This window comes from Ancylomarina euxina, from assembly GCF_003863355.1.
Taxonomy (GTDB): Bacteria; Bacteroidota; Bacteroidia; order Bacteroidales; family Marinifilaceae; genus Ancylomarina; species Ancylomarina euxinus.
Window position 1 is genome coordinate 230685 of the sequence record NZ_QQWG01000003.1, and the last position, 57671, is coordinate 288355.

48 protein-coding genes, 7 tRNA genes and 1 other RNA gene (2 of these 56 cut by a window edge) are annotated in these 57671 nt (G+C 35.3%); 25 read left to right on the forward strand and 31 right to left on the reverse strand.

The features are described from left to right. The 8 genes from DWB61_RS04715 to DWB61_RS04745 form a co-directional block, all read right to left on the reverse strand. On the reverse strand, positions 1-151 hold the start of the coding sequence (locus DWB61_RS04715; protein WP_125029742.1) for an AMP-dependent synthetase/ligase. The gene continues 1622 nt to the left of window position 1, outside the view; only the first 151 of its 1773 coding nucleotides appear in the window; the start codon lies at positions 149-151; the stop codon falls past the left edge of the window. Between the two features lie 376 nt (positions 152-527). After that, on the reverse strand, positions 528-1505 hold the full coding sequence (gene fmt / locus DWB61_RS04720) for a methionyl-tRNA formyltransferase (RefSeq protein WP_125029743.1): 978 nt from the start codon (positions 1503-1505) through the stop codon (positions 528-530). Positions 1506-1516: 11 nt separating this feature from the next. Further along, on the reverse strand, positions 1517-1684 hold the full coding sequence (locus tag DWB61_RS17655; RefSeq protein ID WP_158614368.1) for a DUF5522 domain-containing protein: 168 nt from the start codon (positions 1682-1684) through the stop codon (positions 1517-1519). A 44-nt stretch (positions 1685-1728) separates the two neighbouring features. Further along, positions 1729-2190: a nuclear transport factor 2 family protein gene (locus DWB61_RS04725; RefSeq protein ID WP_125029744.1), complete on the reverse strand. Its 462-nt coding sequence runs from the start codon at positions 2188-2190 to the stop codon at positions 1729-1731. Then, on the reverse strand, positions 2183-3643 hold the full coding sequence (locus tag DWB61_RS04730) for an LptF/LptG family permease (RefSeq protein WP_125029745.1): 1461 nt from the start codon (positions 3641-3643) through the stop codon (positions 2183-2185). The genes DWB61_RS04725 and DWB61_RS04730 overlap by 8 nt, the downstream gene beginning before the upstream one ends. 158 nt (positions 3644-3801) lie before the next feature. Continuing rightward, on the reverse strand, positions 3802-4176 hold the full coding sequence (locus DWB61_RS04735) for an START-like domain-containing protein (protein ID WP_125029746.1): 375 nt from the start codon (positions 4174-4176) through the stop codon (positions 3802-3804). A 319-nt stretch (positions 4177-4495) separates the two neighbouring features. After that, a tRNA-Met gene (locus tag DWB61_RS04740) sits at positions 4496-4569 on the reverse strand. 186 nt (positions 4570-4755) lie between these two features. Continuing rightward, positions 4756-4829 (reverse strand) — tRNA-Met (locus DWB61_RS04745). A gap of 404 nt (positions 4830-5233) precedes the next feature. Between DWB61_RS04745 and DWB61_RS04750 the strand changes: the two genes are divergently transcribed. Next, the gene (locus DWB61_RS04750; RefSeq protein ID WP_125029747.1) at positions 5234-5740 is read left to right on the forward strand and encodes a DUF4494 domain-containing protein; all 507 of its coding nucleotides are present in this window, start codon (positions 5234-5236) and stop codon (positions 5738-5740) included. 357 nt (positions 5741-6097) lie between these two features. Then, positions 6098-7504, forward strand: coding sequence for an aspartate ammonia-lyase (aspA, locus tag DWB61_RS04755; protein WP_125029748.1), 1407 nt, complete (start codon positions 6098-6100; stop codon positions 7502-7504). A gap of 169 nt (positions 7505-7673) precedes the next feature. Here aspA and hemH read toward each other — a convergent pair whose 3' ends face one another. From hemH to DWB61_RS04775, 4 genes are all read right to left on the reverse strand, one after another. Next, entirely contained in the window at positions 7674-8687 is a 1014-nt protein-coding gene (gene hemH / locus DWB61_RS04760) for a ferrochelatase (protein ID WP_125029749.1), read from the reverse strand. 71 nt (positions 8688-8758) lie between these two features. After that, positions 8759-9658, reverse strand: coding sequence for an oxygen-dependent coproporphyrinogen oxidase (gene hemF / locus DWB61_RS04765; protein WP_125029750.1), 900 nt, complete (start codon positions 9656-9658; stop codon positions 8759-8761). 48 nt (positions 9659-9706) lie between these two features. Further along, a complete protein-coding gene (locus DWB61_RS04770; protein ID WP_156190178.1) occupies positions 9707-10006 on the reverse strand; it encodes a DUF6787 family protein in 300 nt (99 codons plus the stop codon). 261 nt (positions 10007-10267) lie between these two features. Continuing rightward, the gene (locus DWB61_RS04775) at positions 10268-11788 is read right to left on the reverse strand and encodes a peptide MFS transporter (RefSeq protein WP_125029751.1); all 1521 of its coding nucleotides are present in this window, start codon (positions 11786-11788) and stop codon (positions 10268-10270) included. Between the two features lie 225 nt (positions 11789-12013). Between DWB61_RS04775 and DWB61_RS04780 the strand changes: the two genes are divergently transcribed. Beyond that, complete coding sequence (locus tag DWB61_RS04780) at positions 12014-13525, forward strand: NAD(P)H-hydrate dehydratase (RefSeq protein WP_125029752.1); 1512 nt, start codon at positions 12014-12016, stop codon at positions 13523-13525. A gap of 49 nt (positions 13526-13574) precedes the next feature. Beyond that, complete coding sequence (locus tag DWB61_RS04785; RefSeq protein WP_125029753.1) at positions 13575-14726, forward strand: DUF4831 family protein; 1152 nt, start codon at positions 13575-13577, stop codon at positions 14724-14726. A 72-nt stretch (positions 14727-14798) separates the two neighbouring features. Here DWB61_RS04785 and DWB61_RS04790 read toward each other — a convergent pair whose 3' ends face one another. The 8 genes from DWB61_RS04790 to ffs form a co-directional block, all read right to left on the reverse strand. After that, a complete protein-coding gene (locus DWB61_RS04790) occupies positions 14799-15410 on the reverse strand; it encodes an L-threonylcarbamoyladenylate synthase (RefSeq protein ID WP_125029754.1) in 612 nt (203 codons plus the stop codon). A gap of 447 nt (positions 15411-15857) precedes the next feature. Continuing rightward, the gene (fsa, locus tag DWB61_RS04795; protein WP_125029755.1) at positions 15858-16514 is read right to left on the reverse strand and encodes a fructose-6-phosphate aldolase; all 657 of its coding nucleotides are present in this window, start codon (positions 16512-16514) and stop codon (positions 15858-15860) included. 153 nt (positions 16515-16667) lie between these two features. Then, positions 16668-16744 (reverse strand) — tRNA-Thr (locus DWB61_RS04800). Positions 16745-16789: 45 nt separating this feature from the next. Further along, positions 16790-16866 (reverse strand) — tRNA-Thr (locus tag DWB61_RS04805). Positions 16867-16911: 45 nt separating this feature from the next. Beyond that, positions 16912-16988: transfer RNA gene (locus tag DWB61_RS04810), tRNA-Thr, on the reverse strand. A 17-nt stretch (positions 16989-17005) separates the two neighbouring features. Then, positions 17006-17077: transfer RNA gene (locus DWB61_RS04815), tRNA-Thr, on the reverse strand. Between the two features lie 56 nt (positions 17078-17133). Then, positions 17134-17207, reverse strand: a tRNA-Thr gene (locus tag DWB61_RS04820). A 2-nt stretch (positions 17208-17209) separates the two neighbouring features. Next, positions 17210-17308: signal recognition particle sRNA small type (gene ffs, locus DWB61_RS04825), an RNA gene on the reverse strand. A 211-nt stretch (positions 17309-17519) separates the two neighbouring features. Between ffs and DWB61_RS04830 the strand changes: the two genes are divergently transcribed. The 5 genes from DWB61_RS04830 to DWB61_RS04850 all read left to right on the forward strand — a co-directional run bounded on the left by DWB61_RS04830 (position 17520) and on the right by DWB61_RS04850 (position 21067). After that, the gene (locus DWB61_RS04830) at positions 17520-18167 is read left to right on the forward strand and encodes a DUF4199 domain-containing protein (RefSeq protein ID WP_125029756.1); all 648 of its coding nucleotides are present in this window, start codon (positions 17520-17522) and stop codon (positions 18165-18167) included. A gap of 3 nt (positions 18168-18170) precedes the next feature. After that, positions 18171-19118, forward strand: a complete 948-nt coding sequence (locus DWB61_RS04835; protein ID WP_125029757.1) for a glycosyltransferase family 2 protein — start codon at positions 18171-18173, stop codon at positions 19116-19118. A 129-nt stretch (positions 19119-19247) separates the two neighbouring features. Beyond that, positions 19248-20021 carry a class I SAM-dependent methyltransferase gene (locus DWB61_RS04840; RefSeq protein ID WP_125029758.1) on the forward strand — a complete coding sequence of 258 codons (774 nt, stop codon included), beginning with the start codon at positions 19248-19250 and terminating at the stop codon, positions 20019-20021. 193 nt (positions 20022-20214) lie between these two features. Further along, complete coding sequence (locus tag DWB61_RS04845; protein WP_125029759.1) at positions 20215-20847, forward strand: DUF2975 domain-containing protein; 633 nt, start codon at positions 20215-20217, stop codon at positions 20845-20847. A gap of 10 nt (positions 20848-20857) precedes the next feature. Beyond that, complete coding sequence (locus tag DWB61_RS04850; protein WP_125029760.1) at positions 20858-21067, forward strand: helix-turn-helix domain-containing protein; 210 nt, start codon at positions 20858-20860, stop codon at positions 21065-21067. A gap of 475 nt (positions 21068-21542) precedes the next feature. On the opposite strand, the gene miaA is transcribed toward DWB61_RS04850, so the two are convergent. The 5 genes from miaA to DWB61_RS04875 form a co-directional block, all read right to left on the reverse strand. Then, entirely contained in the window at positions 21543-22454 is a 912-nt protein-coding gene (gene miaA, locus DWB61_RS04855) for a tRNA (adenosine(37)-N6)-dimethylallyltransferase MiaA (protein WP_125029761.1), read from the reverse strand. Between the two features lie 174 nt (positions 22455-22628). After that, on the reverse strand, positions 22629-23204 hold the full coding sequence (locus DWB61_RS04860; RefSeq protein ID WP_125029762.1) for an IS1096 element passenger TnpR family protein: 576 nt from the start codon (positions 23202-23204) through the stop codon (positions 22629-22631). Positions 23205-23245: 41 nt separating this feature from the next. Continuing rightward, positions 23246-24316, reverse strand: a complete 1071-nt coding sequence (locus DWB61_RS04865; RefSeq protein WP_125029763.1) for an acyl-CoA reductase — start codon at positions 24314-24316, stop codon at positions 23246-23248. A 105-nt stretch (positions 24317-24421) separates the two neighbouring features. Beyond that, positions 24422-24718 (reverse strand): DUF2752 domain-containing protein, encoded by a 297-nt coding sequence (locus DWB61_RS17965; protein ID WP_125029764.1) that lies wholly within the window; start codon positions 24716-24718, stop codon positions 24422-24424. A 167-nt stretch (positions 24719-24885) separates the two neighbouring features. Continuing rightward, positions 24886-25908, reverse strand: a complete 1023-nt coding sequence (locus DWB61_RS04875) for a Kelch repeat-containing protein (RefSeq protein WP_125029765.1) — start codon at positions 25906-25908, stop codon at positions 24886-24888. A 293-nt stretch (positions 25909-26201) separates the two neighbouring features. Here DWB61_RS04875 and DWB61_RS04880 point away from each other — a divergent pair, with 293 nt between their 5' ends. The 3 genes from DWB61_RS04880 to hydG all read left to right on the forward strand — a co-directional run bounded on the left by DWB61_RS04880 (position 26202) and on the right by hydG (position 30695). Then, positions 26202-27647, forward strand: coding sequence for a DUF4270 family protein (locus DWB61_RS04880; protein WP_158614369.1), 1446 nt, complete (start codon positions 26202-26204; stop codon positions 27645-27647). Between the two features lie 26 nt (positions 27648-27673). Next, entirely contained in the window at positions 27674-28963 is a 1290-nt protein-coding gene (locus DWB61_RS04885) for an OmpP1/FadL family transporter (protein ID WP_125029767.1), read from the forward strand. 292 nt (positions 28964-29255) lie between these two features. Next, positions 29256-30695, forward strand: a complete 1440-nt coding sequence (hydG, locus tag DWB61_RS04890) for a [FeFe] hydrogenase H-cluster radical SAM maturase HydG (RefSeq protein WP_125029768.1) — start codon at positions 29256-29258, stop codon at positions 30693-30695. A 72-nt stretch (positions 30696-30767) separates the two neighbouring features. On the opposite strand, the gene DWB61_RS04895 is transcribed toward hydG, so the two are convergent. Beyond that, positions 30768-34568 carry a sensor histidine kinase gene (locus DWB61_RS04895; RefSeq protein WP_125029769.1) on the reverse strand — a complete coding sequence of 1267 codons (3801 nt, stop codon included), beginning with the start codon at positions 34566-34568 and terminating at the stop codon, positions 30768-30770. A 317-nt stretch (positions 34569-34885) separates the two neighbouring features. Between DWB61_RS04895 and DWB61_RS04900 the strand changes: the two genes are divergently transcribed. Then, complete coding sequence (locus DWB61_RS04900; RefSeq protein WP_156190179.1) at positions 34886-36538, forward strand: M28 family metallopeptidase; 1653 nt, start codon at positions 34886-34888, stop codon at positions 36536-36538. 76 nt (positions 36539-36614) lie between these two features. Here DWB61_RS04900 and hydE read toward each other — a convergent pair whose 3' ends face one another. Next, on the reverse strand, positions 36615-37697 hold the full coding sequence (gene hydE / locus DWB61_RS04905; RefSeq protein WP_125029770.1) for a [FeFe] hydrogenase H-cluster radical SAM maturase HydE: 1083 nt from the start codon (positions 37695-37697) through the stop codon (positions 36615-36617). Between the two features lie 551 nt (positions 37698-38248). Here hydE and DWB61_RS04910 point away from each other — a divergent pair. From DWB61_RS04910 to DWB61_RS04950, 10 genes are all read left to right on the forward strand, one after another. Continuing rightward, positions 38249-40312, forward strand: coding sequence for an acetate--CoA ligase family protein (locus DWB61_RS04910; RefSeq protein ID WP_125029771.1), 2064 nt, complete (start codon positions 38249-38251; stop codon positions 40310-40312). Positions 40313-40469: 157 nt separating this feature from the next. Next, on the forward strand, positions 40470-40619 hold the full coding sequence (locus DWB61_RS17660) for a hypothetical protein (protein ID WP_156190180.1): 150 nt from the start codon (positions 40470-40472) through the stop codon (positions 40617-40619). Positions 40620-40716: 97 nt separating this feature from the next. After that, positions 40717-41409, forward strand: a complete 693-nt coding sequence (locus DWB61_RS04915; protein ID WP_125029772.1) for an Mpv17/PMP22 family protein — start codon at positions 40717-40719, stop codon at positions 41407-41409. 127 nt (positions 41410-41536) lie between these two features. After that, a complete protein-coding gene (gene fldA, locus DWB61_RS04920; RefSeq protein ID WP_125029773.1) occupies positions 41537-42052 on the forward strand; it encodes a flavodoxin FldA in 516 nt (171 codons plus the stop codon). 212 nt (positions 42053-42264) lie between these two features. Next, positions 42265-43581, forward strand: coding sequence for an aminotransferase class I/II-fold pyridoxal phosphate-dependent enzyme (locus tag DWB61_RS04925; RefSeq protein ID WP_125029774.1), 1317 nt, complete (start codon positions 42265-42267; stop codon positions 43579-43581). A gap of 176 nt (positions 43582-43757) precedes the next feature. Then, positions 43758-43985, forward strand: a complete 228-nt coding sequence (locus tag DWB61_RS04930; protein ID WP_125029775.1) for a 4Fe-4S dicluster domain-containing protein — start codon at positions 43758-43760, stop codon at positions 43983-43985. A gap of 44 nt (positions 43986-44029) precedes the next feature. Then, a complete protein-coding gene (locus DWB61_RS04935) occupies positions 44030-45115 on the forward strand; it encodes a 3-methyl-2-oxobutanoate dehydrogenase subunit VorB (protein ID WP_125029776.1) in 1086 nt (361 codons plus the stop codon). Positions 45116-45118: 3 nt separating this feature from the next. Next, positions 45119-45892, forward strand: a complete 774-nt coding sequence (locus tag DWB61_RS04940) for a thiamine pyrophosphate-dependent enzyme (protein ID WP_125029777.1) — start codon at positions 45119-45121, stop codon at positions 45890-45892. Positions 45893-45983: 91 nt separating this feature from the next. Next, positions 45984-46535, forward strand: coding sequence for a 2-oxoacid:acceptor oxidoreductase family protein (locus DWB61_RS04945; RefSeq protein WP_125029778.1), 552 nt, complete (start codon positions 45984-45986; stop codon positions 46533-46535). Positions 46536-46751: 216 nt separating this feature from the next. After that, positions 46752-47882 carry a hypothetical protein gene (locus DWB61_RS04950; protein WP_125029779.1) on the forward strand — a complete coding sequence of 377 codons (1131 nt, stop codon included), beginning with the start codon at positions 46752-46754 and terminating at the stop codon, positions 47880-47882. Between the two features lie 172 nt (positions 47883-48054). On the opposite strand, the gene DWB61_RS04955 is transcribed toward DWB61_RS04950, so the two are convergent. Together DWB61_RS04955 and DWB61_RS04960 are read right to left on the reverse strand one after the other, a co-directional pair. Next, positions 48055-49872: an LTA synthase family protein gene (locus DWB61_RS04955; protein ID WP_125029780.1), complete on the reverse strand. Its 1818-nt coding sequence runs from the start codon at positions 49870-49872 to the stop codon at positions 48055-48057. A 22-nt stretch (positions 49873-49894) separates the two neighbouring features. After that, on the reverse strand, positions 49895-50551 hold the full coding sequence (locus DWB61_RS04960) for a phosphatase PAP2 family protein (RefSeq protein WP_125029781.1): 657 nt from the start codon (positions 50549-50551) through the stop codon (positions 49895-49897). A 410-nt stretch (positions 50552-50961) separates the two neighbouring features. On the opposite strand from DWB61_RS04960, the gene DWB61_RS04965 reads away from it, so the two are divergent. Continuing rightward, positions 50962-52284 (forward strand): M16 family metallopeptidase, encoded by a 1323-nt coding sequence (locus tag DWB61_RS04965; RefSeq protein WP_125029782.1) that lies wholly within the window; start codon positions 50962-50964, stop codon positions 52282-52284. A gap of 86 nt (positions 52285-52370) precedes the next feature. Next, positions 52371-54434: an insulinase family protein gene (locus tag DWB61_RS04970; RefSeq protein ID WP_125029783.1), complete on the forward strand. Its 2064-nt coding sequence runs from the start codon at positions 52371-52373 to the stop codon at positions 54432-54434. Between the two features lie 342 nt (positions 54435-54776). Here the strand turns inward: DWB61_RS04970 and aqpZ are convergent, their stop codons facing one another. Together aqpZ and DWB61_RS04980 are read right to left on the reverse strand one after the other, a co-directional pair. Further along, entirely contained in the window at positions 54777-55466 is a 690-nt protein-coding gene (gene aqpZ / locus DWB61_RS04975) for an aquaporin Z (protein WP_125029784.1), read from the reverse strand. A gap of 66 nt (positions 55467-55532) precedes the next feature. Then, positions 55533-57671, reverse strand: partial view of a TonB-dependent receptor gene (locus DWB61_RS04980; RefSeq protein ID WP_125029785.1) — the 3' portion only. The gene runs 270 nt beyond the window's last position; the window shows 2139 of its 2409 coding nt (coding positions 271-2409); its start codon lies off the right edge, out of view; the stop codon is at positions 55533-55535.

A 57671-nucleotide genomic window follows, 5' to 3' on the forward strand; every position in this document is an offset into this window, starting at 1 on the left:
GAAAAGCATAGGCTAATAGATTTGCATTACGGATATAGTCATGTGTACTATAACTAATCCATTCTCCATCTTCTTTTTTTACAAATGCTGACTCTTTCTCAGAGAAATGCTTTTGATAATTATCTAATAAATCGAATATGCGCGTTACCATAAGCCTTAATTATGTGTTAAACTGACTTTAGTTGGCGTAAGCCTATATAAATGTTATAATGATAAAAGGGGAAATCTATTATCCTGTAGAGGGATCTAGATTTTAAATGTAGCGAGATTCAACTGCACAAATCGGGAAAATGGTTTCGCTATAAATTGAGGATTTTTTTTATCCTTATTAAAAGTTAAGCAAAACTTTTTTGAAATGGAAAAATATTTTTAAGTGGTGTATTATACTTATAGAAAGGAGTTTGTTCACTATTCTTGGACTGCAGAAGTGAATCAACGATGACCTGACTTTATATGATATCGTATTGCAAAAAAAAAGAGCTTACCTCTTTTTGAGATAAGCTCTGTATATCAGATACTTTTATTTATTAGTCTATTAAAAGCTTGTAATTATGGATTTGCTGAAATCCTCTTAGGAAATCTCCAATTTCCATTCTCTTTTTTCCTGCCATTTGAATGGTTGTTAGGTTTAAGAAACCACCATCAACAGCGACTTTTAGGTACGTTTTTTTATCACTTAGAAGTGAGCCTATAGCATGTGAGTGAGATTCAATCTCTTTATTTGCAGTATAAACTTTGACAGGAACCTTTTTGCCATTAGTATCATATAATTCTGTCCAGGCAGCAGGATAGGGACTAAGACCTCTAATGTGGTTGTGAATATTTTCAATTGATGCAGACCAATTAATCTTACAATCATCCTTAAATATTTTTGGAGCAACTTTCAATGTTTCACCTTCTGTTACCAAATCATCTTGAGGAATTTGTGGATAGTCATTAGCTTCAATTGCTCTAACTGTTTTAACAACTAATTTGGAGCCAATTTCCATTAGATTATCATGAAGGATTTCAAGATTATCATTTTCCCCTATGTTGATTTTTTCTTGGAAGATGACATTCCCCGTATCAATCTCTTTTTGTAAAAGGAAGGTTGATACCCCAGACTCCTTATCTCCATTCATGATTGCCCAATTGATAGGGGCTGCTCCACGATAGTGAGGAAGTAAAGATGCGTGTAAGTTTAGTGTACCATATTTTGGCATATTCCAGACTACTTCGGGTAACATCTTGAATGCAACCACAACTTGTAAGTCAGCATTCAAAGCTTTTAGTTCAGCAAGGAATGTTTCATTTCTGAACTTCTCAGGCTGGAGAATTGTTAAACCTTTTTCGAGGGCATATTTCTTGACAGCTGATTCCTGTATTTTTTGTCCTCTACCAGCAGGCTTGTCAGGATTTGTGATAACTCCTACAACATTGCAACCAGCTTCAATTAAAGCATCAAGAGGAGCTACTGCAAACTCAGGAGTTCCCATATAAATAAGTCGTAAGCTATTTTTAGTCATATCGAGTTTTTTTATTCTTTTAATGTACGATTACCTTTGGTGTGCTTTGGAAAATATGGACAATGTTTACATCCATTTCCACAACAGTAGCCTCTTTCACTTAGGTATTTATGTGTTAAAATGCGATAGCCATCGGGGCTCATATAATAGTCGATATCTAGTTTTAAATCGTCGAACATGGTATGAAGTAATTTGAATAAATTAATCTTCTAGAAAAGAATTCTTATTGGATTTCCAGAAATTGTTTCATCTTCTCGTTTTTAATTGTAATGGAAAGCTGATAATGTGAAATTTTCCAATTCCCATCTTTTAAACTTAGAACACCTGAGGCTCTACAAACGCCCATCCAAGTATTTAGTAATTCATTGAACCAAGCCGTTTTTCCATCCTCTGAAAAGTAGATTTTTCTATCAAATGCTTTAAAGTCCCATGCTTTACCTTTCTTAAAATAAGGTTCACAAAAACTAAAGAATTCTGTTTTTGTCCACCTTTCTGAGGCATCAGTACCGATATAAATTGCATTATCGTCCATAGCTGAAAAATAAGCATCGAGATTAGCATTAGTGGCTGCTAGATGCCAATTATCAAGAAGTGTATGTATTTCTTTAGGTTCAGTTATTGTTTTATTCCGACATGCTACTAAAGAGAATGTTAATAAAATAATGAATGAAATTTGCTTAAGCATCTTTTTTCGAAAAAAGTTTAGTTGGATTAAGTCTTTTAAAGAAGTTGATATAAACATCAATATTAAGGATGCCTGAATCAGTTGTTGCCTTATAGGTAAGAACAATACCTAATGGAAGAATGACTATTGATGAAATCCACATCCCCATAAATGGGGATAAAACAAGTTCTCTAGCTGCTCGTTCACCTGTCATCGAAATGATATAGTAAATGATAAAGAAAAGAACAGATACGATAACAGGCATTCCCAAACCACCTTTCCTAATGATGGCACCCAGAGGTGCTCCGATAAAGAAAAAGATAATACAAGCAAAAGATAAGGTGAATTTACGATGCCATTCGTTCACGTGTTTCTGAATCCATTTTTGCTTTGCACTTTGTATGCCTATATTTCTCGAAATACGATCTTTAGATTTGCGACTATAACTAAGGGCATTTCCAACTGATGTTAGTTTATCACTTAAGTCTAGTTGTTGGTATAAAGAATCGGCATTCCAAATTTTAGCGTTTAAAAGGACTTGACGTGTTGAATCTTTACGTGAAGCTTTGCTTTCTTTTTTGAAATATTGGTAGCTTGATAGTTGATCAGCCAATCTATCTTTTTCCTCTTGCAACTCATCTTCAAGGGTATCTCTTTGATTAGATAGTTGCTTTAAATTTAGCATTCGGTACGAATTTCTAAAACGTTCCTCATCGGTTCTTTTTAGTTCATTACCTGGAAGGCTAATTGTGGTTTTATATAAATCAAATTTGACTTTTTGTGATGGATGCTTATCACGATCTTTACGTTTATTTGCCTTCACCTCTTTATACATGTTGCCACTGTAGAGCGTTAAGTCCATAAACAACTTATCGGCACTTGTTGACATGATTCCAGAGTCAGCAATAGTAACTTGAGTATTTCCCTGATTATCTCTATGGTCATAAATCAATAGGTCATGAATCATACCTGTTTCCTTATTGATTTGACCAACCTTAATTCCAAAGCCAGGTAGGTCGCTTGTGAAGATCCCTTCTTTTAAAACCAATTCAGGATTTTGATGTTGAATATCGTAAAGTAGAGCGCTGGTTTTAAGCGATGCGACAGGCATAACATAGTTTGAGAAGTAAAAGGCTCCCAGACCAATAAATATGACTAAGATAATGAGAGGGCGCATAATTCGTTGCAGGGATATACCTGCTGCTTTCATGGCAATTAATTCGTAGTTTTCACCCATATTACCAAAGGACATGATTGAGGCCAATAGAATGGCAAGGGGGAGTGCCATTGGGACGAGAGTCGCGGAAACGTAAAACATGAATTCCACAATAACAGTCCAATCTAAACCTTTTCCTACAAATTCATCGATGTAGCGCCATAGAAATTGCATGAGTAAAACAAACATGCAAATAAAGAAGGTGAATGTTAAGGGACCTAAAAAGCTTTTTAGTATAAAGGAGTGTAGTCGTTTCATGGATCTGGTATTCAAGAATAAGTATCAAACAAGGTTGATTAACTTAATACAAGCTCATATTATAATGCAAAAAAAAGACCAGTAGAAAATGAATCTGGTCTTATTGCTTACAAAAATAAAGTATTTTATCAGGAATATGTGTTTTTGAGTGTTAAAAATTATGCACCCAATACATGTTTCAGTTCCGAGATTTGAGAGTCCCAGAGCTCCATGTTTTCATCAATTTCATCTTCATCTGCGAAATCAGTAATAATTAATGACAAGTCATTAGTTAAGGCATCAATTTCAAATCGAAATTCGAAATAAGAATCGTCATCCTCGCTATCTAGCCAATGAAATCTCACAACCTGATTCTCTTTTTTATGAATCAATTCAGCTTTTTGTTCAGACCCTTCCCATTCGAAAGTGTAAATTTTCCCTTTTTGATTAACATTATCTGCAAACCATTCGGATAAACCACTCGAAGTACTTAAGCGTTCAAATAATACTTTTTGTGAGGCACGAATGACGTATTCTAAATCGTATTTAATCATGTTTTTTGTTTTCTTGTCAATTTGAAATATTCCTTGTCTTTTATTCTATATATAACTGATTTATATATAGAATATTTAAAATTCATTCTAATATTTGCGATCAAAAATAGTAAATAATATTTAACTAAATTATATTTTAATTTTTATTATAAATATTGTTCCGTAATTGAAGTTCAGGGGCTATTTTTGGCATTATTCGTATAAGATATACAAAAAATAATTATTATCGGTAGTCTGTTGTTGTTTTATAGAGTAATTTGAAAAGATTCTGAAAAGATTAATAGCAAAAAAAAAGGCTTAGAAAAATCTAAGCCTTTAGTAGCGAGAGGCGGGGTTGAACCGCCGACCTCATGATTATGAATCATGCGCTCTAACCAACTGAGCTACCTCGCCGTTTCTCAATTGCGATGCAAATATAGCGTCTATTTTCAATTTTAAAAATCTTTTTTTTGATTTTTTGAAATTAAGATGAGATGTTGATTGAAACATCTTAAGATACAGGCTTTTGAAAGGAAATATATTTTTAGCTTGAAGTAAAGGGATAAAAAAAAGGCTTAGAGAAATCTAAGCCTTTTTAAGTAGCGAGAGGCGGGGTTGAACCGCCGACCTCATGATTATGAATCATGCGCTCTAACCAACTGAGCTACCTCGCCGTTTCTCAATTGCGATGCAAATATAAAGGCATTTCTCAATAAAAAAAAGGATGATCATGAATTTTAATTAAAAAGATTTTTTCTGAGAATAGGTCTCTTTGTCTATTAGAGAGTTAGCGTTTTATTTTTTTTCAAAAAAAATATCCTAACTCATGTTTTTTTCTGGAAAAGTATGAGAATGCTAGTGTTTAGAGTATTTTGAGCTAATCTTTTTTGCTGATATGGTGTAATGAAATAATAGAATAAGATATTTGAAATGACATCTTTCTTCAAAAATTCCGATTGCGAAGGCAATAATTTATGACAGGATTAAACGAGTGTATTTGCTGCGATAATATTATCTTTGTCTGCCTTTCAAGAAATGAGAGATTATTGAATTTTTAATCAGATAAAAACACAATACTATGACTAATAATTGGTTTGAATGTAAAGTGAAGTACGTTAAAATTGATGAAAACGGGAAAGAGAAAAAAGTGACAGAGCCTTATTTGGTAGATGCTGTTTCTTTTACTGAAGCAGAAGCTCGTATTCATACGGAATTGGAGAAAATGATTCATAGTGATTTTATTGTGACTAATATAAGCAAGTCAAATATTAGTGAGTTGTTTCCAAATGAGAATGGTGATCGATGGTTTAAGGCCAAGACGAGTTTCGTTATGGTTGATGAGGAATCTGGTAAGGAGAAGAAGTCGAATAATTATATGTTGGTTGAGGCGAATAATGTAAAAGATGCCTATGAATACCTTACGGAAGGTTTGAGTGACATGATTGTTCCATTTGAAATTCCATCAGTTTCTGAAAGTCCAATTATGGATGTATTTCCTTTCTTTAAAGATGAACTGAATGAAGAAATTCCTGAAAACTTGAAACCAATTTCGGAATTTGAAGATGTTTCTTCTGATTTCGAATAAAGACATTATAAATTGAATTGAACAAGGAGCTGATTTTAAAATCAGCTCTTTTTTGTTCTACAATAATCTCGACTTGGATATGCATCGTATTTTTACGGAAACGATTGTTTTCTGTTGAAAAACATTTTTGATTTCTTAGTTTATGTGAATTATCTTTGAATGAGTTATGTGTTTAAGTTTAAGAATATCAGATGGGTATGTCAGGCTGTATGTGTTGTTTCTGTTGATTGTTAAATTGCAAATAAAAAGTGGACAAAATCTGATTGAAGCTTTACATTTGTTGCATAAAATTATCTAAAAAACTACGCCAAATATTAGCATTTATAAAGTGATAATATTTTGCTAAAGCATTACAATATGAAGACAAGAATAGAGCACGATTTACTTGGTTACAAAGAAGTTCCATCTGAAGCATATTATGGAATTCAAACTTTAAGAGCAGTTGAAAATTTTGATATTTGCGGTGTTAAACTTAGCGCATATCCAAAATATATTAAAGCTCTTGCCATGGTTAAGTGGGCAGCTTCAAAAGCTAATAACGAATTAGGTTTATTAAATGATGAGCTTAATGACGCTATAACAAAAGCTTGTGAAGAGATTATTGATGGAAAACTTATTGAAGAGTTTCCAGTTGATATGATTCAAGGTGGTGCAGGTACATCGACCAATATGAATGCTAATGAGGTAATTGCTAACCGTGCATTAGAGATCATGGGATTTGAAAAAGGAGACTACGATCATTGTCATCCTAATAATCATGTTAACCTTTCTCAATCGACTAATGATGCATACCCAACTGGTATAAAGATTGGTCTTATTCTTAAGAATGAAGCTTTAGTAGCTAATTTGATAGAGTTAATTGCATCTTTCAGAGCTAAGGGCGAAGAGTTTAAGGATGTTTTGAAAATGGGGCGTACTCAATTACAAGATGCTGTACCAATGACTTTAGGACAAGAGTTTGAAGCTTGGGCTGTAAACCTTGAAGAGGAGATTTTGCGTCTTAACGAAAACGCGAAATTATTCTTAGAAGTGAATATGGGTGCTACTGCTATCGGAACAGGTATTAACTCAGAGCCTGATTATCCTGAAAAATGTATCAAGCACTTACGTGATATCACAAAGATGGATATTGTATTGGCAGGCAATCTTATTGAGGCAACTCCAGATACAGGATCATATGTGATGTATTCCTCAGCAATCAAACGTTTAGCGATCAAGCTTTCTAAGATATGTAATGACCTTCGTTTGCTTTCTTCAGGACCTCGTTGTGGATTCAATGAGATTAATCTTCCTAAGATGCAGCCAGGTTCTTCAATCATGCCAGGTAAAGTAAATCCTGTAATTCCAGAGGTTGTTAATCAAATAGCTTACAAAGTGATTGGTAATGATCTAACTGTAACTTTTGCTGCAGAAGCGGGTCAATTACAGTTGAACGTGATGGAGCCAGTAATGGTTCGTGCTATGTTGGAATCGATGGAGATGTTAGAAAACGGAATGTCTACATTAAGGGAACGTTGCATCGATGGTATCACTGCTAATGTTGAGCACTGTAAAGAGATGGTTTTAAACAGTATTGGAATTGTAACTGCAGTAAACCCAACTTTAGGTTATGAAGCATCTTCTAGAATTGCTAAACGTGCATTGGCTGAAAACAGAAGTGTTTATGAATTGATTCTTGAAGAAGGACTATTGACTAAAGAGAAGCTTGATGAGATTCTTGCTCCTGAGCGTATGATTAAGCCTCAGAAATTTATCAAGGCATAATTCTCAGAATTACTAGATATAGGAAGAGCCATCTTTAGGGATGGCTCTTTTTTTTATATGTATTATTAAAAAAACAATTTTATAAAAGTAATTCACAGAATTACCGTAGTTGTCATCATTAAATATTAAAGCGTTTTCATTCTGAAAATTATGGCATTATGAGGATTCTTTATTGATTAATCACAAGTTTTTTGATTGTTTTAATCCAGGCTGGATTATCGTTTAAGCTTTCAACCAATACGAGTTTTTTGCCTCCATTCTCTTTGAATAGTTCAGTAAATTCGCCTCCAATTTCTATGGTTGTTTCTAAGCAATCGGCAACAAAGGCGGGGCTAAATACCATGATGTTTTTCTTGCCTTCTTTTGCTAGTTTCACCATTAACTTATCGGCAAATGGCTCTAGCCAATCCTTATCTAATCTTGACTGAAAGGCAACCGTATATTTTCCTTGAGGAATATTCAGTTCCTGAGCAATCAGCCTTGCATTTTCGTAGCAAGTTGCTTTGTAGCAATAGTAATCTGTTTCTCGCTTAAATTTCTTATCGCAATCGCAAGTTTTACAATTTCGATGAGGATGTACTTTATTTATTTGTCTGATGGGTAAGCCATGGAATGAAAACACAAAATGTTCGAAATCATCGATGTTATGCTTACGTGCATTATCTGCAATGATATTAATATAATCAGGATCTTCGAAAAACTGATTGATGATATTAACCTCTGGAATTACCTCCCAGGATTTCATTAATTCCATAACTCTTTCGATAGTAGAGCCAGTAGAAGATGAAGCATATTGAGGATACATTGGGAACACGATTAAGCGCTCTGGCATCTCTGCTTTGATTTTATTTAAAACGCCAGAAAGTGAAGGCTCGTTATAGCGCATTCCTAATTCAACCTTATAGTCATCGCCTAATTCGTCTTGCAGCATTTTTTTTACACTTTCTCCATATATCATCAAAGGAGAACCTTCAGGTGTCCATAGCTCCTTATATATTTTAGATGAAGATTTTGCTCTAAATGGGATAATGATGAGGTTGACTAATATTTTTCGCAGAAGCCAGGGAATATCAATAACTCGTTTATCATTTAAAAACTCCTTTAAGTATGAACGCACATCTTTAACACTTGGACTTTTTGGGGTACCAAGGTTGATGAGAAGGATAGTTGTTTTTTTATTCATATTGAATTATGGGTTGATCTATTGTGAAGATATTTAAAAATGAGCCAATGAGCAACATTCATGATTATTCTCTATAAATATTGTAGCCAATTAGTTCCTTTCTTTAGTTGGCTGATGGTATTTGCTTCTGGAGAATTCGCCTTAATTTCATATTGATAGGTCCATTTTACTTCAGGAGGCATACTCACTAATATTGATTCGGCACGTCCGTTGGTGTCTATACCAAAGCGAGTTCCTTTGTCTTGCAGAAGATTAAACTCAACATATCGTCCACGACGATGGAGTTGCCAGTCTTTTTCTTGTTCAGAGTATGGTGAATTGGCCTTCTTTTTCATGATTGCTGCATATAGAGGTGCAAAGAGTTGGCCAATTTCAATTACGAAACTGAATAGTTCATCTTTTGTTAGTCCTTCTGATTCATTTAAGTGATCAAAGAAGATGCCACCTATACCTCTTGTTTCGTCCCTGTGGCTTAAATAGAAATAATCATCAGCCCATGTTTTGAATTTTTGATAGAATTCAGGATGGTATTTATCACAAACCAATTTAAGTGCTTGATGGAAATCAGCAGCTTCCTTTTTGTCGATATAGATTGGAGTTAAGTCAATTCCTCCACCAAACCAATAAGTGCCATCTTTAAGCTCAAAATAGCGGATATTCATATGTACGATTGGAACATGAGGATTTTCTGGATGCATGATAAGTGAGACACCTGTGGCAAAAAACTCATCACTCTTAACTTTGAGCTTAGTCTTTATTTTATCTGGTAAGGAGCCATGAACGGCAGAGAAGTTAACACCACCTTTTTCTATAATCTGAGCTTTGGCTATAACGCGACTTCGCCCCCCACCGCCACCTTCTCGTTGCCAAATATCTTCTTTAAACCTGGCGTTACCATCGGTACTTTCAATGGTTTGAGTGATTGTATCCTGGAGTGCTTTAAATTGATCAGCTATTTGTTCTTTAGTCATTTGAACGATTTATTCAGTTGTTTTATTCTACTTTTCTGTTGCCTTTGATTATTTCTTTTTACTGAAACGAAATCGACTAAGCATTTTCTTTTCAAAAGCCCAAAAGAATTTGAATTGCCCAAGAATTGAACCTACAATAATGAGTAGAACCTGGTAGGACGGCGTAATGATTAAAATACTCATTGGGATTTTTATCCAAAGACTTGTTGTAGTATCAATACCTAGATATTCAAATATGGGACGACGTACCATTACTGAAAGAGATCCGGTTACTGAAAAGGTAAGGAGTATAAGAATCAGCTGAAAGTTGTTTTCAATCTGCCATCTATTTTTGAGTTTTTGAATCATTGTTTGATGTGTAAATTCGTTAATCCCGATTCTCGGGACAGGTTGTGTGAATTAGTGAATTTTGTTTTAGCTATTTCGTTAAAAAATAAGAGCTTTTATTTTCCATTTCCACCGATTCAATAGATTCTCAAAGATAGAATAAAATACCTCTTTGTCTTAAAATATTATTTTAGAATATTATTGTTATTTTTTATAAGAGTATAGAGCAAAAAAAAAGGATGCCCCATAGGACATCCTTTTGATATATGATTTGATGTTTTCTTATTGAGAAACTCTTTCTAACCATTTAACCATTACAAGCATGATGATCATTGAAATTGAACATGCTATAACAAATACTGTCCAAGTTAACCAGATAGGTACACCTGCATATAGTAAACCACCAAATATTAATAGTTGGTTACCAAGACCAGTGGCACCTAACCAAAGACCTTGCATTAGACCTTGAAGGTGAGGAGGAGCTACTTTTGATACGAATGAAATTCCAAGTGGACTAATAAATAGTTCAGCAACGGTAAGTACAAAGTAAGTTCCTATCAAAAGGAAAGGGGTAACTTTCTCTAATTCAGGAAGACCACCCATTTCTTTAACTGCAGACAATAAAGGTAAATCTGTAGATCCTAATGCCATAACAACAAAACCTAAGGCAGCGATAAACATACCGATTGCAATTTTCTTAGGAGTTGAAGGCTCGATACCACGGTTACGTAACCATCCAAAAATACCAACAACTATAGGAGTTAAGAACACCACGAAGAATGGATTCATCGATTGGAAAATTTCAGGTGTTAAGTCCCAAGAGCCAAGTTTTAAAAGCGTATAGTCTCTTGCAAAATATGTAAGAGAATATCCATTTTGATGGAAAGAGAACCAGAAGAAAATAACAACACCAAATACAGCTAATAAAGCATAAATTCGTTGCTTAACTTCTTTAACATCCATTTCAACAACTGTATTATCAGCTTTTGCTTGCGCAGCTTTAAGAGCAGGATCTGGGAAATTAACTTTATTTTTAAGGTAGATTACTAATGAGATCAACATTGCAAGAATTGCAACTCCAAATGCATAGTGGAAACCTTCGTTAAATACATTTAAGTAATCGTTACTGAAAGCTGTAAAATCTGTTATAGCATCTGTACTGATAGTTGCGTTATTTGCTAAAGTTGTAAAACGCTCAGCTGCAGTTTCAGATAAAGTACCTCCTAAATGCTGATGACAAAGTTCAGGCAAAGTTGCATTGTAGTTATAACCTGCACGTTCCAACCACCAGCTTCTAATAGAAGGGGCAATCATTGGCGCAAAGATACCTCCAACGTTGATAAACATATAGAATAATGAGAAACCAGAGTCTCTTACTTTATCATATTTAGGATTATCGTACATCTGACCTACTAAAGCCTGAAGGTTACCCTTGAAAAGACCATTACCAAATGCGATTACAGCTAAACCTACACAAGTTGCAGTTAAGTATAGAGTTAAGCTTGGTACTGGAGTTGGAGTTGGAATAGCTAAAAGTAAATAACCAAACGCCATCATTAATAAACCAGCAAGGATGGTTCCTTTATAGTTCTTGGTTTTATCAGCAATTAAACCTCCTACAATAGCTAAGAAATAAATTGAGGCATAAAATGTAGAATAGATAATACCCGAAGAAGTTTCATCTAAACCAAATTTTGCTTGTAAGAATAATACCAAAATAGCCATCATGGTATAGAATCCAAATCTTTCGCCCATATTAGCTAAGGCGGCAGGAATCAGACCTTTAGGATGTCCTTTAAACATAAGTTGTTTGTTTTAATTATTAATAGTTTTTACTTATTTTCTGAGATGGACAAATATATAAAAATATTATAAGGCAAAGCTGTATTTAGGCTTTTATGATATTATTTAAATCGTTTCCGTAATATGCAATCTTTAAAGTTTTTATCTTTGATAGAGAGATTATAATTTCCATTATAGAGCTAGATAGTTTATGATATTGATTAGCTCATCCAAATTATTTGAAAAATGAAAATATTTCACTCGAAACAAATCCCTGAAATTGATGCTTATACAATCAAGAATGAACCTGTTGCGTCAATTGATTTGATGGAGCGAGCTTCATTAAAACTTTGTGAGTGGTTAATTGAGCGATATCATCAAGAGCAAAGTTTCAAAATATTTGTTGGACCAGGTAATAATGGAGGTGACGGTTTAGCTCTTGCAAGACTGTTATCAGAGGCGAATTTTCAGGTGGAGGTCTATCTTGTTAAAATAACTAGGCATTTATCTGCAGATTGTCAGATGAATCTTGATCGACTAAAAATTCAAAACTCAAGCTCAATTTCTGAGATTTCAAGTCTTGTTGATTTACCTATATTTTCTAAAGGAACCATCGTAATCGACGCTTTGTTTGGATCTGGCTTGTCAAGACCCTTGGATGACTTAGTAAAAGACATCGTAAAAACGATTAATGATGCAGATGTTGAAGTTATATCCATTGATATTCCATCCGGTTTATTTGGTGAAGATAATTCTTCAAATGATTTGAATAATTGTGTTCATGCTGATTATACGCTTAGTTTCGAATTCCCAAAATTGTCTTTTCTTTTTCCCGAGAATGCAGAATGTGTAGGGATATGGGAGACTTTACCTATCGGTTTACATCCAGCAGTTATTGAAGAAATGGAAAGTCCTTATCAGCTCATTGATGAAAATTACATTAGAAGTTTATTAAAGACTCGTCTGCGATTTAGTCACAAAGGAACATATGGTCATGGCTTGTTAATCAGTGGGAGTTATGGTAAAATGGGGGCTGCCATTTTAGCTTCTAAAGCTTGCTTGCGTTCAGGAATCGGTCTGCTTAGCACACATATTCCGCGTTTGGGTTATGATATTTTGCAGACAGCAGTTCCCGAGTCTATGGTGAGTATTGATCGGTCTGATATAATTTTTACAGAGTATCCAAATCTTGAAAATTTTGATGCGATAGGTATTGGGCCTGGGATTGATATAAAATGTAATTCGATAAGGGCACTGGAAGAGTTGCTTGAGGAGTGTGATAAGCCTTTAGTTTTAGATGCGGATGCCTTGAATATTATTGGAGCGAATCAGGAAATGAAGAAGTATTTACCTAAAGGAACTATTCTGACTCCTCATATAAAAGAGTTTGAACGATTGTTTGGCGAATGCAAAGGACCTTTTGATAGAAATGAGAAACAGCGTAATTTTTCTAAGAAACAATCAGTGGTGATGGTGTTAAAGGGTGCTTTTACTGCAATAACTGATGAGAATGGACGTTGTTATTTTAATCCTACAGGAAATCCGGGTATGGCGACCGCAGGAAGTGGCGATGTACTTACTGGAATAATATTATCTTTGTTAGCACAAGGCTACTCTTCTCTTCATGCAGCACTTGTAGGCGTATTTATACATGGATTAGCAGGAGATTTGGCCGCTGATGAGTATGGCGAAGACGCTTTAATAGCCAGTGATATTATTTCGTTTTTACCTCAGGCCTGGAAGAGAATAAAATCTTAAGTTATATCGTTTATTTTTGTCTTTAAGTATAATTCATAATAAAAAGAAGATGTTTAGACTATTTGTAAAAATAATGTTGGTTGCTGTTTGTTGCTTTCAGTTTATATCTGCAGAAGCTCAGAAGCGAAAAGCCGATTTAGATGTGCCATCAACCGTTGTTTATGCTCTGCCACAAACCGTTTTGGATGTTGATGTTTTTGTTGAAAAGAAAATTCTTAAGGTTGGTCCATTTGCTAGTTTTTCGGAAAAATATATTGGTGTTACACCTAAAATAAATTCTGATGCTGTAAAATGGAATGTGAAATCCGTAAGTGTATCTGAAAAAGGTGAAGTCGATCCTCAGAACTTTTATAAGCTGACAAGTGTTGGGAATTATCAGCCAAATTTAATTCAATTGACCCCGGATGGTTTAATTAAAGGCTTCAATATGACTTCCTCGGATACAGAAAAGGAGATGGTCTATGCTTCTGTAAAGCAAGAGATCGATGTTGAGATTGAGTATGGTAAATTCTCTATTGATCCAAATTTGTTGATAAAGAAGGATACGGTTTATAAGGTTGTGGAAACAGATACTGCATTTATAAAAGTGCCAGAGTTGAAAGAAGAAGCGTTTGCAAAATCGATTGAAGATAAGGCTAAAGAGGCAGCTCATCAGTTATTCAAGTTGAGAAAGCGCCGTTTTAAGATTCTAACTGCAAATTATGAAGTTTTGCCTCCTGATGGAAAAGCTTATGAGATAATCATTAAGGAGTTGGATAAGTTAGAGAAAGAATATTTGGCCTTATTCCTAGGTAAGGAAGTAAGTGTTATAGAACGTGGCCACTTTGTTTATAAACCTTCTGCTGCTGATAAGGGTGGTGTCATTTTTCGTATTTCACCTGAAAAGGGGCTTGTTGATGTTAGCGACTTAAAGGCAGTACCTGTTCGAGTTGAGTTTAAAAATTTAGGAGTAACCTCTGAATTGCCCATTTTACCACAGGATCCTGATGTTTTAGCTAATACACTTATTCATTATAGAATTCCAGGTCAGGCAGAGGTTATGATATCGAAAGGAAAAGATATTTTGTATGAAGAAAAACATATTATTGCTCAATTTGGTAAAGTGATGACTTTGCCTTCACAAGTTTTAGTACATGAGGGGTACAGTATTGAGTTTTATCCAGAGTCAGGAGCTATTAAACGTATTTCCATGCAGAAATAAGTTAAGATACTATATGAAACAAGAAGAGGGAAAAGCTAATACTTTTCCCTCTTCTTGTTTGTATACGTTAGTTTATAAAATCAATTCTCCTATGCCTTCACGAATGATTTCGAAATCATCGTTTGTACAGTCAACAATAGTCGACGCGACATTTCTTCCAAAATGACCATCAATAACCAAATCAACATCTTTCTGGTATTTTTCGTGAATCAATTCGGGATCTGTTGTGTATTCAATTACTTGGTCAGGATCATGAATTGATGTGGTCATAATTGGATTTCCAAGCTCTTCGACGATGCCCAGTGGTATAAAATGATTGGGTACTCTAATGCCGACACTCTTCTTTTTACTTTTAAATAACTTTGGAAGATTACTACTTGCGGGAAGAATAAAAGTGAAAGCTCCAGGGAGATTTTTCTTCATCATCTTAAAGGTACTATTATCAACCTTCGCATATTCTGATAAATTACTTAGATTATTGCAGATGATAGAAAAGTTAGATTTTTCAGCCGAAACACCTTTCAGTTTTGCTATTTTTTGAATAGCCTTGTTGCTGTTAATATCGCAACCTATAGCATAAACGGTATCGGTAGGATATATAATAATGCCATCATTTCTTAGTATGTCAGCTATTTTCCGAAATTCTTTAAGATTCGGATTGTCGGGGTAGAGCTTGAGTAACATTTTTATTTATTAGAGGATTACGGCTTAAAGATATAAGTTTCCATCAATTTGTTTGAAAAAAGCTTGAAAAATTGTTAATTTATTTTTAATCTATTAAGTTGTGAATGAGTAGATTTATGTTCGATTTATATTGACGTGAAGTCTTGTGTTATGGGGGATGATTCTTTGAGATGAATAGAAATAATGGGATAACTGTTGATTCTGACGCATGAAATAGGATTGAGATTTTGCGTTAAGGATTGCAGCGGATACCCCACAGCCCATTGTTGGTTTTATGTCAGCTTTGAGCTTACCAGGCGAGGAGTAGAAGCGAAAAGCCTGCCCACTTTCGCTTTAACTTTAAAGAGCGAAAAGGGGAACGCCCTAATATGTTTACAATTTACTTCGGAATATAAGACAAAATAAGGAGCACCAAGCTCCTTATTTTGTATCATTAATTTCGACAGCTTAGCTGTTTAGTTTGTTGTAGTCTGCAAGGAATTGCTCCAGTCCTTTATCGGTTAAAGGATGGTTTAATAAACCTGTAATGGCATTTAATGGACAAGTTGCTACATCAGCACCAGCCTCAACGCATTGTAAAATATGCATGGTGTGTCGAATCGAAGCAGCTAATACTTCAGTTTCAAAACCGTAGTAGTTGAACATGTTGGCAATTTGGCGAATCAGATCGATACCATCGGTTCCAATATCGTCCAGACGACCTACAAATGGTGAAACGTAAGTGGCTCCAGCTTTAGCAGCTAATAAGGCTTGACCTGCAGAGAAAATTAGAGTGCAGTTTGTTCTAATGTTTTCGGTGCTTAGGTATTTTACAGCTTTAATTCCAGCTTTAGTGCATGGCACTTTAACAACGATTTGAGGATGTAAAGCAGCTAATTCTTCACCTTCCTTAATCATACCCTCAAAATCGGTTGCAATCACTTCGGCGCTTACGTCACCATCAACGATATTGCAAATGTCTACATAGTGTTGTTTGATCTTATCTGCACCCTTAATACCTTCTTTAGCCATAAGAGAAGGGTTGGTTGTTACGCCATCTAGTACACCTAGATCCTGTGCTTCTTTAATCTGATCGAGATTTGCTGTATCGATAAAAAATTTCATGTTTATTGAATTTAGGTTTGGTTAATGATGATCGAAAATACATTATTTTTTTGATGATCAAAAACGAAAGGATTGTTCTTTTGGGAGGTATGGATTGGATGGTTTTGTTTTAAACGAAAAAAAGAAAGCCGATCGACTTTCTTTTCTTTGTTTTGGAGCCGGTGGAGGGATTCGAACCCACGACCTGCTGATTACAAATCAGCTGCTCTGGCCAACTGAGCTACACTGGCAAATTGTTTGATTGAAATATAGCCTTCAATCTTTAGCTTTAATACTGGAGCCGGTGGAGGGATTCGAACCCACGACCTGCTGATTACAAATCAGCTGCTCTGGCCAACTGAGCTACACTGGCAATTTGTTCGATTGAAATATAGCCTTCAATCTTGACTTTAAATACTGGAGCCGGTGGAGGGATTCGAACCCACGACCTGCTGATTACAAATCAGCTGCTCTGACCAACTGAGCTACACTGGCATTTTTACTCTTAATTGAGCCATTGATGAGAATTGAACTCATGACCTCTTCCTTACCAAGGAAACGCTCTACCCCTGAGCTACAACGGCGTTGTTATAAAAGAAGAAAAGAAAGCTCTTTAAGCTTTCTTTTTTTTCTCGTGTTGAGCCGGTGGAGGGATTCGAACCCACGACCTGCTGATTACAAATCAGCTGCTCTGACCAACTGAGCTACACTGGCAAGTGGATAAGCAGACTACGTCGCATCGCTACAACTACTTACCCTTGCTGCCTTCCGACCCTGGGGGGGTTCACTAGGAGCTGATCGCATAGTTGCTTATCCGGTGACAAAAGTAGAAAAAACTTGTTACCCTCCAAATCTTTTGCCCAACTTCTTTTCCTGTTTTTTTGCACTTTTTAGTCAAGCGTTTTATTTTCAGTGTAATAATTTTTCAAAAAAAATATTTTTTTTTTTGAAGCCCTCTGTTTATTTAGGGTCGGGAGTGTGAAAGAATGTTTATTTATCTCAAAGATTCGATCAATATCTATCAAAATGGATATCTTTGTTTCCCTAATTAAGTGGGGAGGTATGGATAATTTGGAATTGCCCCCTCCGATGAGTGAAATTCGAAAGATTATTAAGATTTATATGCTAGCAAACTCAAATCCCTTACTACGCCATGGCTTCTTATTTGGAGCTCTAGTTGGTGGTGTTTTAATTTTGACTTCTTTGATGTTCTATTTTAGAGGAGTTCCAATCTCGATAAACCCTCAAATCACTTCTATCAATTATTTTTTGATAATGACAGGGATTTATTTTGGATTAAGAATTTATCGTAATGATGTTCTTAGTGGTATTATTAGTTACGGAAGAGCTTTGGGTGCAGGAGTGCTGATAATTGGTATCGCAGGAGCTTTTTATGCCCTGTATATCTACATCTTAGTTAAATATTTCGATCCGTCTATTCTACAAGAGTTTATTGGTATAATGGAAAAAAGTTTTGTGGAAGCTAAATATGATGAGAAGGATATTGAATTATTAATGGGTTTTTATGGAAAGATTAGTCCTGGAGTTTTTGCCTTTGCGCAGTGGTTTAGTAAATTAGCTGCCGGATTCTTTTTTTCATTGATTTTGGCTTTTTTCTTTAGTCGAAACTATGGAACATTGAAGAATAACTTAAACGATAAAAATCAAAAATAAGCTATGGACATTTCAGTAGTAGTACCACTATATAATGAAGATGAATCTTTGCCAGAATTATTAGCATGGATTGATCGCGTGATGAAAGAGCATAGCTACTCTTACGAAGCCATTTTAGTCGATGATGGGAGTAAGGATACTTCTTGGGAGGTTGTTAGTCAACTTCAGAATGTATATTCTGAAGTTCGAGGTATAAAGTTCCGTCGTAATTATGGGAAATCTGCAGCTCTATTTTGTGGTTTTGAAGCGGCACAGGGCGATGTCGTTATAACCATGGATGCTGATCTCCAGGACTCTCCTGACGAAATTCCTGAACTGTATAGGATGGTGAAAGAAGAGAATTACGATATCGTTTCAGGTTGGAAACAAAAGCGTTACGATCCTATAACCAAAACCATTCCAAGTAAGTTTTTCAATAGAACGGCACGAGCTGTTTCAGGTATTCGTTTGCACGATTTTAATTGTGGATTGAAGGCTTATAATTGTCAGGTTGTAAAAAGCATTGAAGTTTATGGTGAGATGCATCGTTATATTCCAATTTTAGCTAAAGAAGCGGGTTTTACTCGCATAGGCGAGAAAATTGTGCAGCACCAAGAGCGTAAGTATGGGGTGACAAAATTTGGATTGAGTCGATTTGTAAATGGCTTTCTCGATTTACTATCCATCTCATTTATGACACGTTTCGGTAAAAAACCGATGCATTTTTTTGGCTTGTTAGGATTCTTGATGTTTGTTTTAGGTTTTATGTCATCTGCATGGATAGGTGTTCAGAAATTAATCAGCTTGAGCGAAGGTGTTAAAGCTGCATTGGTAACGGATAGTCCTTATTTTTATATTGCCTTAACTACTATGGTTATTGGTACACAAATGATTTTAACGGGTTTTGTTGCTGAATTGGTTAGCCGTAGTTCAACGGATCGTAACCTGTATCAAATCGATAAAGAAATCTAAACAGAGTTATGAGTTATGAGTTATGAGTTATGAGTTATGAGTTATGAGTTATGAGTTATGAGTTGCGGAAAAAATGATTAACTCAATTTTAATTAACAGCTTGATATTGCTAACTGTTTATTGATTTATATGCTTAAAAGTATAATACGACTATTACTGAAAATATTCCCTCGTCCTATTTTAATTAGAATGAGTTTAATTGCAAATAGAGTGATTGCTCTTTTTTATATGGGAAATAAGGTGGAATGCCCTGTTTGTGGTGGTAAGTTCAGGAAATTTCTTCCTTATGGATATACCAAGCAAACAGGAAGGGATAATGCCCTATGTCCCCGTTGCTTGTCATTGGAGCGTCACCGATTGATGTATTTATATCTGAAGGAGAAAACTGATTTTTTTACGAGGGATTTAAAAGTACTCCATATTGCACCAGAGCAATGTTTCTACAAGCGTTTTAGAGCTTTAGAAAACTTGGATTACACCACAGGTGATTTGGAATCTCCTATTGCCGATGTACATTTCGATGTTCAGGCTATTCCTTTTTCAGATGAGACTTACGATGTGGTCATTTGTAACCATGTGTTGGAGCATGTTGATGACGATGCTAAAGCGATGTCTGAGATTTATCGAATTCTTAAGCCTGGAGGTTTTGCGATCTTACAGGTTCCACAAGATGCCGATGCAGAAAAGACCTATGAAGATGCTAGCATTACCGATCCTGTGGAAAGAGAGAAGCATTTCTTGCAGAAAGATCATGTTCGCCTTTATGGTCTCGATTATGCTGAGCGATTGACTTCGGTTGGTTTTAAGGTTACGGCTGATACGTATTCAAATAATTTTCCTCTCGAAACAGCAAAACGTTATGCTTTACCCTTAAAAGAGATATTCTATTTTAATCAGAAGTAGATTTTTTTATAAACATATTATGAACCATGAACACGCAATAAAACTGCTTAGTTTATGGTTTTTTTTGTGTTTAAAAATGGAGTGTGTTTGTTGTTGTTGGGAAAATGTTTATCGAAAAACGATAATTAAATATTGTTTTGCATGTTTTTATTGTTTAGGTTTGTAGCACCTAATAATTAAATAATATATCGAAATGAAAAATAATATTAGAATCATCAACTTCTTAAGAATCTTCTTTAAGATTTTTTATAAACTATCAATCTTCGCTTTTGTTGGATGGGGGTTAGTTTATTTTGTGCATTTATTTATAGATTTCAGAGTTCCTGATATTCCGTTTGCAGGAGAAACATATTTTAAAACTGATGTGGCCTACGATTTAATATTAGGAAGTCATTATGATGAAACAATAGATGTTGCAGTAAACCTAGGAAGAATACACTCGAATGACCTATTTTATAGGTTTATGGGCTTATTGAATGCTGTGTTATCAGCAGGAATTTTAACATTAATGTTCAGGTATGCTTATTATATTTTTAATGAATTGCATAAACGTGAGAAGAATGGAACTTATTTTTCCTTAGAGGTGTATCATTGGATAAGGAAGGTTGGTTTTCTTATGTTGGCTTATCCTATTTACTTTCTAATAAATGGCTGCGTTTTTTCTTGGTTTCTTTTAGATAATGTTTCATTTATGGGACAGGAAGTCCATTTTCAACCAGATTATACCTTACTGACTAAGGTGGTGAGTGTACTTGTTGTTTTTGTTTTCGCCGAAATTTACCGAGTAGGAATCGAGATGAAAGAAGAAACCGATTTAACCATCTAATATTTAGACTATGCCTATTATAACAAATTTAGATGTGATGCTTGCCAAGCGCAAGATGAGCTCCAAAGAATTGGCCGAACGTATTGGTATTACCATGGCCAACCTTTCCATATTAAAGTCGGGGAAAGCCAAGGCGGTTCGTTTTAGCACGCTCGAAGCTATTTGCCGGGAACTGAATTGTCAGCCAGGAGATCTTTTCGAATATCAGCCTGACGATTAAGTTCCTTCGGTATAAGACACAGCCCATCGGCTAAAAATCGTTCCCATCGCCAAAATTTACTCCCCATCGGGGTATTTTATGCTTCCATCGCCAAAATAAGCCTCCCATCGGGGCATTTAGGCTTTCCATCGCATATTTGAGGCTCCCATCGCTTGTTTTATGCTTCCCATCGGCCTAATTAGGCTCCCATCGGCTATGTGCCCTAAGCATCGCGGGGCTTTCAGTGGTTTTGATTTTTGAGTATCTGTGCGGTAGTAAAAAGAGGTTTCCTTCTGATTTTGGAAGCTCCCTTTTGCTCAGGATGGCTCCCTTCTGGTTTTGGAGGCTTCCTTTTGCTCAGGATGGCTCCCTTCTGGTTTTGGAGGCTTCCTTTTGCTCAGGATGGCTCCCTTCTAAAAAAGCACCGCTCTTCTTGGGGGTTCCAGAGCTTTTCAGTTTTGAATACCTATCTGATCAAATAAAAAAAAAGAGGCTTTTAGGCCTCTTTTTTTATCTGGGAATCCAGATAAGCGATAATTTCATCTGCCTGATCGGGATGAAACCACTGTATGTTTTCATCTCGTCGAAACCAGGATAATTGTCGTTTGGCGTAGTGTCGAGAATTTCGTTTGATCAGTTCTATTGCCTTATCGAGGCTAATATGACCTTTGAAATGTTCGAATAGTTCTTTATAGCCAACTGTGTTCATCGAGTTTAAGTCGCGGAATTCGAAAAGAGCTTTTGCTTCTTCAATTAGGCCTTCTGCGATCATGATGTCTACCCGCTGATTGATTCGATCGTAAAGTTCAGCTCTGTCTCTATTCAAACCAATTTTAATGATATCGAAGTCGCGTTCTTTTGTTTTATTCGTTCGGAGTGAAGAATAAGGTTTGCCCGACATGAGGCAAACTTCAACGGCATGAATCACACGCTTGGCATTTTGCAAATCGACCTGATCGTAAAAAACAGGATCGAGTTCTTTCAGTTCAGCTTGCATGGCTTCCAGGCCATTTTTATCGTAACGATCGCAAACTTCCTTTCGGATTTCTGGCGATATGGTTGGGATCAAATCAATGCCATTGCAAACCGCATCGATATACATCATAGAGCCGCCAACCATTAGCATTTGGTCTTTCTCTTTAAACTTATCGCTTAAAAGAGCCAGTGTTTTCTGTTCGCATTCCCAAGAGCTGAAGTAGTCGTGAATAGAATGTGAATGTATAAAGTGATGCTTTACGGCTTCGAGTTGTTCCTGTTCTGGGACAGCCGTTCCTATGCGCATTTCACGATACACCTGTCTACTATCCGATGAAGTGATTTCTGTATCGAAATGGTGGGCAATGCGTATGCTAAGATCGGTTTTTCCTACACCAGTAGGACCAAGCAGAACGATAAGTGTTTTTGACATCGTGTTATAAGCGTATTGTATCAATTATAAATCAAAATCTATCGGTAAAATGCCGGTAGATATTCGACAAGCAGAATCAAGCTTGCGCAGATAATGATTCGTTCGAATACAAATCGGTATTATAATTAAAGCTCCAATACGGAGCTTTAGTTTTATATTTGGGTACGATTAATTTTAAAGAATATCCTCGTAATCATCAAGGCTTTCAAATTGCGGACCATCTTCAGAATCATCATCAAATTCATCCATAAAATCAAAATCCTGATCTCTTTTTGTTGCTGATTTTAAATCGACACCATCAAGATCAAAATCATCCATATTATCAAAGTCCATTACAATTTGTTCAGGAGTCTCACCTTTAAATAATATAACCTTTGGAGCATCAACTGCTGCTCGTCTTCTCTCGACATCTAGTAATTCGATATTGAAATAACGGTCGGAGAAAAAGTCGAAAACATATATTAATTGAGGGGTTTCTTTATTGATGAATTCTCTCATCATAGCAACGTCCATAGCAACAATATTAACATTGTCGTCGTCGTCACTACTCATTTCGAAAAGCGCAATTTCTTTACCTCTTTCACCCATATCAGAAATTTGGAAGAAAGAAGCCATTTGCGTATTGTCGTAGGCTAATGCCTGTTGAATGGTGTTATGCAATTCCAGATAGGTTCCTTCATTATCCATTTCGACTTCCATTAGGAAATCGTCTTTCTCAGGTGAGGTGATTTTTAGCTTGAATATATTCATGGTTATGTTTTTTTTTTATAAAGGTAGAAAAGATATAGGTATTATGAATTTAACCCGCTTAAAAAATTCATGGTGTCAATATTATCTGCATAATCATTAAGATTAGGTTGTTGAGCTTTTCCGAATGGAATGGTGTTTTCTCCTATCTGGCCAACAATGCATTGTATGTTTTCACTGTTTTCTTTAAGTAGGTTTTTGACTTGATCGATATCTCTATAGTGTTCGTAATGTAAAACGGCTATAGGAGATGTCATGGCAACATCTTCTTTTACCAGCAAAAAGCCATTGTCGAAATGTTTTACTGCATTCATCAAATATAATGATCGCTGATAGTCGTGATTGTTTGCGTACTTATTGTGATCTAACAAGGGTGCATAATCTTGCCAGATATCCAGAATTTGTGTGATGTCGTAATTTTCGGGCACATATAGTTTAGATACATTTCGACATCCTAAGCCGAAATATTGAAACACATCCTGTCCTAGTTTGTGGATTTCTTCTTGGCTTTCTTTCCCAGTAATTATAGCTACAGAATTTCTGTTGCGACGAATAATGTGGGGGTATTTGCTAAAATAGGCTTCAAAATAGCGAGCTGAATTGTTGCTCCCAGTCGCAATTATTGCATCAAAATCCTGATTGCCTTTTAATTGTTCATTTTTGAAAGATATCAAGCTTTTGAATTCAGGATTTATTTTACCCAAAAGTTTTGTAATACAGTCGAGTAAACGATTATCCTTTGAAGATAGTTTACCGATGAAATGATGACCTGAAATCAGAACCGAAAGCATGTCGTGAAAGCCAACCATTGGAATGTTTCCCGCCATAATAACGGCGACACGTTTATTTGTGTTTTGATCAGGGATCTTGTAGTTACTGCACCATTCGTTAAGTTTTTCTAAATCTAAAAATGAACAGATTCCCTGAATAGAATTTCTTACATGGGCAGGTGTGAACCAGGCATTTTCGATATAAGCATTCTCAATTAAATTTTCGAATTCTGCATAGAATACCTCATTTAAAGGATGATTGCTTGTGCATGATTCAACGGTTTTAAATTGCTCTAGAAACTGTCCAAGATTTACAAATGCTTCTATGCGTTCTGATCTATTCATTTTTATATTTGAGTGATGATAGTAATGGGAGGTTTTATTCTCTGTGCAAATATATTAAAGATATTGGGATTCCCGAAAGCTACTTTTATCGATTAGTTCTCATGCTCAGATTAATTTGTTTATGTAGTTGATTAGAATTAAGAGCAGGGTAATACTTACTAAAATCCTGTTGGATTTGATCGTCCATATCGATCTAAATTTAATATGTGCGGCCAAGCTAATGATTAGGAGTATTAGAGGTATTAGGGCAGGATAGGTTTGAATACTCTCTAATAAATTCCCTTTTAAAAGAGAAATAAATGCCGATTGTAAACCACAACCAGGGCATTCTATCTGATAATTCTGATAAAATTGACAAGATAAGCTATGTGTTTCTATCCATTGTATAAGTTTGTTCCACATTCTTTCAATATTCCATTAACACTTTTTTGCATATGAATGTTAAATATATACAAAAAGAAAGCTTTTTTCATCTAAGTTTTAAATTTGAAACTTATCCATTTCTCATAAAGACACAAAAAAAACGCCGCAATTACTTGCAGCGCTTTTGAGTATATTCTAATGATTATTTAGTCATTGTCATCATCATTTTCACCAACTTTTGGTTGGAATTCCCACATGTCACTTAAGCCATTTTGGCCACTCAAACCTGTAACAATAAAGCCTCTGTTATCTATACTAAAACCAATTGCATCAACACGTGAAATGACTTCATTTTCTAATGAGGTTCTTTCTACCCAATCGTCTTTAGATGGATTGTATTCCCATACTTCTCTACCATTACCACCTAATCCTGTTGTTAAATATCCTTTGCCATCAATTACGAAAGCTATAGCACTAGTTCTTTGAACGTTTTCAGCACCATTGTCCTTATCGATATCTTTCTTTTGCGTCCAAGTTTCAGTTGTAGCATCAAATTCCCATACATTATCAAGATTGTTTACTCCTGATACTAAATAGGCTTTGTTACCAATTGTAAATGTAGTCGCATCAGTTGTTTTGCTACCTCCATAGCCTATGCTTTCAGACCATGTACCATTTTGGAATTTATAGAAATCCTTCAAGTTACTATGATCTTCACCATCTAAGAATCCGTAACCTGTTCCAACATAAGCAACATCATTAGTACCATTACCGTCTGTGTCAAAAGCAAAAGCTACAGCTCCTTGGCGAGCACCGCCTGGGAACATATCGACAACTTTTGACCATTGGTTGGTTGTAGGATTAAATTCCCAAAAATCGCTCAATCTGTTATTGTCTTCATCAACACCTAATCCAATATATCCTTTTCCATCAACTGAAAATGCAACGGCTTCACGTCTTAAAACTGCACCAGGTACAGGAAGAGCAGTAGCAGAAGTCCAATTATCACTTGCTGTGTTGAATTTATAGAAACTTGAAAAATAATCTCCATTTGAATAGCCTAAACCAACATATACATCATCACCAATAGTAAAGCTTACAGCTCCACCACGTCCAGATCCACTATATTCTGAGCTTTTTTTCCAGTTTCCATCCAAACCATTATCGCTACCACAGCTTGTGATAAAGAGAGATAATGCAAAAAATGCCAATAATAATCTTTGTTTCATGTGTTATGATTTTATCAATAATTAATACGATTATACATTTAAATTTTCATAAGAAATTGAAGTTCTTTTTTTTCTTATGACGACAAATATAAATAAAAATCAATAGGATTGGTTTATCCCAACATAAAAATACCGTGTGCTTTTGAAAAATTAACAATTAAAAATCTCAATTAGAAAATCTCGATATTTTATTTACATTTGTGCGTTATCCGATAATTTCTTACAAATCATCACATGATATTAGTTCATGATTATCCTTTATTTATATGATCAGCAATAAGCTTCTATTTAGAATGAGAAAAATAAAATCTATTGTATTTGTTTCTATGCTTGTGTTACTATCAAGTTGTAACTCTGATGTTTTTCAAGAACATGAAATAGGGAGTAATCTTATTGATAAATCTACAGAGGTGTTTTCAATAGATACATTTACGGTTTACAGTTCCACCGTGAAAATGGATTCAGTTGCCACATCAAACAATAGTAATATTCTCCTGGGGAAATATAAAGATCCATATTTTGGGAATATTAAATCGGATTTTTACGGAGAAGTTGATTTACAAAGCGCATTTACTCTTAGAACCATAAGTAGTGGAGATAAGGTTGGTGTCAAATTTGACTCCTTGATCTTTATTATGTATCATGAAGGTAGTAAAATGATTAATGGTCGAGTTAATGATCATTTCTTTGGAGACACCCTCAAGGAGCAAACTATATCTATTCATAGAGTAACTCAAGATTTTGAATTCCCGGATAATAAATTTGCTTATAATGCAGATGATGTTTTAGAGTATGATCTGGAAGAAATCGGAAGTTCTGTTTTTATTCCTAAAAGGCATATAAATAGTTTTATTGATGAGGCAAAAGATAAAGATCCTTTAGAAAAAAAAGGAGGGCTTCGAATTAAAATGAATGATGCTTTAGGTTTGGAAATAATTGATAGTGTAAATATTGGGAGTGATGTCGTTACTGATGGAATGAAGTGGTTGGATTATTTTAAGGGTGTTGTATTAAAATCAGGTGATAATAATTCCGCCATGTTTTCTTATCAAACAGGTGTTGGAATGAAAATGCGATTATATTATAGTGAAACGGAATATACAGAAGCTGGTGTTGTACGATTTCATGATTTTCCTGTTAACAAGAAGTCTGTGAATTTTACAAATTATTCATCTGATTTTAACTCAGAAGAACACGATTACATAAAAAATATTGGCTTGATAGATGAATTGGAAAATGATTTGCCTTCCACTGAAACAGATAACTTGTCTTTTATACAGGGAGGCACTGGATTAATGACTAAAATTAGCATACCTCATATTGAGAACTTAAATCAAATGGGATTAGCTGGGGGAATTCTTAAGGCTGAATTGGTTTTTAGTCCTGAGGATAATAGTTATGATGAAGATTTTTATCCTTTACCATTTTCTAATTTTGAACTTTTTACGACAGATAAGAAGAATAAATTTAATGAAGGAGTTTTTGATCCTAATACGAATAAGGTTGTGACATCAACTTACATTTATAATTCTAAATATCCTGATGAATCGTATTATATGTTTGACTTGACGGATTATGTGAATCAAATTCTTTTGAATGGTCAAAACTATGATGATGCATTGCTAATAAGTATCCCTCCAAATATGATTGGTAATTCTATGGAACGTTTGATTATTGATAATGATAGGAAATCAAAGACAAGGATAAAATTAAAGGTAACGTACGTTGTTCAGAATTAATGTCGAATATTTTAATTACAATATATATGTGGAATATGAGAATGATTGCTAAGCCTTTTTATTCGATTAAAAAACTCTTAACTATCATAGGTTTTAGCTTGTTGTTTTTTACAACGACTGTATACGCTCAGAATAGTACGAGTTCTCCTTATTCATACTATGGATTAGGTGAGTTGAACCAAAATGCTAGTGGTAATAGTATTTCGATGGGAGGAACAAGCCTTGCGTATCGAGATGGTGGTGTCTTGAATATTCAAAACCCTGCTGCTTTGGCTCAAGTTGACAGTCTTAAGTTTATTTTTAATGTTGGTATGGCTGCTAAGTACACTAACCTAAATCAAGGAAATAAAAGCGATTATTTTAATGATTATAACTTGACAAGACTTGCCTTTGGTTTTAAGGTGTCACCTAGATATTCAACTGCTTTTTCAGTTTCTCCTTACACGAGTTTAGGTTATGAAATCACGAAAAGAGAGAAAGTCATTGGGTCGGAGTCATATATCAATCGTTCTTTAAAAGGATCAGGAGGATTAAATCAACTAACTTGGTCTAATGGTGTTAAAGTGACTAAGAATCTATCATTAGGGATTAATGGAATATATTTGTTTGGAAACAATGCTAGAGATGAGATTATTACTATGGAAACGGGATCTTCTTATGTCTATAAAAATAATTCGAAATTAATTTCTAAAGGGGTTTACTTTAACCTTGGAGCACAATATCAAATAGATTTAGGTAAGTACGATTTTACTCTTGGAGCTAAATATCAACCTAAAGTAGGTGTTGATGCTGAACAAATTATTAAGGTTACAAACTATAGTAGTGGTATTGGTGCTGTTAGACATGAAGATACCGATAAAGGTTCGTTTGATGTTCCTGAAAGTTATGGTTTAGGTTTTGGATTAAAAAAGGGTAAACAATTGTGGATTGGTGGCGATTATTTATTTGAGAAGTGGAGTGATACCGAAGTTTTTAATAAAAATAGTTCTTTAAAAGATCGAAACAAATTTAGTCTTGGCATGGAGTATAAGGCTAATGATGGGTATGCAAGAAAATTCCTTAAGAAAATGACTTATCGTTTAGGTGGATTTTATGATACTGGGTATGTCACTGTTGAGGATGAAAAAATAAATTCAATGGGTGTCAGTTTAGGATTTGGTATCCCAATGGCACAAAATGGAGGTATGATTAATGTTGCACTTGAATTTGGAATTTCAGGTACAACAAATAATAATTTGGTTCGAGAGGACTTTACAAGGATAACAGTTGATATTAACTTGTTTGAAAAATGGTTTGTTAAGCGTAAATACCATTAGACAATAAGTTTGATTTAAGATGTATACGCCCGAAAGCCTTTGTTTTCGGGCGTTTTTTTATATTTCAAATTTATCGTTTGAAAGAATAAAAAAATAATAGACCTCTTACTCCAATTTAGAGTTGATAAAGAATAATATTGACTAATTTTGGAATGATTTAAAACAAGTATTTGTTTAATTTCACCTACTAAAGCAACACAAAATATGATAATGCAGCTAAGCCATGTTTGCTGTATCGAATACCTAGTTTTTATTCGACTAAAACAAGCTTGCTGGTTTAAAAGATTATAAGATGAAAATGATTTATAAACCTCAAGAATACCGAATCAAAGATGAAAGAATGAAACCTTTTATCGATGAATCTGAAATTTGGGAGATCTTAGATACGGCACAACCTACAAAAGAAAATGTAAGAGCTGTCATTCAAAAATCATTGGCAAAAAACCGTTTAAGTATGCAGGAAACTGCCTTGCTGTTGAAAACGGAAGACCCAGAGTTAATTGAAGAAATAAAGGCTGGTGCGCGAACACTGAAAGAGAAGGTGTATGGCGATAGAATTGTAATTTTTGCACCGCTATATGTAGGAAATAAGTGTGTAAATAATTGTACTTATTGTGGATTCCGAGCTTCAAATAAGAAACAGAAACGTACAACTCTTAACGAAGTTCAGCTTCGGTCTGAAGTAAAGTCTTTAGAAGATAATGGTCAAAAACGTTTGATTCTGGTTTATGGTGAGCATCCTATGTATGATGCTGAATTTATTGCCGATTCTGTGCGCACTGTTTATTCTGTAAAATCTGGTTCGGGTGAAATTCGACGTGTTAATATCAATGCAGCACCTCTAGATATCGAAGGTTTTGAAAAGGTTAAGGAAGCCGCTATTGGTACATATCAAATTTTTCAAGAAACTTACCATAGAGAAGCTTACGCGAAGTACCATTTAAGTGGACAGAAAAGCGATTTTGACTGGCGTTTAACTGGTTTAGATCGTGCACAAGAGGCCTTGATTGATGATGTCGGGATTGGTGCTCTATTTGGCTTGTACGATTGGAAATACGAAGTTTTAGGACTTCTTCGTCATGTGAATCATTTTGAAGCTTGTTATAATGTAGGGCCACATACCATTTCATTCCCAAGAATAAAGGCTGCATCTGATTCTACTATCGATCCAGCTTATGAAGTCAGTGATGATGATTTTATTCGTTTGGTAGCTATTCTTCGTTTGGCAGTTCCTTATACTGGTCTTATTCTTACTGCTCGTGAAACTAAAGAGCTTCGAGAAGAGGTTATTAAGTTAGGTGTATCGCAAATTGATGCTGGAACCAATATTCAATTGGGAGGTTATTCGGAAAAGAATCATGAAGAACAGAAGTTGGATCATGAGCAATTTGAAATTGGAGATACAAGAAGTCTTGGTGAGGTAATTGATGAATTGTTAGATAAGCAATATTTACCATCGTTTTGTACAGCTTGCTATCGTAAAGGAAGAACAGGTGAGCATTTCATGGAGTTCTCTGTTCCAGGATTTATCAAACGTTTCTGTACTCAAAATGCGATATTAACTTTGGCGGAATACCTTGAGGATTATGCAACCCCAAATCAAAAAGAAAAAGGTTATAAGTTGATTGATATTAAAATTGAAGAGCTTAATAAAAAAGACAGTTTAAAAGTAGCTCCATTATTAGAACGTTTAGAAAAAGTAAAAGCAGGTGAAAGAGATCTATATTTCTAGATTTTCATTCCTAATATATCATAGAAAAGCCCGATTTTAATCGGGCTTTTCTGCGTTTAAGAAAATGATATTTTAACTTATTGCTTTGTCCATTTCAATGATAAAGTTGCTGCCATGTCCAAGTTCACTTTCACACCAAACCTTACCTTCCATAGCTTCAACGTATTTCTTTACTATAGATAGACCGAGTCCTGTGGAGCGCTCTCCAGCTGTTGGTTTGGCACTCAAAACTTGAAATTTACCAAACATCATTTTTTGATCTTCGCTTGATATTCCAGGGCCTTCATCTTTCACCATGGTTTTAACCTTATCGCCATCTTCCCAAACTTTCACCCATATTTCCTTATTTGAAGGGGAAAATTTAATAGCATTGGAGATTAAATTTTCATAAACTTGGGTCATGTATTCGGGATCTGCATTAATATAGGTATCCGTAGAGTCAAAATTTAGTTTAATATGCTTTCGTTCCAGTTTCTCTTTAAAGTTCTGATTCACGATATTAAGCAATTTTGAAAGGTTTATTTTCTCTAGTTGTAAATTGATACTTTTAGATTCGATCATTTTTACATCAAGAATTCGTGTAATCATCATATTCATGCGATTTAGAGCATTTAGCATATAATCTATATTCTCTATATCTTCAGGATGATTACTTTTCTTAATTTGAGATTTAAGATATTCAGCAATTGTAAGAGTTGATGTTAATGGATTCTTTAGATCGTGAGCAATAATACCAATTAAGTGATTTTTCTCATTATTTAGTTCAGTAAGCTCAGAGTTCTTATTAAGGATCTCTTCTTTTTGCAAACTAATGTTATTGTTTGCATTCTGTAGCCACTTAGCTTGTAGTTCTATTTTCTGAAAGACCTGTGCATTTTCGATAGCAATGCTAGTATACACAGCAATATTCTGCAGAAGGCTTAGATGATACTCTTTAAAGGCATTTTTCACAAAACTTTGAACTGTGATTACTCCAATGATTTTACCTCTTACTTTTAAAGGAAGATAAATAACTGATTTAGGTAAATGACTATTGTTAATAGTCACGACTTTTTTTATGTACTTTGAAGCTTCTTTGTCTAGATCATTAATGAAAATTTCAGTTTCATTATTATAACAATAAACTGCAAGTCTATTGGGATCATTTAAATCAAATCTGATATTATTGATATCTTTTCCATCTTCCTTAAACCTTGGGAAATACAGATCTTTTTTATTTTTGTCGTATATACCAATTCCAAAAATTGAAGCATCCATCAATTCTTTTATCGACTGATATGCAGAATCAATAATGCGTTCAAATGATAGGTTTGCCGTTATTATTTTGCCAATATCATTTAAATGAATCAGGTTCATGTATGATTTCTGAAGGAACTGAGACTGTTGAAGAATTTCTTCTTTTTGTTCTTCCAGAGCATCGTTTTTTCTCTCAATTTCAGTTTTTTGTGCTCTAATTTCTTTGGTCTTGTCAAAGACCATTATTTCAAGAACTTTCTGCTTATTGCGTATGTTTATTAATCTGATTTTGATTGTTAAAAACACAACAATAGCTAGAAAGATAACGAGTAGAGATAAAAACCACCAAGTTAACCACCAAGGAGGAAGGATTGTGAATGTATATTCATAAGGGCTTGGTGTCCATATGCCATCACTATTTGAAGCTTTAATTTTAAACGTGTAAGTGCCTGGAGGAATTCTGGAATAAATGGCTTCCGATTTGTTTGTTACGGGTGACCATTCTTTATCTAAACCTTCAAGTATCCACTTATACTTAACCTTTTCAGGAGATTTATAGCTTAAGGCTTCAAAATTAAAAGTGAGGTGATGCATGTCGTGAGTTAGATTCAGATCTTGTGGGATAGGAAACCAAGGACTGATTGCACTGGAAGTATTCTTGTGTTTTTTATCACTCCAATTAACTCTCTTGAAAAATAAATAGATCTCAGTCAGCTGAATAATAGGAGGGGTAATATTTATATCATCGTTAACCGGATTGAATACCATAGCACCATTTACAGTTCCAAACCACAAGTTTTGATCTGAATCAATGTAATTACTACTGCCATTATTTTCTATGCCTTTAAACCCATCATATTTATCGTAGTTTCGGATTTTATCAATTTTTCCGGATAAGTCGATGGAGATTCGATCGACACCGTTTTGTGTTCCAGCCCAAATGTTACCTTCTTGATCAGTGAGAATTGAATAGGTAATGTCAGAACTTAGTCCATCTTGTGTACTGATATTTGTCCAACGTTGGTCATCCCAAAAACAAAGCCCTCCGCTGAATGTGGCAAGCCAAATTCGCCCCAGTTTATCTTCACATGTTTGTATTACCCAATCATGACTAAGACCATCTTTTTTGTCATAAGTTATAATGTTATTACCATCAAGTACTGAAACGCCTTGCATATGTGAAAGCCAAAGTCGATTCTTAGAATCAACAAATAAATTTGAGACGTTTTCTGTTGTTAAGTTGTGGCTTTCATGGTTAATAATGCGTCTGTTATTTTTTTTGTCGATAAAAACGAGACCTTGATTTATAACTGCGAACCAAATACCATCTTCAGTAGAGCAGATGTCAGTAATAATAGCTCTTGGATGGAAACCATATTTTTTAGAGACATTTATAATCTCACCATTTTGGTGTTCTAACAGGCCTTCTTCAGTGGCTATAAGCATATTTCCATTAGCAAGTTCATGAAAATCAGTTGCTCTGCTAAGTGAAGGATGAATCTTAGAATTGATAACTTGAAACTCTCCATCTTTATGACGCACAATCCCTTTACCAGAAATACTAAACCAAAAATATCCCTTAGAATCTTGTATTGTTGCTAATACAATATTTCCCCCAATGATATTAGTGAAATCGAGAGATAGAAATTTATTTGAGCCATACTTGATTAAACCATTTCCACTTGTCGTAAGCCAGATATTACCCTCTGTGTCTTCTAAAACGTTATTGATATATGGAGATATTAATCCTTTTCTTTGATCAATAATTACGGTTTTTTTATCTGAAACGACAGCTAAGCCAACTTCTTTGATGCAAATCCACAGTCGACCTTTTGAGTCAAGACTGATATTATTAATGTTTTGTGGATTGATAGAGTTAGGAAGATCAACTTTTGTAAATTGATTGTTTTTACTTTTATAGATATTAAAACCATGCCTCGGTTTAAAAACTCGATACCAACAATCTTGGTTTGAATCAAAGAGAGAGGGAATAATAATTTGATCTTTAAAGAGAGGATTATTATTTAGGATTGATTTTGATAATTGACCATTTTTAAATTCATATAAAGCATTCTGGGTCGCGATAAGAAGTTTTCCAGATGGATCGTTCAGTATTGACAAAAGTCTATTGTTCTCAATGAGTTCAGGGTGTAATTTACTTGCATTATGAAAGCGACCATTTTCGAGATACACTAAAGTGCGTTGGTTGTCCTTTAAACCTAAAGCCCATATCTTGCCATCATTTCCTTCCTGAATATTCATATATTGAGCAATAGGAAGACTGTCATTTTCATTGAAATTAGTGAATTGAATTCCATTAAAGGAACTAATCCCAACGCTAGTTCCAATCCAAATATTCTCATCTTTATCTTGAAATAGTGATCGAATATTGTTGTCCGCTAAGCCATGATTATTGTTGTAGGAAAAGAATTCTTTGCCGTTAAAACGTGAGAGTCCTCCTCCGTTAGTTCCTAGCCATAGGTTTCCTTTTTTATCTTGAATCAATGACGAAACCTCAGATTGGGGTAAGCCTTCCTCTAGAGAATAATTCGTAAAACTGTAATGCTGAGCATAGCTAGCAATAGAGAGTAAGAATAAAATGAGGCCTAGTAATATTTTATAGAATGGGTTATTCATGTAGTTATTGCTTAAATATGCAAAGTCAGTTTTAGCTTATGGTTAAGTTTACCTTAAGATTTCCCCTATCATTATATGGAAGTCTACTTATTTTTATTATCTCTTCTTGAATCGAGATAGGCTTTGTTTAAAAGCAGTAAAAGGTACAAATTTTTTTAAGCATTTAAAAATTATACATTTGTTCTCAAGAAACAGAAATTATTGACTAAGTTGACATGTCTTGTTGAACTTAAGTTGTTGAATTTTGTTTATTATTTATCGACTCTGTAAAATTACTACTTGACTTTCTAGATGTAAAAACTTTAAGCTAAAAAATGATGACTACTAAAATAATTGGAAGAACCTTGCTTGCCAGTTTAGCTATTTCCTGCTTTGCTTGTCAACCTAAGCTTTCGCTTGAAAAGGCTGAAGCTAAAATGTCAGAAAAACAGATGAAAGACTATATTCAGGTATTGGCATCAGATGAGTTTCAAGGCAGAAAGCCATTCTCAGAGGGGGAGGTTAAAACGATTGATTATATATCAAATGTTTATTCTAATTTGGGATTGACACCTGCTGTTGAAAACAGTTATCTACAGGAAGTGCCTTTGGTTGAAGTAAGCGTTGGTGTTGATCAGTCTATGAATTTTAATACGAATGGTAAAGAAAAGAATATCCGTTATAAAGATGATTTTGTTATTTTTTCTCGTCGTTTAGATGATAGTATCGAGGTGAAAAACTCCGAGCTTGTTTTTGCAGGTTATGGAATTGTTGCACCAGAATATGGATGGAATGATTACAAGAATCTAGATGTAAAAGGCAAAACGGTTCTGGTTTTAGTTAATGATCCTGGACTTGACTCAGGTGATGACAACTTGTTTAAAGGTAATGAGATGACCTATTATGGTCGTTGGAGTTATAAATATGAGGAGGCAGCTAGACAAGGTGCAGCTGCATTATTGATTATTCATGATACTAAAGGAGCTGGTTATCCTTGGTCAGTTGTTTTGAATTCTGCTTTGGTGCCAAAACTGTATCAGCAATCAAAAAATAAATATGCTGACAGAGCTGCAATGGAAGGATGGTTGACTCAAGATATTGCGACAGAAATATTTGTTGATAATAAATTGAACTTGGAGGAGGCTATCTTAGATGCCAAGAAGAAAGGTTTTAAGGGCTTTGCTTTAGATACAAAGATGAGCATGACCATTCGCAATTCTTATCGCGAAGATAAAACCAATAATGTCATTGGTACGATTAAAGGGAGCGACTTGTCTGATGAGTGTATCGTGTATTCTGCTCATTGGGATCACTTGGGAATTGGTCGTAAGATGAATGGTGATAGTATTTATAATGGAGCAGTTGATAATGGAACTTCGCTGGCTTGGATGTTCGAAATTGCCCGTGCCTTTAAAGCAATGCCAACGCCTCGACGTTCAATCGTATTTCTTGCACCTTCGGCTGAAGAATCAGGCTTGAATGGTTCTGCATACTATGTTAGTCATCCTGTGTTTCCTTTGAATAAAACAGTAGCGAATATCAACAATGATTTGATGTTACCTTATGGTAGAATGAAAGATCTAATGGTAACGGGTTATGGTCAATCGGAACTTGATGATTATGCAGAAGAGGCAGCAAAAGAACAAGGACGCTATATTCTTAAAGATCCAAATCCTCACACAGGCATGTATTATAGAGCCGATCATTTTAGTTTTGCTAAGGCTGGTGTGCCTGCATTATTTGCTCGAGGGAATAATGATCATATCGAAAAGGGGAAAGACTATATGTCTAAAAAGGAAAAGGATTGGTTAGCTAATAATTATCACAAACCATTTGATGAGTATCAAGACTGGTGGGATTTATCAGGAGTTAAAGAGGATGCTCAGTTGATGTTTAGAATCGGATGGAAGCTTGCCAATGAGGATACGTTCCCAAAATGGAAAGCGGGATCTGAATTTAAAGCTGTACGTGAAAAACAAATGGCAAACTAATTTAGGTAAGATACAAGAATAAAAAAAGCGATCTCAGATTCCAAATCTGAGATCACTTTCATATATGATGACTTTGTTAAAGTCTTGACTTATAGTGTAACGAGTCCCCCCATTGGCCATAACCAATTTCACCATCTGCCATGTTAATACGAGCTTCCATACAGTTTGTACAGTCATCAGCACCTTCATCAATACAAGGCTTATTCTGGTATAATAAGTAGTTAGCTCTTTCTTGAGTTGGCGTAATGTTTGGCATAATAATGTTGGCTCCAATCTTTAAAGCTTTCTCTCTTCCCAGAGGATCAATGGCTTGAAGGGCGGTTGCTGAAGCTATATTGATGTCCTTCATCATAATTCGAAGGACTGCAATCATTCTAAGCGTTAGTCTAAATCTATCATTTAGACTCATTAGATCATCCTTATACTCATAAAGAGGGGTTTGATCGTGCTCAATGAAAGGTCCCATTCCCACCATGTCAATATCAAATTCTTTCATGAAAAGGATATCGTTAGCCAAATCTTCATAGGTTTGAAAAGGAAGACCAATCATAACACCAGTTCCTGTTTGATAGCCAATGTCTTGAAGTGATTTTAGGCATGCGAGCCGTGTTGCATGGGAATGCTCTTCGTTGTCAGGATGTATTTTGTTGTATAGTTTTGGATTACTCGTTTCCACACGTAGAAGGTAACGATGAGCACCAGCGTCGAACCATTTTTGATAAGTCTCTTTAGTTTGCTCTCCTATTGAAATGGTGATTCCCAGTTCGTCATTACTTACCTTTTTGATATCCTTTAAGAGTTGGCAGATTCTATCTACAAAAGCAGGATTTGAACGTTCTCCAGCTTGTAAAACCATGGAACCGTATTTGTGTTCGTAGGCAAATTTTGCAGCTTTCAATATTTGGTCATCAGCAATATCGTAACGATTAACCATTTTATTGGAGGCACGAATACCACAGTATAAGCAATCCTTTTTGCAAATATTTGAGAATTCAACTAGCCCACGAAAATAAACCTTATTCCCAATATGCTTGAGTTTAACATCGTGTGATCGTTTAAATAATGCTTTCTCTTGCTCACCATTTGCTTTTAAAAGTCGAATGATTTCCTCTTTAGTAAAGCTATCTTTCTGCAATAATGTTTCGAAACTTATATTCATGCTTGTTGGCTTAGGCTTTCAAATTGGCATTAATAAAATGCAATGTTTATGTATTTGATTGAGTGGCAAAAATAGTGATAAAATTTCAAGTAGTCTCGCAAGTTTTTTAGTATTTAGAGTTTCGTATTCGAAACTCTTTAATATGTTTATTGGAATTTATTAAGAAGATCTTATTTCTAATAAAGGACATTGTTATTCGTAAACTGATAAGGAGCTCGTAAAGTTGATATTTCCTTGAAAGAGTTGTGAATTCTTAGTTTAAGACTGAAGAAAATCCATTAAAATGCAAACGTTTGTTTTAGAACTAATCTAAATTATTAGTTTTTCTCCAATAAACAGGCTTTCGCTTACAGTTTCCTATCGTTTCTTCTTTTTAGAGTATTGATTCTTACTATATTTGTCCGAAATTCTAAAGAATCATTACTTGATTTAGAGTGAATGTTTTTAATTCAAGTTCACCTAAAATCTATTTATAGAGATATACAATGCAGTCGATTATTTATAACTCTGGTTATAAAATAAATGTGAAACAAAATATTAAAACATATACAATGATAAACGAACAGTTATTAAATCCTAAAAGTATTGTTGTAATCGGAGGTTCTGATGACGTACAAAAGCCAGGTGGTAAGGTTTTGAAAAATCTTATCGATGGTAATTTTAAAGGAAACCTGTATGTCGCTAATCCTAAGTTAGACGAGGTTCAGGGGATCAAATCATTTAAGAATCCTCAAGATTTACCTGAGGTTGATTGTGCAATTTTAGCGATTGCAGCTAAATTTTGTCCATCAACAATTAAATTGTTAGCCGAAGAGAAAAATACACGTGCATTTATTATTCTTTCTGCTGGATTTAGCGAGGAAAATGAAGAAGGTGCTGAATTAGAAAGACAAATTGTTGAGACTGTAAATTCTGTTGGTGGTTCTTTAATCGGACCAAACTGTGTTGGTGTTTTGAATTCTAATTACAATGGTATTTTTACAACGCCAATTCCATCATTAGATCCTAAGGGATGTGACTTTATTTCTGGGTCTGGTGCTACAGCTGTTTTCATTATGGAATCAGGAGTACCTAAAGGCCTTTCTTTCTCAAGTGTATATTCAGTGGGTAACTCAGCTCAAATGGGTGTTGAGGAGATTCTTAAATATATGGACGAAAGTTTCGATCCTGAAACAAGTAGCCGTGTTAAGCTTTTATATATCGAGAACATTGACAAACCTGAGATGTTATTGAAGCACGCTTCTTCTTTGATTCGCAAAGGATGTAAGATTGCTGCTATCAAATCGGGTAGTTCAGAGGCTGGGTCTCGTGCTGCCTCTTCACATACGGGTGCTTTGGCTAGTCCTGATGTAGCAGTAAATGCATTATTCAAGAAAGCGGGTATCGTTCGTTGCTCTGGTAGAGAAGAGTTAACGACTGTGTCTTCTATCTTTATGCATCCTGAGTTGAAAGGAAAAAACATCGCTGTTATTACTCACGCAGGAGGTCCTGCAGTCATGTTGACAGACTCACTTTCAAATAATGGTTTAGATGTACCACATATCGAAGGTCCTAAGGCTGACGCTCTGTTAGAGAAGCTTTATGGAGGTTCTTCAGTCGCAAATCCAATTGATTTTCTTGCAACAGGTACAGCTCAGCAATTGGGTGATATTATTGATGCTTGTGAGAATGATTTCGATAATATCGATGCAATGGCCGTTATTTTTGGTAGCCCGGGCTTATTCCCAGTATACGATGTTTACGACTTGTTGGATGAGAAGATGAAGCAGTGCAAGAAGCCGATTTATCCTATACTTCCATCTGTAATCAATGTTAAAGATGAAATTGAGCACTTCTTAGCTAAGGGTAGAATTAACTTTCCTGATGAGGTTGTTTTTGGCGATGCGTTGGCTAAGATTTATAATACACCTAAACCTGAGGTAGAGAATATTGTTATTCCTGAGGTTGATGAAAAAGCGATTCGTGCAATTATTGATGAAGCGGATAATGGTTATTTAGCACCTGAGAAAATTCACGCTTTATTGGATGCTGCTGGAATCGATCGCTCAAAAGAGGGTGTTATTGATACGGTTGAAGCGGCTAAGAAAATGGCTACTGAAATAGGTTACCCAATGGTGATGAAAGTTGTTGGACCTGTTCACAAATCTGATGTTGGTGGTGTTGTCTTAAATGTGATGAATGAAGAAACGGTGGTTGCTGAATTCGAGCGTTTGATTAAGATTCAAGACACATATGCTGTAATGATGTGTTCTCAGCATAAGGGAACAGAAGTATTTATTGGTGCTAAGCGTGAAGATAAATTTGGTCACATGGTATTGTGTGGATTGGGTGGCATCTTTATCGAAGTATTTAAGGATGTGAAAGCAGCCTTGGCTCCAATTTCTAACGAAGAAGCTCACGAAATGATTCGTGGATTACAATCATACGGTATCATTAAAGGGATGCGTGGACAAGAGCCAGTAAATGAAGATAAATTTGCTGATGCAGTTTCTCGTGTTGCTGCTTTAATGACAGTTGCTCCAGAGATTTTCGAGATGGATTTAAATCCACTTTTGGGATCGAAAGATGCCGTTGTAGCTGTTGATGCTCGTATTAGAATTGAGAAGGATATGTAATATCAGTGAAAAAGTAAAAAAAAGTGAAATGGTGAAAAAGTAAAAAGGTGATAAGGTAAAAGGTGAAAATGCATCATTCTTTCTTATTTAATTTCTTTACTCATTAACATTTTTACTCTTTAACTTCTTAATTTCTTAACTCATTTACTTAAAAAATATGAGAAAGTTTAAAGATTTAAGCCTGAATGAAAAACTGATGATCAGTTTTATTTTAATTCTTTTAATAGCTGTTGTTTTAAATTGGAGCAATATTTATAAAGGAATAAAGAAGGGCTTCGATATTCATACAGAACAGCCAGCTAAATAAGCTGGATAATACCCGAGACTTTGTCTCGGGTATTTATTTTCCAATCTTGATCTTCAGATCTAGATATTATTTACCATTTGCATGATATTATAAACAAATGAAAAAACAAGATCTAATATTTATTCTTTGTGTCATTACTTGCTTTCTGCCATTTTTCTTGTCAGAAGATGTGTTTAACTTTTATGTGAATTTTAATAAAGCTCATGGTATGGTTACCAGCTTTATTAAGTTTGCCATACTTGCCACATTGGGAGAGGTAATTGGTTTGAGAATGAAAACTGGCGCTTATTACCAAAAAGGCTTTGGTATTCTACCAAGAGCTATTGTTTGGGGATTTTTAGGTTTAACAATTAAGTTGGCTTTTGTGATTTTTGCTACAGGAACACCAATTTTTCTTGCTTACCTTGGCCTCGAAGGTGCTACCGAAGTTATGAAGGGTGCTTTTAGTGCAGACAAATTATTAGTTGCTTTTGCAATATCAGCATGTATGAATTTGATTTATGCACCTGTAATGATGACTTTGCATAAAATCACAGATATTCACATTGTTGATAATGGTGGGACTGTAGGTGGTCTTTTGAAACCCATTCAGTTTTCAAATATTTTTCAAAAATTAGACTGGGGTGTGCAATGGAATTTTGTATTCAAAAAGACGATTCCTTTTTTCTGGATACCTGCACATACATTCACCTTCTTATTACCTCCGGATTATCAGGTTCTCTTTGCAGCGGTATTAGGAATTGTGCTGGGAGTATTGCTAGCCATTGCGAGTTTGAAAAGTGCTAAATAATTATAACTTTGTAGAGGATTGAAAATTATAGATTTTTAATCCTCTATTTTTTTGTAAAAGCAAGGCTGATCATTTTTTTTTCGATCTCTATGCTTTATCTGAAGTCTCATCTCTATATATTAAAAATATGACTAAAATTGGATTATTTTATGGCCCTCAGGAGGGTAATGTAGAAAAAGTAGCAAAGTTAATTGCTAGTAAAATCGAAAATGTAGATTTAATTCGAGTGAAGGAAATTGGAGCAGATGCTTTGAACAAATACGATAATATTATTCTTGGTATTTCAACACTTGGAAAGCACACTTGGGCTTCAGAGAATGAAGGAAACGATTGGGATCAATTCCTTCCAAAAATGAATGGAGCCGACTTAAAGGGCAAAAAAGTTGCAATTTTTGGTCTTGGCGATCACATTGCATATGCTGATTTCTTTGTAGATGCTATGGGCGAATTGTTCGAAGTTGTTAAAAAAACGGGAGCGACAACTATTGGTCAGGTTAGTGACAAGGGATATGAATTTAACGAATCTCGAGCTTTTGTTGATGGTAAATTTGTTGGTTTGCCAATAGATGAGGATTTTGAAGATGATTTAACCGAAGAAAGAGTGGATAATTGGTTGAAAATTATCCTGCCAGAAATGAAATAAAACAAGAGTTAATCTTGTTAAGAAAAGCTCACTTTTTAGAAAGTGAGCTTTTTTTTGTCCTTAACTACCAATTTGGTAATTTTATAACGATTACTCTCTTTAGACTGTAATTATATAAGCTTAATAGGTTTTAAATTGTAAGGGAAATTTGTAAAATTGTAGTGAAATTAAAATGACTTTATTTATAAATAATAACTTCTAATAATATAAGTATGAAAACCCCCATAAATCCTCAAATAGTAGATGGTAAATTAGCTCTATGTGAAATAGATAAGATGGAAGATGCAACTATACGTGACGTTGTGCGTGTGGTGAATATGATCGAAAAAGAGAGTGGAGAGAAATTCATTCGCATGGAAATGGGGGTTCCAGGTCTAGCTGCCTCTAAATATGGTATTGAAGCTGAAAAAGCAGCCCTTGATAATGGTGTGGCAGCAGCCTACCCAATGCTTGAAGGTGTGCAGGTGCTGAAAGAAGAAGGTTCTAAATTCATTAAGAATTTCATGAATGTTGATATGAAACCTGAAGGCGTTATTCCAACAGTTGGATCTATGCAAGGCGGATACGCAGCTTTTATGGCTGTTTGCTCATGTACCGAAGGTAAGGATACTATCCTATTTGTCGATCCAGGTTTTCCAGTTCAGAAAACTCAGATGGATGTATTAGGAATGAAATATGAAACCTTTGATATTTACGATTACCGTGGAGATAAATTGCAGGCTAAGCTTGAGTCTATCATGTCAAAAGGGAATATCGCAGGTATTGTTTATTCTAATCCTAACAATCCAGCCTGGATTTGTATGAATGAGGATGAGTTGAAAACAATTGGTGAGATGGCCACGAAGTACGATGCTATTGTATTGGAAGATCTTGCCTATTTCGCAATGGACTTTAGGGTAGATCTTAGTCAGCCTGGTGTTGGACCTTATCAACCTTCTGTAGCAAGATATACAGACAACTATGTTTTGATGATTTCAAGTTCTAAGGCATTCTCTTATGCAGGACAAAGAATTGGCTTGCTTTGTATTTCAGATAACCTATACAAGAGAAGGTATGAAGGATTAAAGAAGCGTTTTGGAACTGATGGCTTTGGTTATACAGTTGTATATCGTATTATTTACACACTATCTTCAGGTGTATCTCATTCAGCACAATATGGCTTACATGGTATGCTAAAAGCTGCTAACGAGGGTAAATTCAATTTTGTTGAAGATGTAAGGGAATACGGTGAGAGAGCTAAGATTATGAAGAAACTGTTTATGGATAATGGTTTTGAGTTGGTTTATAGTACCGATGTTGACCTGCCTCTTGCTGATGGATTTTACTTCACAATTTCTTATCCTGGTTTAACTGGACCCATTTTGAATAAGAAATTACTATACTATGGAATTTCAGCAATTTGTTTGAATGAAACAGGAAGTTTGAAAGAAGGGCTTAGAGCTTGTGTTTCGCAGATTTCAAGAAGTCAATTTGCTGATCTAGAGTATCGTTTGAAAGAATTTCATAAGCATCATCAGGTATTAGCTTAGTTGATGCTTCAGGACTTATAAGTAACGAATTTGTTAATAAATGCGATGAATTTATTTAGACTGATTGTAAATTCATCGTATTTGTGACAAATTGTAAGGAAAACAAGGATAAGGGCTTTTGATTTGTTACCTTTATCGAGCAAATTAACATTTAATTCTTTAAATATATAAACGCTATGGCAAAATTTATAGGTGCTATTGTTGTTGATACCGAAAAATGTAAAGGTTGTGGCTTATGTGTTGTAGCCTGCCCTACAAAGGTTATCGAACTTGCACGCGACGTAAATGGCAAAGGTTACCATTATGCTCACATGGCAAATGCCGCTGCATGTATTGGTTGTTCAAGTTGTGGTTTGGTTTGTCCTGACACTGTAATTACTGTTTACAGAACAAAAGCAAGCTAAATTCTATTTAATCAAAATCTGAAAATCTTAAAAATATTCTTGTAATGGGAGATATTCGATTAATGAAGGGGAATGAAGTGATCGCTGAAGCAGCTATTCGTTGTGGATGTGATGGGTATTTTGGTTACCCAATTACACCTCAGTCTGAAGTTATGGAGACCCTTATGATTCGCAGACCTGAGCTGGAAACCGGAATGGTTGTTGTTCAAGCGGAAAGTGAAGTTGCTGCTATCAATATGGTGTACGGTGGTGCATCTTGCGGTAAAAAAGTAATGACATCGTCTTCAAGTCCTGGTATCAGTTTGAAGGCTGAAGGTATCACTTATTTGGCTGGTGCTGAGTTGCCTGCTTTAATTGTTAATGTTGTACGAGGAGGACCAGGTTTAGGTACTATTCAGCCAGCTCAGTCGGATTATTTCCAGGCTGTAAAAGGTGGTGGACATGGTGACTACAAGCTAATTGTTTTGGCTCCTGCTTCGGTTCAGGAAATGAACGATTTTGTTGAGTTGAGTTTTGACTTGGCATTTAAATATTTAAATCCAGCATTGATTTTGACTGATGGTGTTATTGGTCAGATGATGGAGAAGGTTGAATTGTCAGAATTCAAGCCTCGTTGGACTGAAGAAGAAATTATTGCAAAGTCTGGAACTTGGGCAACTACAGGTAAAACTGCAGATAGAGAGCGTAATATTTCTACATCTCTTGATCTGGATTCGGCTAAGCAAGAAATTTTCAACCACAAATTGCAAGCGAAATATCGCGCAATGCAAGAAAACGAAGTTCGTTTCGAAAAAATCAATTGTGATGATGCTGACTACTTATTTGTAGCTTACGGATCAAGTGCTCGTATTTGCCAAAAGGCTATCGAGATTGCTCGTAAAAAAGGTATTAAAGTTGGTTTGCTACGTCCTATAACTCTTTTCCCTTACCCTATTAAGCAAATTCAAGAAATGCTTGGTCAAGTAAAAGGAATCTTATCAGTAGAAATGAGTGCTGGTCAAATGGTCGAAGATGTTCGTTTGGCAGTTAACGGTAAAGTGCCAGTAGAGCATTACGGTCGTTACGGTGGTATCATTCCTACTCCTGATGAAGTAGTTGAAGCATTAGAACAAAATTTTTTAGGAGAATAAGTTATGACAGCAACAACAGAACTTAAGAATATAATTAACGAAGAGAACGTTGTTTACAAAAAAACGTCTGTTCTTTTAGATAACGAAATGCATTATTGCCCGGGTTGTACTCACGGTGTAATTCACAAGGCAATTGCTGAAGTTATCGATGATATGGATATTCAGGAAAAAACCATTGGTGTTTCTCCTGTTGGATGTTCAGTATTAGCATACAATTATCTAGATATCGATTGGCAGCAAGCTGCTCACGGTCGTGCTCCTGCATTGGCTACAGCAACTTCTCGTTTGATGCCAGAGAAATACGTTTTCACTTATCAGGGTGATGGTGACTTAGCTTCTATCGGTTGTGCTGAAATTATGCACGCTTGTAACCGTGGTGAGAGCATCGTTGTATTCTTCGTAAACAATGCCATTTATGGTATGACCGGAGGACAAATGGCACCAACAACTCTTGAAGGTCAGGTGACTGCAACATCTCCTTACGGACGTGATTGTCAGACAACGGGTTTTCCTATGAGAATTTCGGAAATGCTTGCCATGTTACCAGGTACTCGTTTCGTGACTCGTGAGTCTGCTGAAACTCCAGGTGCAGTTCGTAAACTGAAGAAAGCTATTCGCAAAGGTTTTGAAAATACCAGAGAAAATAAGGGTATCTCATTCATCGAAATTGTTGGAACTTGTAGTTCAGGATGGAAACTTTCTCCTGTTAAGTCTAACGAGTGGATGAAAGAAAACATGTTCCCTTACTACCCACTTGGTACATTAAAAGACGAGTAAATTTCATTAGGGATAGAGCTAGATTAACTTTATGGTAGATTATTTAGAACAATCAACGATCTATCCCATAATCGATTAAAACTGTAAAAAAATGACTGAAGAAATTATAATTGCAGGATTTGGTGGTCAGGGTGTGCTTTCATTGGGTAAAATTCTTTGCTATTCTGCTATTATGCAGAATCAGGAAGTATCATGGATGCCATCATACGGACCTGAAATGCGCGGAGGTACAGCTAATGTAACCGTTATCTTGAGCGACGAACGTATCAGTTCTCCTGTATTAAAAAGCTTTGATACAGCTATCATTCTTAACCAACAATCAATGGATAAGTTTGTGAACGAAATTAAACCAGGTGGAACTTTATTATATGATCCAAACGGTATTACACGTCACCCAGAGAGAAAAGATATTAATATCTATAAAATTCAGGGTGCGGCTTTAGCGACTGAAATGGGGAATCCTCAAACTTTCAACATGATTATTATGGGTGGTTTCCTTAAAGTGAAGCCAATCGTATTACTTGAGAATGTTAAAAAAGGTCTTGAGAAATCTTTGCCAGAGCGTCATCATAAATTGATTCCTTTAAACATTGAAGCCATTCAAAAAGGAATTGAGAATGTTGAAACTGTACTAGCTCTATAGAGAAATAAACAACAACAAATACTATCCAATTAGTTAAAGGGCAATCCGCAAGGCTTGCCCTTTTTCTATGCCTTGTATTGTCTTATTTAGATTCATTTTCTACTCTAAGGAACTTGACAAATATGACAGTATGAATTTTAATTTAAAAAGAATAGTTTTGTTTAATTCAACCTATAGTCTATTGTATGAATAGCTAAAAATCTTTAAGAATCGATTATGAGAAATTACCTGTTATTGCTTGTTGTGTTATTTTCATCCTGTAGTGAAATATTGAAAGAGGAGAGCCTGGAACAAAAGTTTATGAAATACACAGGTTATGCCAATAAAGCTGAGTTATGCATTTGTGAGAATCAGCTTAAGCAAGCGAAATTGTATTACGATACGCTTTTCAAGGTTGATATCCCTACGCATGCGAGAGAGAAGTATAATCATGCCATATGTAAGCTGAAACTAAAAGATACGTTGACAGCTGTAAGGGAGTTTGAAGATTTATATCAAAATAAGTATGATGGGATGTATCCATATATTTTAAAGTATAAGTCTAAATATACTGCCCGAAAGTTGTCTGAAGAGGATGACTCTTTGTATAAAGAGTCACAACGTATTTTTGAGATTGATCAGAAGGCAAATGGTAATAAATACAACGATTATGAGAATTATTTCAATACCGTTAAGGCAAATGTTCAAAGAATAAAAGAAGTGGTGACTAAGCTAAATGCTATCGAAAACTCAAACTTTAGTATTAATACATCTAAGCTGTATATTCCAATCCTTCATTATTTCCAAATGAAAGTTTTTGTGAATAAGGTTGCCGATGATTCAACTTTTGCAATAAAACAACCTGTTATTGCTTGTTTAAAGAATAAAGTATTGGAAGATCTGGATTTTGAAGAACTTGTTCGAAAACAAGTGTTTTTAGGGTTTTTTGATCGATATACTTATGCATCATTATTTCGCACGAAGGAAAATGATGCAGGAAATAGAATTGCTTATCAGTTCAATAATTATAAGTTAGTGTTTTCACCTGATCGGTTAAATGACTCTACTGTCGCACTTTATAACAGGAATAGAAAATCTTTTTTCTTGGAAGATTTTAATGATTATTATAAGAAAGTAGAGTTTCATGATCTAAGCTTTAATGATGGTGACTTGTTTCCATTATTTAGTATCAAGCGAGAAGATTCTGAAACAAGACATCAAAAGGAATCGGCATATAACAATTCTGAGAATTTTAGAATTGTAAATAGTTATAGGTTAATGTATGGTTTTAGGAATGATGATGATGCAAAGAATTGTTATGATGGATATATCAATGATTATTTTAAGAAAATAGAGTTGTCGAATTAATTTATCTCGTTGGTGCGCGATTACATCGCGTTCCTTGGTAAAATGATAAAAGGCATACGATAAAATCGTGAGCTAGCGGTCTGTAATTTGTGGTTCTAAAGAAATAAAAGCAAAATGGCTAGCCCTTTAAATGTATGAGCTAGCCATTCGTTTGTCTTATCTTTTATACAATCTAAAGCTTAAAGAAGCTGTAGTCTATATATTGAAGAAGGGTTTGTGCCTCTTTATGCTTGGCTATTTCAGCCTTCCACTTGTTAGAGTTGAGGTCGAAGATCAAACTCTGAGTAGAATCGACAAAACCATAGCCATTATTGTAGGTGAAATAAGCATAACCTTTCTGCGATTTATTAAATAGGTTTTTACCAATAGTAAAATCGCTAGCATCAATTCCCATTTGTGGCAAAAGGCTAGTCGCTAAATCGGGCTGACAACCGTATTTGTCAATCTTAAGGCCTTTTTCTTTCAGACAGCCACCCAACCAAAGCATGGGTATTTTGTATTTGTCAGGATCGTTAGGCACGTAGTTGCCTACATAACGAGAGCCATGATCAGCCAATAGAATTACCAAAGTGTTATCCCAGCTTGGAAGTTTCTTTAATCGGTCTATAAACTCACCCAGGCACTTGTCTGTGTAATAAGCTGAGTTCATAAATAAGCTGTTTTCATCTTTGCCTTGTATAGCTGTTTCCATGGGTACAGCAAAAGGCTCATGACTACTTAGAGTCAAACAAGCTTTAAAGAAGGGTTGTTTTTCTAGTTTTATGTCGTGATACAATCTGTCGAATAAGAATTCGTCGTGCACGCCCCATTTCGATGTGTTTAACTCACCAGGAAAATTATCCATTGAGATGGTATTGTTGAAACCTACGTTTGATAGATAGGAGTTCATACTGGCAAAATGAAGATCTCCACCGTAATAGAATTTGCTATTGTAGCCTTCTTTCTTCAGTGTTTTGCAAAGGCTTGGTAAGTTCTGTACTTTCTTATGAAATTCAATCACAGGTTTTTGTGGTAGTGAGGGAAAACCAGAGAAAATACCTACCGTTCCAATCTTCGTTCTGTCGCCAATTCCGTAGAAGTTGGTGAACATGATACCTTCATCTGAAAGGGTATGGAAGTTTGGTGTGACCCCTTTTTTACCGCCCAGTTCTTCTATAATGGCTGAGGTGAAACTTTCCAATACAATTAAAATAATGTTAGGCGATTGACTTGTCAGAATTGTATTCTGATCTATAGCTTGTGAAGCGATCATATCCTGAAACCTGATTTTAGCTTCATCATCGGGTATCAGTTTTAGTCTTTTATTTTTCTTAAGCTTCTTTAGAGAATAAGAGAAATTCCAAATTGGGTTAACCGCCAAAAGGTTGGCGTAAGTGTTCGATGAATGGTAAACGAAGCCTACATTCATAGGTGCAATGCCAAAACCACCTCTAACAGGAATAATCATACTGGCTGTTAGAAGTAATAAAAGGGGAAGGTATTTCAATTTTGCTGGAACAATCGCATCCAGCTTTTTAATTAAAAAACGGTTGAATAATTTATAGCTTAGTGTAAGCATGGCAATATAAATCCCAAATAAAAGGATATAGGTTGATGTGGCCGTTGATGCAGCGGCTTCTTTAGGGGTTTTTAGATAACTTAAAATGGTACCATCAGCATGAAAACCCCAGTTGCGGAATAATTCGAAATTGGGCACGGCAATCGTTAAGCTAATCAGCATAAGCACTGCATAAAGAACTCTGAAGAGCGGTTTTAGTTTCGTTCCAGACACTGTTATGCTAGAGCATAGAATTAAGCCTGTTAGCATCATGATATAACCTGTAATCGAAACATCGTGATATAGACCGTATGTAAAGGATAGGAAAACCTCACCAATACTTAATAAACTCGTTTGTGAATATTGATATATCGAAAATGCAAAGCGAATGAATATCATAAAGGCTATCCATGATATGGCGGCTGCAAGGAAAAATCTTAATCGTTGTTTCATAATTAGAATCGAGTAATAAATTTTATTTGAAAATTGCAATTATAGCCATAACTACAATTGAAAGGCTACCCCAGGATGTGATGTTCCATTTCCAATCTTTTTCAGCAATCGGATTGTTTAGTTTTATAAACTTAAATCGGGGTAATATTTTATAAATAAGATAACCAAAGAACAGGCCAATAGCCGTACCTACAATTATATCCCCAGGGTAATGAACGCCCAGATAAATTCTGGAGTAAGAAACCAAAATAGCCCATGAAAATAAGAATAGGCGCAGTTTTCTGTTGCGGAAAAGTAAACTGCAGAATGTAGCCAAACCAAATACATTGGCTGCATGCGATGAGGCAAAACCATATTTTCCTCCTCGGTAGCCATTTACGGTGTGAACCAGATCGGCCAGTTCTGGAGAACGACTCGGACGAAAACGCTGAAAAGTCGGTTTCAAAATTCCCGATGCCATTTGATCGCAACAGACAATCACCAGTATAATAGCGACTAAAAGATACAAACAGTTTTTCCATCCGTATGTGCGGTATATTTGAACAATGATGGACAGATAGAAAGCTGCCCAAACCAGTTTCCCGGATATCAGGAACATAAATGAGTCGAAAAAAGGAGAGTGGATGCCGTTAAGGAATAAAAGTAATTCCTGATCTAATTGATTGAGTGTTTCAAGCATAATTGTGTTCGTATGTAGATTACCTAAAGTATCTGACTTCTGATTAAAAGGTTTTAAAATGACTGTAAAAATAGTGATTATACTTATTAATATGCTGATTTGTTAATTGATTGAATAAAGAAAAGGCTTGTTTCTTTGTCAGATACTCTGCCATTTGTTTCTTTTTTGGAGCTAGTAAAGATATTAACAAGTTCGTTTAACCGTTTTTTACTAGCTTTTATCGTGCAGCATATTGTTTCGTCCAATAAATTTGATGTGAGATATAAATAGAACTAAAATTGTAAGTGAGATTGAATATTATATTTAATTTTGATAGACATAAACTATGCTTTTGTTATTCTTTTAAATGTCAATATTATTTACTTGCTTTTAAAGAATAGCTTTTAACAATTAATTCAAAAAATTTAATGATGATTAGAAAACTGTTTCTATCGCTTCTGTTTGTAAGTATTTTTGCAATTGGAAGCTTTGCTCAAACTGGGAAAATTAAGTTTGAGGAATACGATCTGGCTAATGGCTTACATGTCATTCTTCAGCAGGATCATACAACACCAAATATTGTGATTTCAGTCATGTACCATGTTGGTTCGAAAAATGAAAGTCCGGAATTAACTGGATTTGCTCACTTTTTTGAACATTTAATGTTTGAAGGTACCGAGAATATTCCACGTCATCAGTACGATAAATATGTATCACGAGCAGGTGGGGAGTTGAATGCTAACACCTCAACAGATCGTACTTATTATTATGAGTTATTACCATCTAATCAGTTGGCTTTAGGTATGTGGTTAGAGTCAGAAAGAATGATGCATGCTAAGGTTGAAGCTATTGGTATTAAAACTCAGAAGGATGTAGTAATTCAAGAAAAGAAACAACGTTATGACAATCCTCCTTACGGAACAATTTTGCCACAAACATTATCACATGCCTACGAGAAGCACCCATACCGCTGGACTCCAATTGGAGATGAGGAGCATATTCGTAATGCAAAGGATGAAGATTTCTTGAACTTCTACAAAGAATTTTATGTGCCTAATAATGCTGTTCTAACCGTTTGTGGCGATTTCAAAACTGAAGAGGCAAAGCAATTAGTAAACGACTATTTTGCTGCTATTCCAAAAGGAACAAAAGAGATTTATCGTCCTTCGATTGTAGAGCCTGTAAAAACAAAAGAAGTTAGAGATACTGTTTTTGATAATATTCAATTACCTGCAGTTATTCAGGCTTATCACATTCCTGCAATAGGAACTCCTGATTTTTATGCTGTAAGTATGTTGGGTAAACTTTTAACCGATGGTAAAAGTTCTCGAATGAACAAGACACTGGTTGAAGAGAGACAATTGGCTTTGCAAATGATGGCTATGCCTATGCCTAATGAAGATCCAGGTTTATCATTAGCTTTTGGTATTCCTAATATGGGGGTAGATCCAATGGATCTTGAAAATGCAATGGAAGAGCAATTCTCATTAGTTCGTAAAGAATTAATTACAGAAAGAGAATTCAAAAAGCTTCAGAATAAAGTTGAGAATGAGCTAGTAAGTTCTAATGCATCTATCGAAAGACGTGCTGAAAATTTAGCAACTGCATATACTTATTATAAATCAACAGAACGTGCCAATCAGGAGTTAGATAACTATTTAGCTGTTACTCGTGAAGATATTAAGCGTGTAGCGAATAAGTATTTTGTTCCAGAAAATCGCGTGGTTCTTTATTACTTGCCTAAAGTAAAATAAGAAGTAACTGAAATTATAATGAGTCGATTTTGGCTGACTCAATTTTATTGGCATAGGCTTAAGCCTAAACATGTAAATTTAAAAAAATGAAAAAAATAAATAAATTCCTATTCATACTTGTTGCTATTTGTTTAGTGACTTCGGTTCACGCACAAGTAGATAGAACCAAGGCACCTGCTGCAGGTCCTGCACCTAAAGTTCAATTGGGTGATTATGATACTTTTACATTGAAAAATGGAATGAAAGTTTTGGTTGTAGAAAATCACAACTTGCCTAAGGTATCTTTTAATCTTCAATTGATAATTGATCCTGTTTTAGAAGGAGATAAATCTGGTTATGTATCCATAGCTGGAAGTTTGCTTGAATCGGGGACGAGTACAAAAACGTCTCAGGAGATCGCAGAAGAAATTGATTTTATTGGAGCACGTTTGGGATCTCATTCTGAAGGCGCATATGCTTCTGGTCTATCGAAGTATAAAGATCAGATTTTAGCTTTAATGGCCGATGTGGTTTTGACACCTTCGTTCCCAGCTGATGAGTTCGATAAGTTGATTAAGCAAATGAACTCAGGTATTCAAGCTGATAAGACATCTCCTAAAAGTATTGCCAAAAATGTACGTAGAAAAGTGATGTATGGTGATGCTCATCCTTATGGTGATGTTATGACTGAAGCAACTTTAGCTAATATTACATTAGATGATTGTAAAAGCTACTATGCTAACTATTTCAAACCTAATGTTGCTGTATTAGCCATTGTTGGTGATATCACAACCAAAGAAGCTAAGAAATTAGTGAAGAAATATTTTGGCAAATGGGAATCAGGTAAGGTTCCTGCTCATGTATACGAGATGCCTGCTAAGATTGAAGGTAAGCGTGTAGTTCTTGCAAATAAAGATGCGGCTCCTCAGTCAACAGTTCAGGTGGTTTATCCAATCAACTTGAAAAAAGGAACTGCTGATGTAATTCCTGTAAGTGTAATGGATGCGATGTTAGGTCGTGGTTTTGCTGGTTTATTAATGAAGAATCTTCGTGAGGACAAAGCTTATACCTATGGTGCTTATTCTAGCATATCTGCTGATCAATTAGTGGGTGATTTCTACGCTGGTGCAGAAGTGAAAGCAAATGTAACAGATAGCGCATTTATTGAGATTGCTAAAGAAATGAATCATATCAGAAATGAGAAGATGACTGAAGATCATTTTAATATGACTAAAGCAACTCTAGCAGGTGACTTTGCTCGTGCTTTAGAGTCTCCATCTACTATTGCAAGCTTTGCTTTGGCTATCGAACGTTATAACTTACCTGCTGATTATTATGCAACTTATCTTGAGAAGTTAGATAAGGTGACCCTTGAAGATGTTCAGGCTGTGGCTAAAAAGTATGTTGATCCTGATAATGCCATCTATTTAGTGGTGGGTGATAAAAAACTGAAGGAGAAATTAGCTAAGTTAAGTTCAAACAATGTGGTTGAAGAATACGATGGCGAAGGTCAGATTGTAAAAGAAGATCCTAATGCTATTCCTGAAGGCTTAACTGCAAATATTGTTGTTGAGAATTATATCAAAGCTATTGGTGGAAGAGAGAAGCTTGAAAGTATTAAAGATATGAGTGTGAAAGGTGAAATGAAAATGGGACCTATGAGCATTAATGTTGAGCAAGCTTATAAGAATAATAAGATGTTTGCAATGTCTATGGTAATGAATGGACAGGTTTTGCAAGCCATTAAATACAACGGTGCTTCAGCTAAGGTTATGGCTCAAGGTCAGGAAAACCAAGCTAATGAAGAGCAATTGAAAGGTTTTAAGATGCAAGCTCATATGTTTGCGGAGCTAGATTTAGAAGGTTTAGGATTCTCTTCGACATTGGTAGGTACAGAAAAAGTTGATGGTAAGAAAACATTTAAACTTGAAGTTGTAGGTGCTGATGGAATCACAAAGTATGATTTTTACTGTGCTACTACTGGATTGAAACTTAAGACTGTAGCTCAACAGAATGGTATGTCTGTGACAATGCTTTATAATGATTATAAAGATGTTGATGGTTTAAAGTTTCCATTTACGACTTTAACTAAAATGGGGCCTCAGGAAATGCCTTTAACTATTACAAGTTTAGAGCTTAATAAAGATATTAAGGATGAATTGTTTAACTAATAATTAAACAGAATAGAATAAAATGGTCACCCTAGGTGGCCATTTTTGTTTTTTAATGATATGGACTTTAGTCTGGTTTATGCTTTGTAGCACCCTGTTTTAGGGAGTTGGTAGAAATATTTGAGAAAAAACAAGAAGTGTTTGGTAGTTTGTAAATTGTTTCTACCTTTGCGCACCGATTCAGGAGCGTAATTAGTGGTTAGTTAAGCGCAATGATCGAATCGATTGTTTCAATATGATTATATAAGGATTTAGGGTTAAATTCGTATTGAAAATTAATTTTGGGTTAGAAGAAAAAGGCAGGTGGGGACCTGCCTTTTTCGTTTTTATTTAGTGCCTTTTCTATTCGTCTGATTCTGGTGACATATATTTATAGATGACACCTGCTAATATTGCCCCAATAATTGGTGCTAACCAGAATAACCAAAGTTGGCCCATTGCCCAATCACCAACAAAAAATGCCTGACTTGTACTACGCGCAGGATTGACAGATGTATTGGTTATTGGTATGCTGATGAGGTGAATAAGCGTTAAGCCTAAACCTATCGCTAAGCCAGCGAAACCTTTGGGAGCTTTCGAATGAGTTGCTCCAAGTATGATCATTAGAAACATGAAAGTCATTACAATTTCACAAACTAATGCAGCAAACATGCTGTAACCTCCAGGTGAATGCTCCGCATAGCCGTTGGCTGCAAACCCACCCATCTCGAAACCTGATTTGCCACTTGCGATTAAATAGAGAATTCCAGCTCCCGCTATGCCACCCAATACCTGAGCTGCAATATAAGAGAGTAATTCTTTCTTGTCGAAACGTCCGCCAACCCACAGACCTATGGATACAGCAGGATTCAGGTGACATCCAGAAATGTGTCCTATAGCGTATACCATTGTTAAAACCGTTAAACCAAAAGCTATTGCTACTCCTACAAATCCAATGCCTAATTCAGGATAAGCCGCTGCTAAAACAGCACTACCACATCCGCCTAATACGAGCCAGAGTGTTCCTATAAATTCTGCAATTAATTTCTTCATAATTTGTTTTTATTAAGGTTAATAACTGAATTTTTTATTGATGTATTTGTATGAAAAAATGTTCCCTTAGAACTCTATCATTAAACCAATGGAAGGAAGAATTGTTCCGGAATCATTCTCAATTTCCTTAATTTTATAAGCAAGTGGATTGTTGGGATCCTCTATGGGGACTCCAGCAGCATCCTTTTCAACATTCAGGTATGGCTGCGTTTTTGCTTTGAAATTATAGATATTTTGAATGTCTAAATAAGCATTAATGGACCACTTATTGAAATACCATTTTTTGTCTAGCCTAATATCCATGGTATGTGCTGTCGGGTTTCGTTTCTTATTTAATTGATTCCAGTCTAATTGTCCAGATTGAGCAACGTCCCAAATCACCTTTTGTGCTGATAATTCAACATTGTAAGGCGTGTATGGGGCTGGTCCCAGAAGTCTGAACTTCAGGCCGAATTCCCAATTGTTATTGAATTTTTTTCCAGCAGTTAGGTTTAAGATATGCTTGTTATCCCAAGAAGAGGGGATATAAATGCCATTCTTATCTTTAAATTCACTTCTAACCCAAGTATAGGATACAATGCCATAGATTGAGGAGCTTAGTTTTTGTTGAAGGAGAATTTCTAATCCATAAGAACGGCCTTTCGATATCGATTTAGCAGCTTCGTTACCAATCACTCCAAAGTCGCCACCCAAATTGGCTAGCGATACACTATCGGCTAATAAGAAGGGGTAGTTTTTATAGGTTTTATAGAACCCTTCAACGCTTATTTTAGAATATTGAGTTGGGTTATAATCTATTCCACTAACTAGATGATTGGATTCGATATAAGTGATCTTATTATTTTTATTGACCAAATTATTGTTGTTGTCGCGGTATCCCATTACAGTGTAGGCTGGTAATTGGAAATAACGCCCCGTATTAAAGTTGATATTAAATTTAGGGCTAAGTGCATAAGATGCCGATAGACGAGGTGATAATTGATCTAGTGGATTAAATAACTCTTTGGAATAATCAGAGAAATCAGTACGTAACCCGAAGGATATACTAAGCCTGTCATCGAGTACTTTACGACTTATTTGTGTGAATAAGCCAAACTTTCTAAAGTTTAATTCAGAATCGAAATCGATGGTAACAACTTGGCCATTTTGCTCTTTTTTATTGAATGTGGAGTTGGTGTATTCTACAAAATCTACAGAAGAACCAATATTCCATTTCCAGCCATTTTTCCTTTTAGTACTTTCTATTTTAATCTTATTTTCAATTTCTTGCGATTTGTAGTTAAGTAGTAACAAATCATCTTCTTCAATATTGTTTCTATATTTTATAGCCTCATTATTTAAATGATTACGACTTACAATAAAACTTTGATAGCTGTTCCTTGAATAATGAAGCCATTTGGCACCTAGCGTATAATTCCACTGATTGTTTACAGGAAGGTTGCCAAGAATGTAGGTGTTCCTTTCTATCTGATCGGCATCCTTCAATCCATTGTTAGCAGATGTATTTAGTTTAAAATCATCTAGTGCACCTAAACCAATAAAGGTGAGTTCATTTTTACTGTCTAGCTTGATGTTGTGCTTGAATTGCGCATCGTTGTAGGTTGGCAAAAAGGGAAGTTTCAGAGCTTTAAATAAAATTTGTAGATAAGAGCGACGTACAGAAAATATGAACGTTGAATTTTTACCAATGGGACCTTCTAAACTTAATCCCAAATCGCTTGAGCCAAGCATGAGTGATCCTGCAAGTTTTTCATCATTCCCTTTTCTCTGTTTAAAATCCAGAATAGAACTCAGCGCATTGCCTTTACTCGCAGGAAAAGCCCCTGCATAAAAATCGAGTTCTCTAATAAAGTTAACATTAATCATCCCTACGGGGCCACCTGAAGCTCCTTGAGTAGCAAAATGATTGATGTTAGCGACTTCAATACCATCCAGATAAAAACGATTCTCATTTGGACTACCTCCACGAACAATAATATCATTACGAAATGAAAGGGTAGAAGCGACGCCTGGAAGTACTTGGATCACTTTGGAAATATCGCGATTACCACCCGGGCTTCTGTATATCTCAGTGGTATTGATCGTTCGCATACTCAGAGGACTTTCTTCCGTTTTATTAAAGGCTGGTGCTGAAACAACAATCTCATTTAGTTCTTTGATTTCTTTTTGTAGTGCGATATTAATAAGGCTAGGTTTTGAAGGGCT

What these genes read in the sequence shown, in the direction of transcription:
- fmt (WP_125029743.1), bottom strand. Translation starts at nt 1,505, where the DNA reads ATGACTAAAAATAGCTTACGACTTATTTATATGGGAACTCCTGAGTTT.
- DWB61_RS17655 (WP_158614368.1), bottom strand. Translation starts at nt 1,684, where the DNA reads ATGTTCGACGATTTAAAACTAGATATCGACTATTATATGAGCCCCGAT.
- DWB61_RS04725 (WP_125029744.1), bottom strand. Translation starts at nt 2,190, where the DNA reads ATGCTTAAGCAAATTTCATTCATTATTTTATTAACATTCTCTTTAGTA.
- DWB61_RS04730 (WP_125029745.1), bottom strand. Translation starts at nt 3,643, where the DNA reads ATGAAACGACTACACTCCTTTATACTAAAAAGCTTTTTAGGTCCCTTA.
- DWB61_RS04735 (WP_125029746.1), bottom strand. Translation starts at nt 4,176, where the DNA reads ATGATTAAATACGATTTAGAATACGTCATTCGTGCCTCACAAAAAGTA.
- DWB61_RS04750 (WP_125029747.1), top strand. Translation starts at nt 5,234, where the DNA reads ATGACTAATAATTGGTTTGAATGTAAAGTGAAGTACGTTAAAATTGAT.
- aspA (WP_125029748.1), top strand. Translation starts at nt 6,098, where the DNA reads ATGAAGACAAGAATAGAGCACGATTTACTTGGTTACAAAGAAGTTCCA.
- hemH (WP_125029749.1), bottom strand. Translation starts at nt 8,687, where the DNA reads ATGAATAAAAAAACAACTATCCTTCTCATCAACCTTGGTACCCCAAAA.
- hemF (WP_125029750.1), bottom strand. Translation starts at nt 9,658, where the DNA reads ATGACTAAAGAACAAATAGCTGATCAATTTAAAGCACTCCAGGATACA.
- DWB61_RS04770 (WP_156190178.1), bottom strand. Translation starts at nt 10,006, where the DNA reads ATGATTCAAAAACTCAAAAATAGATGGCAGATTGAAAACAACTTTCAG.
- DWB61_RS04775 (WP_125029751.1), bottom strand. Translation starts at nt 11,788, where the DNA reads ATGTTTAAAGGACATCCTAAAGGTCTGATTCCTGCCGCCTTAGCTAAT.
- DWB61_RS04780 (WP_125029752.1), top strand. Translation starts at nt 12,014, where the DNA reads ATGAAAATATTTCACTCGAAACAAATCCCTGAAATTGATGCTTATACA.
- DWB61_RS04785 (WP_125029753.1), top strand. Translation starts at nt 13,575, where the DNA reads ATGTTTAGACTATTTGTAAAAATAATGTTGGTTGCTGTTTGTTGCTTT.
- DWB61_RS04790 (WP_125029754.1), bottom strand. Translation starts at nt 15,410, where the DNA reads ATGTTACTCAAGCTCTACCCCGACAATCCGAATCTTAAAGAATTTCGG.
- fsa (WP_125029755.1), bottom strand. Translation starts at nt 16,514, where the DNA reads ATGAAATTTTTTATCGATACAGCAAATCTCGATCAGATTAAAGAAGCA.
- DWB61_RS04830 (WP_125029756.1), top strand. Translation starts at nt 17,520, where the DNA reads ATGGATATCTTTGTTTCCCTAATTAAGTGGGGAGGTATGGATAATTTG.
- DWB61_RS04835 (WP_125029757.1), top strand. Translation starts at nt 18,171, where the DNA reads ATGGACATTTCAGTAGTAGTACCACTATATAATGAAGATGAATCTTTG.
- DWB61_RS04840 (WP_125029758.1), top strand. Translation starts at nt 19,248, where the DNA reads ATGCTTAAAAGTATAATACGACTATTACTGAAAATATTCCCTCGTCCT.
- DWB61_RS04845 (WP_125029759.1), top strand. Translation starts at nt 20,215, where the DNA reads ATGAAAAATAATATTAGAATCATCAACTTCTTAAGAATCTTCTTTAAG.
- DWB61_RS04850 (WP_125029760.1), top strand. Translation starts at nt 20,858, where the DNA reads ATGCCTATTATAACAAATTTAGATGTGATGCTTGCCAAGCGCAAGATG.
- miaA (WP_125029761.1), bottom strand. Translation starts at nt 22,454, where the DNA reads ATGTCAAAAACACTTATCGTTCTGCTTGGTCCTACTGGTGTAGGAAAA.
- DWB61_RS04860 (WP_125029762.1), bottom strand. Translation starts at nt 23,204, where the DNA reads ATGAATATATTCAAGCTAAAAATCACCTCACCTGAGAAAGACGATTTC.
- DWB61_RS04865 (WP_125029763.1), bottom strand. Translation starts at nt 24,316, where the DNA reads ATGAATAGATCAGAACGCATAGAAGCATTTGTAAATCTTGGACAGTTT.
- DWB61_RS17965 (WP_125029764.1), bottom strand. Translation starts at nt 24,718, where the DNA reads ATGTGGAACAAACTTATACAATGGATAGAAACACATAGCTTATCTTGT.
- DWB61_RS04875 (WP_125029765.1), bottom strand. Translation starts at nt 25,908, where the DNA reads ATGAAACAAAGATTATTATTGGCATTTTTTGCATTATCTCTCTTTATC.
- DWB61_RS04880 (WP_158614369.1), top strand. Translation starts at nt 26,202, where the DNA reads ATGAGAAAAATAAAATCTATTGTATTTGTTTCTATGCTTGTGTTACTA.
- DWB61_RS04885 (WP_125029767.1), top strand. Translation starts at nt 27,674, where the DNA reads ATGTGGAATATGAGAATGATTGCTAAGCCTTTTTATTCGATTAAAAAA.
- hydG (WP_125029768.1), top strand. Translation starts at nt 29,256, where the DNA reads ATGAAAATGATTTATAAACCTCAAGAATACCGAATCAAAGATGAAAGA.
- DWB61_RS04895 (WP_125029769.1), bottom strand. Translation starts at nt 34,568, where the DNA reads ATGAATAACCCATTCTATAAAATATTACTAGGCCTCATTTTATTCTTA.
- DWB61_RS04900 (WP_156190179.1), top strand. Translation starts at nt 34,886, where the DNA reads ATGACTACTAAAATAATTGGAAGAACCTTGCTTGCCAGTTTAGCTATT.
- hydE (WP_125029770.1), bottom strand. Translation starts at nt 37,697, where the DNA reads ATGAATATAAGTTTCGAAACATTATTGCAGAAAGATAGCTTTACTAAA.
- DWB61_RS04910 (WP_125029771.1), top strand. Translation starts at nt 38,249, where the DNA reads ATGATAAACGAACAGTTATTAAATCCTAAAAGTATTGTTGTAATCGGA.
- DWB61_RS17660 (WP_156190180.1), top strand. Translation starts at nt 40,470, where the DNA reads ATGAGAAAGTTTAAAGATTTAAGCCTGAATGAAAAACTGATGATCAGT.
- DWB61_RS04915 (WP_125029772.1), top strand. Translation starts at nt 40,717, where the DNA reads ATGAAAAAACAAGATCTAATATTTATTCTTTGTGTCATTACTTGCTTT.
- fldA (WP_125029773.1), top strand. Translation starts at nt 41,537, where the DNA reads ATGACTAAAATTGGATTATTTTATGGCCCTCAGGAGGGTAATGTAGAA.
- DWB61_RS04925 (WP_125029774.1), top strand. Translation starts at nt 42,265, where the DNA reads ATGAAAACCCCCATAAATCCTCAAATAGTAGATGGTAAATTAGCTCTA.
- DWB61_RS04930 (WP_125029775.1), top strand. Translation starts at nt 43,758, where the DNA reads ATGGCAAAATTTATAGGTGCTATTGTTGTTGATACCGAAAAATGTAAA.
- DWB61_RS04935 (WP_125029776.1), top strand. Translation starts at nt 44,030, where the DNA reads ATGGGAGATATTCGATTAATGAAGGGGAATGAAGTGATCGCTGAAGCA.
- DWB61_RS04940 (WP_125029777.1), top strand. Translation starts at nt 45,119, where the DNA reads ATGACAGCAACAACAGAACTTAAGAATATAATTAACGAAGAGAACGTT.
- DWB61_RS04945 (WP_125029778.1), top strand. Translation starts at nt 45,984, where the DNA reads ATGACTGAAGAAATTATAATTGCAGGATTTGGTGGTCAGGGTGTGCTT.
- DWB61_RS04950 (WP_125029779.1), top strand. Translation starts at nt 46,752, where the DNA reads ATGAGAAATTACCTGTTATTGCTTGTTGTGTTATTTTCATCCTGTAGT.
- DWB61_RS04955 (WP_125029780.1), bottom strand. Translation starts at nt 49,872, where the DNA reads ATGAAACAACGATTAAGATTTTTCCTTGCAGCCGCCATATCATGGATA.
- DWB61_RS04960 (WP_125029781.1), bottom strand. Translation starts at nt 50,551, where the DNA reads ATGCTTGAAACACTCAATCAATTAGATCAGGAATTACTTTTATTCCTT.
- DWB61_RS04965 (WP_125029782.1), top strand. Translation starts at nt 50,962, where the DNA reads ATGATTAGAAAACTGTTTCTATCGCTTCTGTTTGTAAGTATTTTTGCA.
- DWB61_RS04970 (WP_125029783.1), top strand. Translation starts at nt 52,371, where the DNA reads ATGAAAAAAATAAATAAATTCCTATTCATACTTGTTGCTATTTGTTTA.
- aqpZ (WP_125029784.1), bottom strand. Translation starts at nt 55,466, where the DNA reads ATGAAGAAATTAATTGCAGAATTTATAGGAACACTCTGGCTCGTATTA.